At 38.9% G+C, this 57,671-nt stretch carries 52 protein-coding genes (1 of these 52 running past the window's edge); 29 read left to right on the top strand and 23 right to left on the bottom strand.

Features of this window, described 5'->3' with window-relative positions:
* Both F565_RS0120105 and F565_RS0120100 read left to right on the top strand, forming a co-directional pair.
* Positions 1 to 357: the final stretch of a head GIN domain-containing protein gene (locus F565_RS0120105; RefSeq protein ID WP_020215051.1), read on the top strand. Its footprint begins 375 nt before the window's first position; only the last 357 of its 732 coding nucleotides appear in the window; its start codon lies beyond the left edge, outside the window; its stop codon occupies positions 355 to 357.
* Positions 358 to 521: 164 nt separating this feature from the next.
* Entirely contained in the window at positions 522 to 1,358 is an 837-nt protein-coding gene (locus F565_RS0120100; protein ID WP_020215050.1) for a GIN domain-containing protein, read from the top strand.
* A gap of 94 nt (positions 1,359 to 1,452) precedes the next feature.
* Here F565_RS0120100 and F565_RS22560 read toward each other — a convergent pair whose 3' ends face one another.
* A complete protein-coding gene (locus F565_RS22560) occupies positions 1,453 to 2,262 on the bottom strand; it encodes a class I SAM-dependent methyltransferase (RefSeq protein ID WP_020215049.1) in 810 nt (269 codons plus the stop codon).
* A gap of 550 nt (positions 2,263 to 2,812) precedes the next feature.
* Positions 2,813 to 3,244, bottom strand: coding sequence for a hypothetical protein (locus F565_RS0120090; protein WP_020215048.1), 432 nt, complete (start codon positions 3,242 to 3,244; stop codon positions 2,813 to 2,815).
* 182 nt (positions 3,245 to 3,426) lie between these two features.
* On the opposite strand from F565_RS0120090, the gene F565_RS22095 reads away from it, so the two are divergent.
* Complete coding sequence (locus F565_RS22095) at positions 3,427 to 6,531, top strand: T9SS type A sorting domain-containing protein (RefSeq protein ID WP_020215047.1); 3,105 nt, start codon at positions 3,427 to 3,429, stop codon at positions 6,529 to 6,531.
* A 312-nt stretch (positions 6,532 to 6,843) separates the two neighbouring features.
* On the opposite strand, the gene F565_RS0120080 is transcribed toward F565_RS22095, so the two are convergent.
* Together F565_RS0120080 and F565_RS22090 are read right to left on the bottom strand one after the other, a co-directional pair.
* Positions 6,844 to 7,581: a YqjF family protein gene (locus F565_RS0120080; RefSeq protein ID WP_020215046.1), complete on the bottom strand. Its 738-nt coding sequence runs from the start codon at positions 7,579 to 7,581 to the stop codon at positions 6,844 to 6,846.
* A gap of 101 nt (positions 7,582 to 7,682) precedes the next feature.
* Complete coding sequence (locus F565_RS22090; protein ID WP_020215045.1) at positions 7,683 to 8,918, bottom strand: T9SS type A sorting domain-containing protein; 1,236 nt, start codon at positions 8,916 to 8,918, stop codon at positions 7,683 to 7,685.
* A gap of 229 nt (positions 8,919 to 9,147) precedes the next feature.
* Here F565_RS22090 and F565_RS23345 point away from each other — a divergent pair, with 229 nt between their 5' ends.
* Positions 9,148 to 9,273: a hypothetical protein gene (locus tag F565_RS23345; protein ID WP_020215044.1), complete on the top strand. Its 126-nt coding sequence runs from the start codon at positions 9,148 to 9,150 to the stop codon at positions 9,271 to 9,273.
* Between the two features lie 6 nt (positions 9,274 to 9,279).
* On the opposite strand, the gene F565_RS0120065 is transcribed toward F565_RS23345, so the two are convergent.
* The 3 genes from F565_RS0120065 to F565_RS0120055 form a co-directional block, all read right to left on the bottom strand.
* Positions 9,280 to 9,777: a hypothetical protein gene (locus F565_RS0120065; protein WP_020215043.1), complete on the bottom strand. Its 498-nt coding sequence runs from the start codon at positions 9,775 to 9,777 to the stop codon at positions 9,280 to 9,282.
* A gap of 157 nt (positions 9,778 to 9,934) precedes the next feature.
* The gene (gene mnmE, locus F565_RS0120060) at positions 9,935 to 11,323 is read right to left on the bottom strand and encodes a tRNA uridine-5-carboxymethylaminomethyl(34) synthesis GTPase MnmE (RefSeq protein ID WP_020215042.1); all 1,389 of its coding nucleotides are present in this window, start codon (positions 11,321 to 11,323) and stop codon (positions 9,935 to 9,937) included.
* A 48-nt stretch (positions 11,324 to 11,371) separates the two neighbouring features.
* Positions 11,372 to 12,241 carry an AraC family transcriptional regulator gene (locus F565_RS0120055; RefSeq protein WP_020215041.1) on the bottom strand — a complete coding sequence of 290 codons (870 nt, stop codon included), beginning with the start codon at positions 12,239 to 12,241 and terminating at the stop codon, positions 11,372 to 11,374.
* A 167-nt stretch (positions 12,242 to 12,408) separates the two neighbouring features.
* Here F565_RS0120055 and fucP point away from each other — a divergent pair, with 167 nt between their 5' ends.
* The 7 genes from fucP (at position 12,409) to F565_RS0120020 (ending at position 19,107) form a co-directional block, all read left to right on the top strand.
* Entirely contained in the window at positions 12,409 to 13,719 is a 1,311-nt protein-coding gene (gene fucP, locus F565_RS0120050; RefSeq protein ID WP_020215040.1) for an L-fucose:H+ symporter permease, read from the top strand.
* A 15-nt stretch (positions 13,720 to 13,734) separates the two neighbouring features.
* A complete protein-coding gene (locus tag F565_RS0120045) occupies positions 13,735 to 15,375 on the top strand; it encodes a UxaA family hydrolase (RefSeq protein WP_020215039.1) in 1,641 nt (546 codons plus the stop codon).
* Between the two features lie 94 nt (positions 15,376 to 15,469).
* Positions 15,470 to 16,234 carry an SDR family NAD(P)-dependent oxidoreductase gene (locus tag F565_RS0120040; RefSeq protein ID WP_020215038.1) on the top strand — a complete coding sequence of 255 codons (765 nt, stop codon included), beginning with the start codon at positions 15,470 to 15,472 and terminating at the stop codon, positions 16,232 to 16,234.
* Between the two features lie 15 nt (positions 16,235 to 16,249).
* Positions 16,250 to 17,104, top strand: coding sequence for a fumarylacetoacetate hydrolase family protein (locus F565_RS0120035; protein ID WP_020215037.1), 855 nt, complete (start codon positions 16,250 to 16,252; stop codon positions 17,102 to 17,104).
* Positions 17,105 to 17,106: 2 nt separating this feature from the next.
* Positions 17,107 to 17,436, top strand: a complete 330-nt coding sequence (locus F565_RS0120030; RefSeq protein ID WP_020215036.1) for an L-rhamnose mutarotase — start codon at positions 17,107 to 17,109, stop codon at positions 17,434 to 17,436.
* A gap of 10 nt (positions 17,437 to 17,446) precedes the next feature.
* The gene (locus F565_RS0120025) at positions 17,447 to 18,271 is read left to right on the top strand and encodes an amidohydrolase family protein (protein WP_020215035.1); all 825 of its coding nucleotides are present in this window, start codon (positions 17,447 to 17,449) and stop codon (positions 18,269 to 18,271) included.
* 56 nt (positions 18,272 to 18,327) lie between these two features.
* Positions 18,328 to 19,107, top strand: a complete 780-nt coding sequence (locus tag F565_RS0120020; protein WP_020215034.1) for an L-fucose dehydrogenase — start codon at positions 18,328 to 18,330, stop codon at positions 19,105 to 19,107.
* A 70-nt stretch (positions 19,108 to 19,177) separates the two neighbouring features.
* Here F565_RS0120020 and F565_RS0120015 read toward each other — a convergent pair whose 3' ends face one another.
* A complete protein-coding gene (locus F565_RS0120015) occupies positions 19,178 to 20,035 on the bottom strand; it encodes a DUF2911 domain-containing protein (protein ID WP_026300201.1) in 858 nt (285 codons plus the stop codon).
* 138 nt (positions 20,036 to 20,173) lie between these two features.
* Here F565_RS0120015 and F565_RS0120010 point away from each other — a divergent pair, with 138 nt between their 5' ends.
* Both F565_RS0120010 and F565_RS0120005 read left to right on the top strand, forming a co-directional pair.
* A complete protein-coding gene (locus tag F565_RS0120010) occupies positions 20,174 to 20,647 on the top strand; it encodes an SRPBCC family protein (protein WP_020215032.1) in 474 nt (157 codons plus the stop codon).
* On the top strand, positions 20,644 to 21,927 hold the full coding sequence (locus tag F565_RS0120005) for a cryptochrome/photolyase family protein (protein WP_020215031.1): 1,284 nt from the start codon (positions 20,644 to 20,646) through the stop codon (positions 21,925 to 21,927). The genes F565_RS0120010 and F565_RS0120005 overlap by 4 nt, the downstream gene beginning before the upstream one ends.
* Before the next feature lie 61 nt (positions 21,928 to 21,988).
* Here F565_RS0120005 and F565_RS0120000 read toward each other — a convergent pair whose 3' ends face one another.
* The 3 genes from F565_RS0120000 to F565_RS0119990 form a co-directional block, all read right to left on the bottom strand.
* Positions 21,989 to 22,645 (bottom strand): HAD family hydrolase, encoded by a 657-nt coding sequence (locus F565_RS0120000; protein ID WP_020215030.1) that lies wholly within the window; start codon positions 22,643 to 22,645, stop codon positions 21,989 to 21,991.
* Positions 22,646 to 22,690: 45 nt separating this feature from the next.
* A complete protein-coding gene (locus F565_RS0119995; RefSeq protein WP_026300200.1) occupies positions 22,691 to 23,347 on the bottom strand; it encodes an HAD family hydrolase in 657 nt (218 codons plus the stop codon).
* A gap of 67 nt (positions 23,348 to 23,414) precedes the next feature.
* On the bottom strand, positions 23,415 to 24,071 hold the full coding sequence (locus tag F565_RS0119990) for an HAD family hydrolase (protein ID WP_020215028.1): 657 nt from the start codon (positions 24,069 to 24,071) through the stop codon (positions 23,415 to 23,417).
* A gap of 174 nt (positions 24,072 to 24,245) precedes the next feature.
* Between F565_RS0119990 and F565_RS0119985 the strand changes: the two genes are divergently transcribed.
* The 4 genes from F565_RS0119985 to F565_RS0119970 all read left to right on the top strand — a co-directional run bounded on the left by F565_RS0119985 (position 24,246) and on the right by F565_RS0119970 (position 26,990).
* Positions 24,246 to 24,788 carry an RNA polymerase sigma factor gene (locus tag F565_RS0119985; protein ID WP_020215027.1) on the top strand — a complete coding sequence of 181 codons (543 nt, stop codon included), beginning with the start codon at positions 24,246 to 24,248 and terminating at the stop codon, positions 24,786 to 24,788.
* A 30-nt stretch (positions 24,789 to 24,818) separates the two neighbouring features.
* The gene (locus F565_RS0119980) at positions 24,819 to 25,220 is read left to right on the top strand and encodes a hypothetical protein (protein WP_020215026.1); all 402 of its coding nucleotides are present in this window, start codon (positions 24,819 to 24,821) and stop codon (positions 25,218 to 25,220) included.
* Positions 25,221 to 25,224: 4 nt separating this feature from the next.
* Positions 25,225 to 25,674 (top strand): hypothetical protein, encoded by a 450-nt coding sequence (locus F565_RS0119975; protein ID WP_020215025.1) that lies wholly within the window; start codon positions 25,225 to 25,227, stop codon positions 25,672 to 25,674.
* Between the two features lie 131 nt (positions 25,675 to 25,805).
* Complete coding sequence (locus F565_RS0119970; RefSeq protein ID WP_020215024.1) at positions 25,806 to 26,990, top strand: DUF763 domain-containing protein; 1,185 nt, start codon at positions 25,806 to 25,808, stop codon at positions 26,988 to 26,990.
* Between the two features lie 164 nt (positions 26,991 to 27,154).
* Here the strand turns inward: F565_RS0119970 and F565_RS0119965 are convergent, their stop codons facing one another.
* Both F565_RS0119965 and aroC read right to left on the bottom strand, forming a co-directional pair.
* On the bottom strand, positions 27,155 to 28,420 hold the full coding sequence (locus F565_RS0119965; protein WP_020215023.1) for a T9SS type A sorting domain-containing protein: 1,266 nt from the start codon (positions 28,418 to 28,420) through the stop codon (positions 27,155 to 27,157).
* Between the two features lie 150 nt (positions 28,421 to 28,570).
* Positions 28,571 to 29,623, bottom strand: coding sequence for a chorismate synthase (aroC, locus tag F565_RS0119960; protein ID WP_020215022.1), 1,053 nt, complete (start codon positions 29,621 to 29,623; stop codon positions 28,571 to 28,573).
* Between the two features lie 160 nt (positions 29,624 to 29,783).
* Between aroC and F565_RS0119955 the strand changes: the two genes are divergently transcribed.
* The 3 genes from F565_RS0119955 (at position 29,784) to F565_RS0119945 (ending at position 32,054) form a co-directional block, all read left to right on the top strand.
* The gene (locus F565_RS0119955; RefSeq protein WP_020215021.1) at positions 29,784 to 30,620 is read left to right on the top strand and encodes a UDP-2,3-diacylglucosamine diphosphatase; all 837 of its coding nucleotides are present in this window, start codon (positions 29,784 to 29,786) and stop codon (positions 30,618 to 30,620) included.
* A gap of 44 nt (positions 30,621 to 30,664) precedes the next feature.
* Complete coding sequence (locus tag F565_RS0119950) at positions 30,665 to 31,450, top strand: hypothetical protein (protein WP_020215020.1); 786 nt, start codon at positions 30,665 to 30,667, stop codon at positions 31,448 to 31,450.
* Between the two features lie 103 nt (positions 31,451 to 31,553).
* Entirely contained in the window at positions 31,554 to 32,054 is a 501-nt protein-coding gene (locus F565_RS0119945; protein ID WP_020215019.1) for a hypothetical protein, read from the top strand.
* 239 nt (positions 32,055 to 32,293) lie between these two features.
* Here the strand turns inward: F565_RS0119945 and menD are convergent, their stop codons facing one another.
* The 6 genes from menD to F565_RS0119915 form a co-directional block, all read right to left on the bottom strand.
* On the bottom strand, positions 32,294 to 33,952 hold the full coding sequence (gene menD, locus F565_RS0119940; protein WP_020215018.1) for a 2-succinyl-5-enolpyruvyl-6-hydroxy-3-cyclohexene-1-carboxylic-acid synthase: 1,659 nt from the start codon (positions 33,950 to 33,952) through the stop codon (positions 32,294 to 32,296).
* Between the two features lie 354 nt (positions 33,953 to 34,306).
* Positions 34,307 to 35,155 carry an alpha/beta fold hydrolase gene (locus F565_RS0119935; protein WP_020215017.1) on the bottom strand — a complete coding sequence of 283 codons (849 nt, stop codon included), beginning with the start codon at positions 35,153 to 35,155 and terminating at the stop codon, positions 34,307 to 34,309.
* 139 nt (positions 35,156 to 35,294) lie between these two features.
* On the bottom strand, positions 35,295 to 37,067 hold the full coding sequence (locus F565_RS0119930; RefSeq protein WP_020215016.1) for a MutS-related protein: 1,773 nt from the start codon (positions 37,065 to 37,067) through the stop codon (positions 35,295 to 35,297).
* A 62-nt stretch (positions 37,068 to 37,129) separates the two neighbouring features.
* Positions 37,130 to 37,966: a universal stress protein gene (locus F565_RS0119925; RefSeq protein ID WP_020215015.1), complete on the bottom strand. Its 837-nt coding sequence runs from the start codon at positions 37,964 to 37,966 to the stop codon at positions 37,130 to 37,132.
* Between the two features lie 133 nt (positions 37,967 to 38,099).
* Positions 38,100 to 39,752 carry a glycoside hydrolase family 43 protein gene (locus F565_RS0119920; protein ID WP_020215014.1) on the bottom strand — a complete coding sequence of 551 codons (1,653 nt, stop codon included), beginning with the start codon at positions 39,750 to 39,752 and terminating at the stop codon, positions 38,100 to 38,102.
* A gap of 17 nt (positions 39,753 to 39,769) precedes the next feature.
* Positions 39,770 to 41,326 carry a hypothetical protein gene (locus F565_RS0119915; RefSeq protein ID WP_020215013.1) on the bottom strand — a complete coding sequence of 519 codons (1,557 nt, stop codon included), beginning with the start codon at positions 41,324 to 41,326 and terminating at the stop codon, positions 39,770 to 39,772.
* 306 nt (positions 41,327 to 41,632) lie between these two features.
* Here F565_RS0119915 and F565_RS22085 point away from each other — a divergent pair, with 306 nt between their 5' ends.
* From F565_RS22085 to F565_RS0119890, 5 genes are read left to right on the top strand one after another with little or no spacing between them, the layout of a single operon-like run.
* Positions 41,633 to 42,799: a 2-isopropylmalate synthase gene (locus tag F565_RS22085; RefSeq protein ID WP_020215012.1), complete on the top strand. Its 1,167-nt coding sequence runs from the start codon at positions 41,633 to 41,635 to the stop codon at positions 42,797 to 42,799.
* A 4-nt stretch (positions 42,800 to 42,803) separates the two neighbouring features.
* Positions 42,804 to 44,186 carry a 3-isopropylmalate dehydratase large subunit gene (gene leuC, locus F565_RS0119905; protein WP_020215011.1) on the top strand — a complete coding sequence of 461 codons (1,383 nt, stop codon included), beginning with the start codon at positions 42,804 to 42,806 and terminating at the stop codon, positions 44,184 to 44,186.
* The gene (gene leuD / locus F565_RS0119900; protein ID WP_020215010.1) at positions 44,187 to 44,768 is read left to right on the top strand and encodes a 3-isopropylmalate dehydratase small subunit; all 582 of its coding nucleotides are present in this window, start codon (positions 44,187 to 44,189) and stop codon (positions 44,766 to 44,768) included.
* Between the two features lie 2 nt (positions 44,769 to 44,770).
* Complete coding sequence (gene leuB / locus F565_RS0119895; protein ID WP_020215009.1) at positions 44,771 to 45,883, top strand: 3-isopropylmalate dehydrogenase; 1,113 nt, start codon at positions 44,771 to 44,773, stop codon at positions 45,881 to 45,883.
* Positions 45,884 to 46,774, top strand: a complete 891-nt coding sequence (locus F565_RS0119890) for a branched-chain amino acid transaminase (RefSeq protein ID WP_020215008.1) — start codon at positions 45,884 to 45,886, stop codon at positions 46,772 to 46,774.
* A 79-nt stretch (positions 46,775 to 46,853) separates the two neighbouring features.
* On the opposite strand, the gene F565_RS22080 is transcribed toward F565_RS0119890, so the two are convergent.
* The 3 genes from F565_RS22080 to F565_RS0119875 form a co-directional block, all read right to left on the bottom strand.
* Complete coding sequence (locus F565_RS22080) at positions 46,854 to 47,780, bottom strand: glycoside hydrolase family 43 protein (protein ID WP_020215007.1); 927 nt, start codon at positions 47,778 to 47,780, stop codon at positions 46,854 to 46,856.
* Positions 47,781 to 48,147: 367 nt separating this feature from the next.
* Positions 48,148 to 48,972: an OmpA family protein gene (locus F565_RS22555; protein ID WP_081621372.1), complete on the bottom strand. Its 825-nt coding sequence runs from the start codon at positions 48,970 to 48,972 to the stop codon at positions 48,148 to 48,150.
* 269 nt (positions 48,973 to 49,241) lie between these two features.
* Entirely contained in the window at positions 49,242 to 51,431 is a 2,190-nt protein-coding gene (locus F565_RS0119875; RefSeq protein ID WP_020215005.1) for a glutamine synthetase III family protein, read from the bottom strand.
* Between the two features lie 350 nt (positions 51,432 to 51,781).
* Between F565_RS0119875 and F565_RS0119870 the strand changes: the two genes are divergently transcribed.
* From F565_RS0119870 to F565_RS22550, 4 genes are all read left to right on the top strand, one after another.
* Positions 51,782 to 52,045, top strand: coding sequence for a hypothetical protein (locus tag F565_RS0119870; RefSeq protein ID WP_020215004.1), 264 nt, complete (start codon positions 51,782 to 51,784; stop codon positions 52,043 to 52,045).
* 121 nt (positions 52,046 to 52,166) lie between these two features.
* A complete protein-coding gene (locus F565_RS0119865; protein ID WP_020215003.1) occupies positions 52,167 to 54,539 on the top strand; it encodes a glycosyltransferase in 2,373 nt (790 codons plus the stop codon).
* A gap of 148 nt (positions 54,540 to 54,687) precedes the next feature.
* Positions 54,688 to 55,047, top strand: coding sequence for a BlaI/MecI/CopY family transcriptional regulator (locus F565_RS0119860; RefSeq protein ID WP_020215002.1), 360 nt, complete (start codon positions 54,688 to 54,690; stop codon positions 55,045 to 55,047).
* Between the two features lies 1 nt (position 55,048).
* Positions 55,049 to 57,304 (top strand): M56 family metallopeptidase, encoded by a 2,256-nt coding sequence (locus tag F565_RS22550; RefSeq protein WP_020215001.1) that lies wholly within the window; start codon positions 55,049 to 55,051, stop codon positions 57,302 to 57,304.
* A gap of 173 nt (positions 57,305 to 57,477) precedes the next feature.
* Here F565_RS22550 and F565_RS22065 read toward each other — a convergent pair.
* Positions 57,478 to 57,671: transposase (locus F565_RS22065; protein WP_020211123.1), on the bottom strand; the 194-nt coding region annotated here is incomplete at its 5' end.

Genomic DNA, 57,671 nt, shown 5'->3' with positions numbered 1-57,671 from the left:
AGTAAGACTGTTATTAAAGGTGATGATATTGATTTTTCTGCAAATAGTGGTGCAAGTGTGGAAGTTGGGGTTGATGCTAAAACTGTAAATTGTGAAGCCAGCAGCAACGGGACTTTAAAAGTGAGTGGACGTACCACTGACCTGAATACCATATCGAGCAGCGGGGCATCTGTTAATGCTGCAGGACTTACAGCAGAAGATGCAAAATCTGAAGCATCAAGCGGTGGCAGTGCAACCGTAAATGTTACGGGCAAGCTTGATGCAGAGGCATCGAGTGGGGGCAGCATTTCTTACAGCAACACTCCAAAAACTATAAAATCTAACGCTACATCGGGCGGTAGTGTAAGCAAGCAATAATAGTAAACTATAGACAGATGCCCGCCTTTGTGCGGGCATTTTTTGTTTTTATATAAAACCAGATTACTTCAACTGAAAAGCTAAACAGAGCTACTGTATATAATAAAATAGCTTACCAATCGTTTTTTAATATATTTGCCTAACCAATATTTGCTTTGCTCACAATGAAAAATTTTAGTATACTGCTGTTTGCACTATTAATAACTACGGTTGCTTTTGCCCAAAAAAAAGAAAAAATTAAAGGCTCTAAAAATGTTACCGTAGCCCAAAAAGAACTTGAACCTTTTGAATCACTTGAAATTGAAGATAACATAGAGCTCTACCTTGTAAAGGGCACTACACAAAGCCTGGAAATAGAAGCCGACGATAACCTGCACGAAATAATTAAAAGTGATGTAAATGGTACAGCCTTAAGAATATATACCAGCAAAGATGTAAGCAGCTCTAAAAAGTTAACAGTCCGCCTAACCTATACCGGCAGCCTGAAAACTATTACAGCTAAGAACGAAGTGCAGTTATATGCCATTAATGAGCTTGAACTGGATACTGTGAGTGTAAAAAACTTTGACTCTTCTAAATCGTTCCTTAATGTAAAATCGGCTAAGTTTAGTTTAGCCATGAATGATAAGACCAAGGCTGAAATAAACGTAAAATCGGGTGCAACAACAATAGAACTTAGCAAGAATGCTAATCTTAAGGCACTTATAGCAAGCCCGGAAGTAAAAATAGATATGTACCAAAAAACGATTGCCATAGTAGAAGGCGATGCCGTTGCTGCAGCTATACGTGTAGATAATAACGCAGAGTTTACAGGCAAAAAATTTACCGTTAAAAACCTTGACCTTACCGCCGAAAGCTATACTAAATGCGCTGTTTTGGCAACTGAAACCCTTTCATTGTCAGCATCAGGAAAAACCGAAGTAAGCTTGTACGGATCCCCAACAAGTTTTTCAGTAAAAAAGTTTAGTAATAGCGCCGTAATTTTCAAGAAAGAAGATTAAAAAATTTTAGCCTACCTTAAAGTAAAATACAATTACCTAACTGCATATCATATTTTAAGTATCTTAAGAATGTGCCTGCATATATAATAAAAGGTTATTTAACTGCTTCAAACTTCCATGCGCTAAGCCAGGTTTTTAAAGGATGGTTCCCCATTTTGCTTGTAAATTCTTTTTGTAATGTTTGAATAATCGCGGGTAACAAATGCGGAATCTTTTCTTCAATAATATTCAAAGTAGGTAATCCTGTTATAAATCCGCGGGCTGCATCTTCTGCACTATCTATAGTACCTGGCAACGTTACTATTTTTGCAGTGCTGTGTTTAAATCCGGATTTTTCGAGTAGTTGCAATACAGCCTTTTCATCATCCATACAAAAAGGTCCCTCTTTAAAAATAGTTACAGGCTCTTTACCAAAAAAAGAGTTAACTACCAGATTAGTGAGCAAAAACGGTTTATTATTAACAATACTTGCCCAGGTATTAAAAATGAGCCTACCTCCTTTTTTAAGCACGCGGTACATTTCGGTAAAAGCCGTTTTCTTATCGGGAGCAAACATTACGCCGAACTGGCATACTATAAGGTCAAAAGATTCGTCGTGATATTTAAGGTCAAGCATATCTGCTGTATCCCAGGTTATAATATTATAAGGTACTTTTTGTTTTGCAACGGCAATCATACCCGGATTGAGGTCGGTTGCGGTCAAACTGGTGCCAACTGGCAGTATTTTGAGCAATTGCCTGGTAACACGGCCTGTACCGCAGGCAATTTCCAACACGTTTTGCTGTTTATTGCTTTCAATATTTTCTACAAGGTTAATGGCAAAAGGTTCAAATATAAAGGGTCCTAACAGGTCATCATAATTTTGTGCTACAGAACCATCAAAAACTATTTGTGCATTTTTCATAATCAAGATCAATGTAGGTGATAATTAAATTACAAAAAGTCGGTTATTTAAACACAACTTACATACATATAAAAGTAGAACTTACTTTTACCTTTACGGGCTAAATAAAATTATATCGAATAGCTCATATAAATGATTTAAGCCTTTTTTTTAATTAGTTGCACAATGGTCTTTTACCCTATCTTTCATGTGTGTCATTGCTCATTAGCACCGTTATACGCTTAGAAAGTTAAAATCAGTACAATATTAAAGTAATGTGAAGATAAGTTTCTTTATACCTTTTTTTATTTAACTTGTACTGTATTATGCTATAAAGATGGCATTTAAATAAATTGTATACCTCATGCCTCTCGTAACGAAGATGACGGGTGTCAGTCGGTTGAGGAGGCTGTAAGGGGCTGTGTACTTTCCACCCGTTCGTGCACAACTATAACTAACGTCGGCGCAATATTGCGGAAACCGATCAGCAACACAACCGCCGGTGGGCATGAGGTAAATTTATTTTATAACTTAAATTACGGTTTCGAAACAAACGTAATATTTACAGAAGTTAAAACTTCCAGTCAAATTCGTCTTTGTTATTAATGGTGGCACCAAGCTCTACACGAATAACCTCTCCAAACTCTACACGAAAAATAATCCAGTTTGCTTCGTTAAAAAGATTATCTTCAGAATCATAAGTTTCCCTTTCAAAACCCGAAACGCCTTTTTCTTCAAGCGTCTTTTTAAGGCTTTCCCAATTTTGACCTAATACTTTTAAAGAGAATAATTCTAAATCAGGGTGGGCTGCAATAAGGTATCCCAGTTTAAAATCTTCATCGGCATAAAAAGTAAGCCTTATCTTCTCATTATTGTAAAGGTAAATGGTATTGTTATCGTCGTCCTTAAACTGGCGTGATGGTTCGCCATAAACGGCCTTTACATCTTTCTCTTTCATGCCAAATACCAGTTGGCCTATCCCCTTTTTTAAATTTATTTTCATAAACAATATATAAACTTTTGTTAAGGCAAAGGTACATTATTTTAACGCAATCGCAGTGGCAGTAAGGCATAAAGACTATATTAAAATCAAGATTAGATATTCTAATGTTCACATTGTGAAACCCTTAACAACATTCCCTCGTAGCTTTATTGTAGAATTAACAACTAATTATTTTAAGTATTATGAAAAAAACAATTACTTTTTTAAAGGGTGTTGTAGTTTTTTGCTCTCTGCTTGGGTTAAGTGCCAATGCTCAGACAATTACTGTAACCAACACTAACGACAGCGGTGCAGGGTCTTTCAGGCAGGCGGTCATTGATTCTGAAGCAGGCGGAACAATTATTTTCAACCCTTCTACTAATGGTAATGCCATTACGGTAGCTTCGTCAATAACTATTGATAAAAGCCTTACAATTACAGGTAATGGAATTGCAGCCACCACCTTTGATGGTGATGAAACTTACCGCATTTTTACAATTACCAATGCTACAAACGTATCTATAAGCGACATATCCTTTACTGATGGTTATGCAGCCGATAATGGCGGTGCAATATCTGCCACAGGCAGTGGAGTGGTTATTACTAATGCCGCTTTTACCGGCAATGAAGCTAACGGAGCAACAGCCGGCCAGGGTGGCGGCGCTATTTATACTACAGGGACACTAAGTGTAACAGGAACTGCCTTTACAGATAATGAAGCTACAGGCACAGCCGGCAGTGGCGGTGCTATACTTATAGGTACCGGCGGCAACTTTACCGTAAACACAAGTACGTTTACCGGCAATACCTCTAATAGGGCCGGTGGTGCTATAGAGGGCAACTCTGGTGCAGATACTGCCATTACGGTAAACACTGTTACGTTTACAAATAACACTACAAATACCAGCCCGGGTAATGGTGGTGCGATACACATAACAGGCGCAGGTAATACCACCATTACAGGGTCTGAATTTACAGGCAATACAGCAGGTGCCGAAGGTGGTGCTCTTTGGAACGGAAGCGGCACAATGTCGATATCTTCTACAGATATTACTAACAACACTGCAGCAGGTGCCGGAGCCGACCAGGGTGGTGGCGGTATTTATAACCTTAGCGGTATTATTAATGTAAATGCCGATACTGTAATTACACAAAACGATGCTACCGGAGCAGCAGGCAGCGGCGGTGGTATACTTAACGACGTGGGCGGAAGGTTATTTGTTACCGGTGCTACAATATCTGCTAATACGTCTAACCGTGCCGGTGGTGGTATAGAAGATGTATCTGGTGCTAACGGGTCTGTTACGATATCAAATACAACTTTAGATAATAATATTACAAACACTTCTCCGGGTAATGGCGGCGGGTTACACGTTACAGGTGCCGGTACGGTATCTATAACCAATGGTACTGTGAGTGGCAACCAGGCCGGTGCCGAAGGTGGCGGACTGTGGAACGGTAGCGGTACTATGACCATTTTGGGTACCGTAATAAACAACAATACTGCAAGCGGTGCCGAAGCTACCAATGGTGGCGGTGGTATTTACAACCTTAGCGGTACTGTAAATGTAAATACAGGTACAGAAATTACAAACAATACCGCCAATGGTGCTTCAGGCAGCGGTGGGGGTATACTTAATGACGTGGGCGGAACGCTTACAATTAACAATGCCACTATAACTGGCAATACATCTAACCGCGCCGGTGGTGGTATAGAAGATAATTCGGGTGCTGTAGGATCGGTTACTCTTACAAGTGTAACACTTAATGACAATACTACAAATAATGCTCCGGGTAATGGTGGCGGACTTCATGTAACCGGCGCAGGCACTGTAACCATAACCGGCGGTACTGTAAACGGTAATGAGGCAGGAGCCGAAGGCGGTGGCTTATGGAACGGAACAGGTACGATGAGCATAGATGGTACTGTGATAAATGGCAATACTGCCGGTGGTAATGATGCTACAAATGGTGGTGGCGGTATTTATAACCTTAATGCCGGTACTGTAACTATTATAAATGCAACCATAAGCAACAACGTAGCCGATGGTACTGCCGGAAGCGGTGGCGGTATACTTAACGACGTGGGCTCTCAGTTAACTATAACTGACACTGAAATTAGTGGCAACACAGCAGTACGTGCCGGTGGCGGTATAGAAGATAACTCCGGTACGAGCACTATTGTACTTAACAATGTAGACCTTACAGGTAATAGCGTGAGCGGCCCTCCGGGTAACGGTGGCGGACTTCATATTACTGGTGGTGGTAGTGCAACCATTAACGGCGGAACCGTAACCGGTAACACAGCTGTACAGGGTGGTGGTTTATGGAATGCTACAGGTACACTTACCGTAAATGGTGTTACCGTTAGCGGAAATTTTGCTACAGGCGCAGCTACTACAGATGGTGGTGCAGGGATATATAACAATGGCGGTACACTTGCCGTGAATAACTCTACCATATCTGCTAACAGTGCTACAGGCTTGTTTGGCAGGGGTGGCGGTATTCATGTAAACGGTGGTACAGCAACACTTTTACTTTCTACCATAAGCGGTAATAGTTCTGTAACTAACGGTGGCGGTATTTATAATAATGGTACGCTTACTGTTAATGCTAATACTATTACCCTTAACAATGCTATTATAAGTGGTGGTGGTATTTATAATAATACAGACAATGGTGCAAGCCTTAAAAACACCATCGTAGCAGGAAATACTGCTGTACTTTCTGGCCGCGACGTGTTTAGCGATACAGGAAGCATTACATCAAATGGTTTTAATCTTATAGGAGTTAGTGGTGATGATTTTACATCTGTTGAGAGTGATATTACAGGTACGGTTTTAAACCCTGTAAACGCAGGCCTGTTGCCATTAGCAGATAACGGTGGCGATACGTTTACACATGCCCTTACATGCCCTAATGCTGCTGCCGATATGGGGAGCAATGACGATACTTTTGCCGACCAAAATGGTATGGCAGTATTTAACGGCAGGCGCGATATTGGTGCTTATGAAGCACAGGAAGAATGTGATGTTACGGGTGTTGACGACTTTAATATAGCTGTAAAAAGCAGGCTGTTCCCTAACCCATCGGTTAACGGACTGGTAACTATTCAACTTGCAGAAAACCATAATGCAATTGCTAACGTATATATATATGAAGTTGCAACAGGAAAACTGGTGCAGACTTTAAAAACCAATGGTACGAGTACACAAATTAGTGTAGATAATCTTGCCAGAGGTACTTATGCGGTTAGGATTACATCTGACAGAGCATCTGAAACGCATAAGCTTATTGTAGGTTTGTAAGTGCTAAAAATTACTATATGGAGAGGTTGTCCCGCTTTGGGGCAGCCTCTTCTTTTTTAAAATATAATGGCACGCGGATGATGCTGATTTTTTAATATACTATCAGTCCAATGTATTTAGGGGTGTCACGCAAAGGCGCTAAGACGCAAAGCAGCGAACTTATACACCTGGTTTACCCCGGCGACTGTTAAGATACTAATTAATGCCACATACTTTGCGGCTCCGCACCTTTGCGTGATAAAATTTTTGAACTATTAAATTGTGACATTTGGGATAATACCGAATTTATCAAAATTGCATCATAGTGACAGTTTATTTCTTAATGCTGATTTTACCACCCTGCCTGACTACTATTTCTGACCCTTCGGCAAGATAAACAGATACCGGCTTCTCATCCTGAAGAAATGCAAAATCAGCACCGTATACCTTTTTAAAGTCAACATTTACATCATAGCTTATTACAGGATATATTTGCCAGCGCGGGTGTGCCACCTCATATTCTGATGTTACGGTATCAGATATTTTGGTATAACCCCAAAAGTGTTCGGTAATAAATTCTTCCTCACTATCCGGCATAATATCTACCGGAGTTTTGTTCGCTACGGCAGTAATAGTATTCCATTCCCCTTTTTTCCAGCCATATTGTACGGTAAGCGTATCACTTTCCTCTTTCCAGCTATGTGTAGTTTTTAAGGTTTCATAATTTTCATTATAGAGTAAATTAGCAACCAGTGTTAAGGCGGGCCGCGGAACAATTTCTTTAATAAACACCACTCCCCTTTTATAGCCTTCGGTAGCTTTATGCTTTACATAAAACCTAAGGTTAATCTCTTCAAAATTTATATGGAAAGGTATCTTTAGCCGCAGCATTTTAGTATCTACAAACATAAACCCTATTAGGCTTACATAGCAGGTTCCCTGCCATATATCAAGCTCTGTGTTAAAGGGTATGTACGGTTTTAAAATTTCAGGATCTATAGCATAGTTTATTATAACGAGCTTACGCCACTGGGCATCGAGAAAAGTGCGTTTTACAGGAAGGGTATTCATATTGAATTTTTAGACTATTAGATATTAGATTTATTGATAATTAGATTATTAGACATTGAAAACAGTCTGATTCTGAAGTACCAAAAAATTTAAGAAGCAACTTATTTTTTTATCAGCTTATAACCATCCGTTTCAAAGCCACTTATCACAACTGTATAAATGCCGGGTGTTAATGCCGAAATATCGAGGGTATTTGTAACATTTAATAAAACGCCTCCCTGAACGAGCCTTCCCGTCATATCTATAATAGTGTACTGTTTGCCTACAATTGTTTGCGGACATTGTATAGTTAACGTACTAAAAGCAGGGTTAGGGAAAATAATTATTCCGGCTTCTTTAAGCGTGGTCCCGGTTAGTCCGGCTACATTTTGCAAGTATGCTCCAAGATAATCGCCCAAGTTAATGGCATGTAATTTTTGAGGCGTGTTTACCACAAACTGCTGAAAATGCTCATTAGAAAGATAATAATCTACCCCATTATTTGTAGCTATGCCCTCAATTTGATGGAAACCTAAAGACAGGCTGAGCTTGCGCTTATTACCACTAAAAAAGTTGTTACCTGTAAAATCATATAGGAGATATATAAAAGGCTGCAAAGTTGCACTGTAGCCACACAGGGCTACCAACTTTTTATCCTGCATATACGTAGCACCGGTTATAAGTCCGCCTACGTTATACGTTTCATGAAGCTGTGCTACATAAGTCCCCGGTGTTTTTGGCAGGCTGTATACGCTGGTTTTGTGACTCACCCATTGTTTTGTAAACAGGTAAATGCTATCTGTACCCACTATAATGGCTTCACAGTCAAAATCGGTACGGTTGTTAGCTGTTGTGGTAAAATCAGTCTGGTTAGAGTATGTAAAGTTGATAGAATTCACATTAGGATTACCTCCTAAAAGACCAGCTTTGTCTACACGCAATATTCTGAGGTTACTGCGGTTACCGCTTAAATTGTTGCCTGTTTCAGCAATATACAAATAGTTAGCATCCTGGTCTATATCTTCCCAATCCTGGTTTGATGTTCCTGTTACAGCGAGGGTATTTTCTAAAGCTCCAGTAAGTGAGTTTATGGAATAAAGGTTAGTGTCGGTATTATCGTTATGGGTATACAATGAAGCATCCCAAAGCAAAAGGCCGGAAGTTTCATTTATAGCATTTGGCAAAACAACGGTAGATACAGGCGAAACAGAGGCGGAAGTATATGTACAGCTGCCATCATTAACGGTAGCATTGGGATTAAAATTTCGGGAAAGCGGATCTGTACAACCGGATACCTGAGCATTTGCCTGATAACAAATAAAAATAAATAATGTAAAAAGTATAGTTTTGGCTTTCATGGCATTACATTTTGTTATCTTAAAGTTATGCGATAAAGTACAGGAAAGCCCATGAATTAGCATAAGTTTTACACAATAAAGTATCCGAAAGATATACAATTATCCTGAAAACAGTGCGTAACTAAAGCATTTTAGTTAATACATTCTAAAAAACCTTTAGCAAAAGTTAAATGATTTAGAGATTTGTTGTAATGGCCGTAATTTTATTTAAAACCTAAAAACAAACACCATGAACAAGATAATCAGGGCACTTATTGCAGGATGGGGCGCTAAAAAACTCGGCGGAGGGTGCGTAGGCACCATTGTAGTATTTGTAATTATTTATTACCTGTTAGGCTACTGCGACAGGATGTAAAATATATTAATTAGTTGCAGCGAATATTTGCATGGTTTGTATAGCATTGTATTGATATAGCGATAATGCTATTATTAATTGTTCTATACGGCTGCTGCCAAAGTTATCGTTGCAGCTAATGGTATAGCCCGGCATAACTTTATTCCAGCTAAAATCGGGCGTTATACTAAGCATTTCCTGCCCTTTATAATTAGTAAGACTGTAGCCACTTACAAAGTAACCTTTAGCCTTTAATTCGTAAAAATGCTCTTTATCATTAGGCTTTATCATGGCTATGCCACCATCCCACTGCGCTTTAAGCAGAAATACCACCTCATCTTCATGCTTAACTTCGTGCAATGTACCCCAAAACCCTTTGCGTGTTATTGTATAATTGTCTTCGCCAATAGTTATTTCGATATTAGCCGAATACCAATGCTTATAGTTTAGTGTACCTATAACATTATCATCACTGATTATACTAAAGCTCTTGCTATTGTCTGTAAGTACTTTTATTTGAGACATGATTTCTAAATATTATCTTATCAAAGATAGTAATTTTTAAAACAGCGATGCTTTTATTAACAATAAACACGATATATAAACCACTTTACAAAATTTCACTTTGTCTATGATTCTCCCTTTGTATTTTGTATATTTAGTATATTGAATTTTTGCGCTCTTACTTTCCGATACAGAAATTAGCAAATATATTACCCAACAATTCATCGTTTGTAACCTGGCCTGTAATTTCACCAAAATAATATAATGCCTGGCGGATATCTATGGCCATAAGATCGGCAGAGATGCTACTTTGTAAACCGTACTGTACTTTTTGTATTTCTTCTAAAGCCTTTAGTAGCGAATCGTAATGGCGGGTATTGGTAACAATAGTTTCATTATTACGCAATGCCCCTGTATTTACAAACGATAATAATTTATCTTTAAGTTCCTCTACCCCAATGTTTTCTTTTGCCGAAACAAGCAGCAATTCAGGAATTTGCTGTAACGCATATGCCTTTTCACTTTCAGTAAGTTTATCTGCTTTGTTACCAATTATTACTAATGGCTTAAGCGGAAACTGGTTCTTAATTTTCTCTATTTCTGTTTTAAGTCCGGCACCGTGAGTAGTAAAGAGTGAAGCATCAAAAAGGTAAGTAACCACCTGTGCCTGCTCCATTTTTTCAAAGGTTTTTTTTATTCCAAGGCTCTCAACTACGTCTTCGGTTTCACGAATACCGGCAGTGTCAATAAACCTGAACCCAATACCGCTTATAACCAGTTCATCTTCTATAGTATCCCGGGTGGTACCGGCTATGTCGCTTACAATGGCACGTTCTTCATTAAGCAATGCATTAAGCAATGTAGACTTGCCTACATTGGGCTCTCCTACAATAGCGACCGGGATACCGTTTTTTATAACATTACCCACAGCAAAAGAATCTATAAGGCGTTTTAGTACAAAACTTATCCGGTTTAGCAGTTCATGAAACTGTGTACGGTCGGCAAATTCAACATCCTCCTCAGCAAAGTCAAGCTCAAGTTCTATGAGTGATGCAAAGTTAAGCAGCTCTTCACGCAGCCTGGCAATTTCGTTGCTAAAGCCGCCACGCATTTGCTGCATCGCTATTTGGTGCGAAGCTTCGTTATCACTGGCAACAAGGTCGGCTACGGCTTCTGCCTGGCTAAGGTCGAGCTTTCCATTTAAAAAGGCACGCAGGGTAAACTCTCCGGCATTTGCCATACGGCAGCCTTTGCGCAATAGTAACTGTATGATTTGCTGCTGTATGTAGGTAGATCCGTGGCAGGAAATCTCAACAGTATTTTCGCCGGTGTAAGAATTTGGGCCTTTAAATATAGAAAGTAAAACCTGGTCGTATATTTTATTATCATCCTCTATATGGCCAAGGTGCAGGGTATGCGTTTTTTGGTGCGTAATATCTTTACCGGATACTGATGTAAAAACACCACCAGCAATAGTAATTGCATTGCTACCAGAAATTCGCAATACAGCTATTGCCCCTGCGCCGGATGGCGTTGCCAATGCCACTATGGTATCTTGTGAAATCATTATAAATTATTTTTGCAAAGATACTGTTTGTTTTTAGGTTTAAGTGGTTTAGGCAGGCTCAAAAGACTTTTGATATTGTAAAGGTGTTTTTCCTGTAATATCTTTAAAGCATTTATGAAAACTGGCAAAATTATAAAAGCCGCATTCATAGCATATCTCTTTTACACTCATCTTTTTCTCAATCAAAAGGCGGCAGGCATGCCCTACCCTTATCTCGTTAGTAAAAAGCGAATAGGTTTTACCGGTACGCGATTTAAAAAATTTACAAAAAGAGTTTCGGCTTATTTTAGCAATACCGGCAATCTCGGCCAGCTCTATCTTTTTCCTGTAATTAAGAATAGTATAATTATATATAGACTGTATCCTGTCACGCTCTGTCTCCTGAAAATCCGGCTGAAAACCTAAAGATACTAAGTAATTAACCTCTTTACACTTACTAATTTGCAGCAGGGCCTCCATAAGGTTTATTATCTTGCGGGCCCCATTAGCTTCTACTGTGTCTATAATAAGCTGTGCCACAACAACTGCCGTACTGCCCGTTACCCGTATCCCCAGCCTGCTTTGGTCTATAATGCGGTTAAGATCCTGATTTTCTGGCAGGTTTAAAAAAGAGTTTCCCCAAAAATCTTTGGCAAAATGAACCACATAAACATCTGCTGATCGAGATGTGCACTCACTAAAATAATGTTCATCAAATTGCCAAAAATGTGGCAGGTTACTGCCCACAAGCACTACGTCGCCATCATTAAACTGGCTAATACTGTCTCCTACAAACTGAGTACCGCTACCATTTTTAATATAAATAAGCTCAAGTTCATCATGATAGTGCCAGCGATTGTTAACATTAGGCGCCATATCGTGCCTGGCACTAAATGACTGCGCAAGTCCTGAAGCAATAGTTAAACGTTGAGGTTTCATAATTTATAATAATTAGCTATTTGTGCTTAAAGGTAAATAATTAAGTAAATATCATACAATATAGCTTACTATTTAGACAATGGAGTATAATTTTTAAATTAATAATTAGTCTTACTTTGTAAATACACTTAAGTAACTATAACCATTTCGTAAAATACAAACTATTAATGAGCCACGCTCCGGAAACCGAATACCCGACCAAAGTTAAAGGCAGCAGAAAAAGTAATCTTTTTCCTTTAGTCCTTGTAACAAGCCTTTTCTTTTTTTGGGGATTTATACACAACCTCGACCCTATATTAATTCCGCATCTTAAAAAGTCGTTCAGGCTAACAGATCTTGAAACGGCATTTGTAGATTTTTCGATATTTATAGCCTATTTTGTCATGGCGTTGCCAGCCGGATATTTTATGCGAAAATATGGTTACAAAAGCGGTATTATATTGGGCCTTTGCCTGTTTGCAACCGGCTCATTATTATTTCTTCCTGCTGCAGATACACGACAGTATATATTCTTTTTAGGTGCTCTCTTTATCATAGCATGCGGGCTTACCTTTCTGGAAACCGCTGCAAATCCTTATATTACCATACTTGGCAACCCAAAAACTGCTATCCAGCGTTTAAATTTTTCGCAATCATTTAATGGCCTGGCAGCATTTTTGGCACCGGTTATTGGAGGAACATTTATACTATCAGGAACAAATTATACAGATGCCCAGCTGGCTGCCATGTTACCATTAGATAAAGAAACCTACCTGCTAACAGAAGCCAGTAGCGTAAAAGGGCCTTACCTTACACTTGGTATACTTATAATTATTATTGCCATACTCTTTATATTTACTAAACTGCCGGATATTAAAGAAAATAATACCGAAGCAGACGGTAGCAATATTTGGCATGCCCTGCGCCACAGGCATTTATCGTGGGCCATTATTGCACAGTTTTTTTATATAGGTGCACAGGTATGCGTACTTAGTTTTTTTATCCGTTTTACAACCACATCGGCAGGTATTAGCGAGCAGCAGGCAAGTTGGTATGCTGGCGGTGCAGGATTAGCTTTTATGATTGGGCGCTTTGCGGGTACGTTTATAATGCAATATGTAACACCAAATAAATTACTTATGCTTTACGCCCTTATCAGCATGATATTAACAATCGTAGCCATTTTTGCTACAGGCATGTTAACGGTATATGCTTTAATTGGTATAGCGTTTTTTATGTCGATAATGTTTCCTACTATATTTTCTATGGGTATAGCGGGTTTAGGTAAAGATACCAAACTGGGCTCTTCGCTTATTGTTATGTCTATTGTAGGCGGTGCATTGCTGCCATTGGGCTTAGGCTATATATCAGACCTTACCAATAATATCCAGTACGGTTATATAGTGCCAATGATCTGCTTTGCTGTGGTGTTTTTCTTTGGTTGGAAAAAATGGAAACCTGTGGTGACCGAACCCGAAATTCCTCTTCAAATACAATAAAATTATTCCCCCATAATGAATCATTTAGTCTTAAAAATTAATAAAGCCGATAACGTGCTTGTGGCACTGCAGGATCTATCTCAAGGTACAACAGTGGTGCATGAAGGCTTAAGCTATACAACTACAGAGCCTGTACCTGCCAAACATAAACTGTTTATGCAGGACATGAAAACCGGCGACGAAGTGCTAATGTATGGCGTGCTTGTGGGCAAAGTGCAGCATAACGTTAAACAGGGCGAACGCATGAGTGTAAAAAACACCAAACATGCCGCAGAGCCCTTTGCCTACCGCGATTTTAATTACACTTGGGAAACACCAGATGTAACTGCATTTATAAACCGTACATTTAATGGTTATCATCGCAAAAATGGCGAGGTAGGTACTGCTAATTACTGGCTCTTTATACCAACCGTTTTTTGTGAAAACCGTAACCTGAGTATTATTAAAGAATCGTTATACAGCGAACTTGGCTATGCTGTAGATGATAAATACAAATCGTATACACACAAACTGGTTCAGGCTTTTGAGAATGGCCAGGATGTAACCAACATATCTTTTGAGCCCGATACCTCACCTAAAACTAATCGCGTATTTAAGAATATAGACGGTATTAAATTTCTTAACCACAATGGCGGTTGTGGTGGCACCAGGCAGGATAGCGATACGTTAAGTAAACTTTTAGTTGCGTATGCAGATCATCCTAACGTAGCGGGTATAACGGTATTAAGTTTGGGTTGCCAACATTTGCAATTGTCAGATTTTAACCGGGACCTTGCAGAGCGTAATCCTGATTTTGATAAGCCTGTGTTTGTTTTCGAGCAGCAAAAAGCACAAAGTGAAGAGCAACTTATACAACAAGCCATTCAGGAAACCTTTGTCGGATTAATTGAGGCTAACAAACAGGAACGCAGGCCGGCACCACTATCAAAATTAAATGTTGGGGTAAAATGTGGTGGCAGCGATGGTTTTAGTGGTATATCAGCAAATCCGGCTGTAGGCCATTGCGCTGATTTACTTGTAGGGCTTGGTGCCAAAGTACTTTTAGCCGAGTTTCCTGAATTGTGTGGTGTAGAACAGGAAATGATAGACAGGTCTGTTAATAAACCTGTTGCCGAAAAATTTATAAAGCTCATGACAGAATATGATGAGCTTGCACATAAAGTAGGTTCCGGTTTTTACATGAACCCGTCTCCGGGAAATATAAAAGACGGTTTAATTACAGATGCCATTAAGTCGGCAGGGGCGGCGCGTAAAGCAGGCTCCTCCCCTGTTGTAGATGTGCTCGATTATACAGAGCCTGCCACTAAGCCGGGGCTTAGCCTTGTTTGCACTCCCGGAAATGATGTAGAAGCTACTACAGGCCAGGCAGCATCGGGCGCTACTCTAATTTTGTTTACAACAGGCTTGGGTACGCCAACAGGTAATCCTGTGTGCCCTACCATAAAAGTGGCAACAAACTCGTTACTGGCAAACCGAATGAGCGATATTATAGACATTGATACCGGCCCTGTAATAAGCGGCGTAAAAACCATAACACAAATGGGTGAAGATATACTGGAGTACTGCATTAAAGTAGCCAGCGGCGATGAGATACCTAAAGCTGTCCAGCTAAACCAGGACGATTTTATTCCGTGGAAACGCGGGGTGAGCTTGTAAAAGATTTTAGATTTAAGAATGTATATTTAAGATTTGGCTTCACTCTTAAGAAATAGATTATTAGAGCGTTACCTCCAACTATAAACAAATAAATATGTTTTCATTACAAAATAAAAAAGCAATAGTTACTGGTGCCGGTAGCGGCATAGGAAAAGCCATAGCGGTGCTGCTTGCTAAACAGGGTGCCGAAGTTCATGTTTTAGAGATTAGCGAAGAACATGCTGCAGGAACATTGAAAGAGATTGCCCAAAATAATTATACTGCTTTTGCACATGTATGCGATGTATCTAATCAACAAGCTGTTATAGATACTTTTAATAAAATAGGGTTCATAAATATACTTGTTAATAATGCCGGGATTGCCCATATTGGCAAAGCCGACACCACTCCCGAAGATGACTTTGACAGGGTTATGCGTGTTAATGTAAAAGGCGTGTATAATTGCCTCTACGCTGCCATACCACAATTGCGGGCTGCCGGTGGCGGGGTTATTATTAATATGGCATCTATAGCGGCATTAGTGGGTATTCCGGACAGGTTTGCATACAGCACGGCAAAAGGGGCAGTAAAAGCCATGACAATGAGTGTGGCAAAAGACTATATTAGCGAAAATATCCGCTGTAACTCCATATCGCCGGCGAGGGTACATACACCTTTTGTAGATGGCTTTTTACAAAAGACGTATCCTGACAGGATTGATGAAATGTTTGAGAAGCTTAGCAAAACACAGCCCATTGGCCGTATGGCCGAACCTGAAGAAGTTGCAGGCCTTGCGTTATATCTTTGTAGTGATGAAGCCGCTTTTATAACAGGTGTAGACTACCCTATAGATGGCGGATTTACAACCCTTAATAATTAAAATATATATCAGGATATGAAATTAATACGATTTGGCGCCGAAGGGCAGGAAAAACCGGGTGTTATTATAAATGATAAATGGTATGATGTATCGCATTTAGTTACCGATTATAACGAAGCATTTTTTGCAGGCAATGCCATTAATGAATTACAAACAGCTATAGAAAAAGGCGGCCTCACGGAGGTTGACCAAAACATACGTTTAGGTGCAGCTTTAGCCAGGCCAAGCAAGCTGATATGCGTAGGGCTTAATTATAAGGACCACGCCCACGAAACCGGAGCTGCAATACCGGCAGAGCCTATTTTATTTTTTAAAGCAACATCGGCTATCGTGGGTCCTAATGATGATCTTATAATCCCCAAAAACAGTAAAAAAACCGACTGGGAAGTAGAACTTGCATTTGTAATTGGTAAAAAGGCAAGTTATGTATCTGAAGAAGAAGCCTTAAGCCACATTGCCGGATATATTTTGCATAACGATTACAGCGAACGTGAGTTTCAGTTAGAGCGCAACGGGCAGTGGGTAAAAGGTAAGAGCTGCGATACTTTTGCTCCGCTTGGGCCATTTATTGCCACACCCGACGAAATTGAAGATGTGCACAACTTAAAACTCTGGTTAACTGTCAATGGTAAAAAAGTACAGGATGGCAGCACAGCAAACCTTATTTTTAATATTCCATTTTTAGTAAGTTACATTAGCCAGTTCATGACACTGCTTCCCGGAGATGTTATTACAACAGGTACACCTGCAGGTGTGGGGCTTGGCATGAAACCGGAACCATGGTATTTAAAAGAAGGCGATGTTATAGAGCTGGGCATAGACGGTTTAGGAGTGAGCAAACAACATGTTAAGGCATATCAAAAAGTATAACTATGAAACGGTATTGCCTGGCGTTAGACCTTGTTGACGATAGTAAGCTTATTGCTGAATACGAAGCCTTTCACAAAAAAATATGGCCTGAAATACAGTCAGGCATAAAAGATTGCGGTATAGAAGCTATGGAAATTTACCGTACCGGTAACCGTCTTTTTATGATAATGGAGGTAAATGATACATTTAGTTTTGAAGCTAAAGGAAAAGCCGACGCCTCGAACCCTAAAGTGCAGGAATGGGAAACGCTGATGTGGAACTACCAACAGGCACTCCCCCACGCCAGCCCAGGAGAGAAATGGCTGTTGATGGATAAAATATTCGAACTGTAAACAAAAGCGTATGATTATAGATTCGCATGTACATTTCTGGAATTTCGATCCTTTAAGGGATACCTGGATAACAGAAGATATGAAGGTTATCAGTAGGGATTTTTTGCCTGGTGATGTAGAACCTATATTTAAAGAAAATGCAGTTTCAGGATGTATCGCAGTGCAGGCCGACCAAAGTGCCTCAGAAACACAGTTCCTTTTAAAATTGGCAGGACAAAACCCTTTTATAAAAGGTGTTGTGGGCTGGATAGATCTCAAAAATTTACATATTGAAGATGAGCTTATAAACTATTCAGCGTATAAAAAGCTAAAAGGATTCAGGCATATAAGCGAAGGCGAAGGCACCGGCTTTTTAGTGCAGGAAGATATAATAAATGGGCTAAAAGCACTGCAAAAATATAACTATACATACGATATTCTTATTAAGCAACATCAGCTGAAAGAGGCAATTACCTTAACAGAAACTTTGCCCGAGATGACTTTTATTTTAGACCATTGTGCAAAGCCTGACCTAAAACAGGATGATTGTACTTCATGGAAAAGTCATATTAAAATTATTAGCCAAAACCCTAATGTGTATTGTAAACTATCCGGATTACTAACGCAATGCGACTGGAACAACTGGAACGAAAAAGAAATTTTTAACTGCCTCGATGTAGTTTTCGAAAACTTTGGTAGCAGCCGTATTTTGTTCGGGAGCGACTGGCCGGTTATGTTGTTAGCAGGCAATTATAGCCAGTGGTTAGATTTGATTAAAAAATATACGAACCAATTTACACAGATAGATAAGGAGAATATCTTCTGTAAAAATGCTGAACATTTTTATAAATTATAGTTTAAAATAATATTTAATTACTGATATTTAGCACTATAAAAACATCAACTTAAAGTATGAATTTACATTTAAACAATAAAGTTATAGTAATAAGCGGTGGTGCAAAAGGCATTGGCGCAGCTATTGCAAAATCTGTTGCGGCAGAAGGTGCCCTGCCGGTAATTATTGGGCGTGATGAAAACGACAATAAAAAATTAGTGGCTGAGATTGAGCAGCTGGGCTACGCAGCGGGCTATGTTACTGCGGAATTGTCTCACCCTAAAAACTGTAAAATAGCCATAGACAACATAATTTCCAACTATAAAACTATTGATGGCCTTGTAAATAATGCCGGAGCAAATGACGGTGTGGGACTTGAAAATGGCAACTATGAGGGTTTTATAGCTTCGCTCCATAAAAATGTAGTGCATTACTATTTACTGGCACAGTATGCTCTGCCGGCTTTAAAAAACAGTAAAGGCAGTATTGTAAACATAGGCAGCAAAACAGCCGAAACCGGCCAGGGAGGAACCTCCGGCTATGCGGCGGCAAATGGTGCGCGCAATGCTTTAACCCGCGAATGGGCTGTAGAGCTCCTGCCCTATAGTATTCGTGTAAACGCTGTTATTGTGGCCGAGGCATGGACGCCCTTATACAAAACCTGGATAAACACATTTGATAATGCCGAAGAAAAACTTAAAAGCATTACCGATAAAATCCCGTTTGAAAAACGCATGACTAAAGTTGAAGAAATAGCCGATATGGTGGCGTTTCTGCTGTCGGGCAGATCTGCCCATACTACAGGACAATTAATTCACGTAGATGGTGGCTATGTACATTTAGACCGTGCGTTATAATTAACTAATAAGAATATAATTGCAAAAAGCTGCCCTTGTGAGGCAGCTTTTGTACTTAAAAAGGCTAAGATTATTTCTTACCCCATTCGTTTATAGAGTCTTTGTTCATTTTAATGTAATCAGCATTTTTAGCTTTTTCAGCACCTTGTAACGACAGTTTAGCCGTTTCTATAGCACCTTTTTTGTCACCCAGTTTAGCCTGTATAAGCGATTTTTGCCTAAGCATATAAAAAGGGGTTTCTTCGCCTTTAGGCGTTTTATCAATACCGGCATTAATCCATGTAAGGGCTTTATTCATATCAGCATTACTCTGGTAAAAATATTGTGCCGCAGCAAAATAAGCACCTTGTGTAGGGCCAGACATAGCCTCGTCTATACTCTTAAGTGCAGTAGCTTTAGTAGGAACCTCAATTTTTAGGGCAACCATGGTTTTTTCCCAGGCAATTTCAAGAAAACCATAATCGTTTTCAAGAGCGTTAAGGCCTATTGTAAGTGTTTCTACATTACGGTTAAGAAATTCAGGCTTAACAGGAACCCTTACTGCTTCTTTTTTCTCATCCCATTTTTCCGGTAGTCCCCAGTTGTTGGTATCTGTATAAAAAATAACATCCCAGGTATCTGCCTTTGGTTGTGTGTATAAAGCATAAGAACCTGCAGAAAGTGATTTCCCGCCTATAAGTACATCATCGCTAAAGGTAACGATGGTGTTTGCATTTGCACCCGTTCTCCATAATCTGCCAAAAGGAACCAACTCGCCGTAAACCGACCTGCCTCTTGCACTTGGCCTTGAGTAATCTATTTTAACAGTTGTTAAACCCACAGTTTGCTCTATAACAGCCTTCGGACTTGCCTGTGGTGTTTGTATTTGTGCCGTTGCGCTAAGCATAAAGGCCATTACAATAACGGCGGTGGCGAATATTTTTTTCATTACTCTTTGTGTTTTAATGTTTGCAACTGCGAAATTAATAATTAAACCTGTTACGCCTGTTAAAAAAAACCGAAATTCGTTAATCATCTTTTCAAAGTATGGGTTTGGTTTAGTAACTTCACACCTCTTTTTCTTACAATGATATATACAGTACATAAATTCCAGAAACTACCCATATCCCTGCAACAGGCGTGGGATTTTATGGGCGACCCTAAAAACCTCTCAGTAATAACACCACCCTCAATGGGGTTTAATACCCTGAGTGGCGATGACCGCAAAATGTTTGCAGGCCAGGTTATTATTTACACCATAACGCCGCTGTTAGGCATAAAATTACAATGGGTTACAGAAATTACCCATGTAGTTGACAAACAGTTTTTTGTAGACGAACAGCGTTTTGGCCCGTATGCCTTTTGGCACCATAAACATTTTTTAAAAGAAATTCCCGGTGGTGTAGAGATGGAAGATATTGTACATTATAAAGTACCTATGGGCATTTTAGGCCGCCTGGTGCACCCGTTTTTAGTTAAGCAAAAGCTTGATGAGATCTTTGCTTACCGCCAAAAGAAACTGATAGAACTATTTGGCGAATTTAAAGCAATGCCTGTATGATAGTATTCTGGTTTAGGCGCGACTTAAGGATTGATGATAACACCGGGCTGCATGCCGCCATTGCAACAGGAGAGCAAGTACTGCCCATTTTTATTTTTGATAAAAATATACTGGACGAATTGCCAAAGGATGACCACCGCGTTACATTCATAGTGCAGTTACTTGAAAATATAAATACCGAATTTAAAAAGCATAACCGGTCATTAGCAGTATTTAATGATACGCCCGAAAATGTATTTAAAAAATTAACTGCTGAACACCAAATTACTGCTGTTTATACCAACCATGATTATGAGCCTTATGCGCGCACAAGAGATAAAGCAATAGGTGAATTTCTATCTGCTAAAAATATAGAATTTAAAACATTTAAAGATCAGGTTATTTTTGAAAAGGACGAAGTAATAAAAGGTGATGGTACACCTTATGTAGTGTATACACCTTACAGTAAACGCTGGAAAGAATTGCTTAAAAATGACAACCTTACGCAGCATAGTACTGTTATAAAAGCAGAAGATATAGCCACCCACTCCTATCGTTTTTTAGGATTAAAAGATATTGGATTTACCGAATCTGACATCAAGCCGGCATCTTATGATGTATCTACAGGATTAATAGATAACTATGAGGATACACGAAATTTTCCTGCTATAGATGGCACTTCGCACCTTAGCCCTTACCTTAGGTTTGGTGCTGTGAGTATTCGCCAACTCGTAAAAAAAGGTCTGGACAGTAGTAACGGAGTATTTTTAAACGAGCTTATATGGCGCGAATTTTTTATGCAAATATTATGGCATTATCCACAAACGGTTACTAAAGCCTTCCGTCCTAAATACGACAATATAAAATGGCGGTATAATGACGATGATTTTAAAGCCTGGTGCGAGGGCAAGACCGGCTTCCCGATGGTAGATGCCGGTATGCGCGAACTTAATGCAACAGGCACCATGCACAACCGTGTGCGTATGGTAACTGCAAGTTTTTTATGTAAGCACTTGTTATTAGACTGGCGTAAGGGCGAAGCTTATTTTGCTGAGAAGCTATTTGATTATGAGCAATCCAGCAACATAGGCAACTGGCAGTGGGCCGCAGGCAGCGGTGTAGATGCTGCTCCTTACTTCAGGGTATTTAACCCAACAGAACAGGTTAAAAAATTTGATAAGGATTTAAAGTACATAAAAAAATGGGTGCCGGAATTTGAAGACCTTAACTATAAACCTATTGTAGACCATAAAGAGGCCCGCGAAAGGGCGCTGAAGGTTTATAAAGAGGGACTTGTTTAGTTTAGTCGCGGTCGAAGTGAACAATTCCATAAGGGTTGTGGACTGATAATAAAGCTGTAAGCTAAATTAAATCATTAAATTTATTAAAACTAAGTTCCTTAAAATCGGTAATTACCTTATCTGCACCGGTAGTGTCCTGCGGCAAGCCGTGTCCACTTACATAGCCTATACAGTAAACTCCGGCCGCTTTCGCGGCCTTTATGCCGTTAGCACTGTCTTCTATAATAACACATTCGCTTTTATTAAATCCTGATTTTGCAACAGCTTCAAGAAATATGGCAGGGTGCGGTTTAGAGAATTCAAAATCATCGCCGCTTATCACTTCATCAAAATAAGGATACAGATCAAACCGGCTAAATACCTTATCTATCTTACGCTTAGTGGCCGATGATGCCAGTATGAGCTTCATGCCATTTTTATGTAAATCGATAATAAGGTCCTTTACCCCAGCCATCAGTTCGAGATCGTCGGCCTTATCAAAAACCTCGTAGTAGTATTTGTATTTTTCGTCAAGAAGTTCTTCGCGGGTATGCTCAAGATTATACAAATCCTTAATTCGTTGCATATTATTTTTGTCAGAACTCCCAATAAATGTGGCGTATATATCATCGGGCACTACAATGTTCAAAGATTTAAACAACTCACCATTAGCTTGATAGCCTATAGGTTCGGTATTTACCACTACCCCATCCATATCAAAAATTACACATTTTATCATAATATCTTTTTTATAGCTGGCAGACGTTGCAATGCAACGCCTCTACTATTTTATATCGCTGATCCTTTCAAAGCTTAATTGCTTAAAATCGGTAATCACTTCATTAGCTAACGATGTGTCCTGTAGCGAATCTTCCTCGCTTTTATAGCCTATACAATAAACTCCGGCAGCGGTAGCCGCCTTTATACCATTAGTACTGTCTTCAATCACAATACACTCATCGGCAGTAAAGCCCGATTTTTCTACAGCTTCCATAAAAATAGCCGGATGCGGTTTAGAGAATTCAAAATCCTGACCGCTAATAATATGGCTAAAATAAGGGTATAAACCAAAACGTGTGAACACGCGTTCTATCTTAATTTTAGATGATGACGACGCTAAAAGCAGGATCATGCCATTAGTATGTAAATCTACAATAAGATCATTAACACCGGGCATAAGCTCCAGGTTAGGGTCGTTATCAAACTCATCGCAGTAATAATTAAGGCACTGTTCTAAAAGGACTTCCTTATCGGTTTCCACACCATATCTGTCAACAATTTTCTGGATAATATTCTTGTCAGAATTCCCTATAAAAGTAGAATACACATCATCGGTAACATTAATACCTAACGAATCATAAAATTTTTTATTGGCAATATGGCTTAGCGGCTCGGTATTTACTACTACACCATCCATATCAAATATTACTGCTTTCTTCAATTTCTTTTATTTAAAGTTTAATGTTCTTTTGTTTAAAGTTGCTGAAAACTATTACTGCAACTGTAAACTATATCAGCCCCCTGACAATATCTGCATTCAGTTCATTAAAATGGTTGATGGTCATATCGGCTATAGAAATTTCCTGCAATACAGAATTTTCGCTTTTATAACCCACACAAAATATACCGGCAGCTTTAGCGGCCTTAATACCGTTCGTACTGTCTTCTATAACAATACATTCGTTAACCGGAGAGCCTGATAATTCGGCAGCCCTTAAAAAAATAGCCGGGTGAGGCTTAGACTGCGGAAATTCTTCACCACTTACAATATGGGTGAAATATTCGTGCAACTTGAAACGGTTAAAAATCCTTTGTATCGTTACATGCGATGCCGATGATGCCAACACCAATTGCAGGCCATTTTCATAGAGGTTTACAATAAGGTTCCTTACACCGGGAAGTAATTCAAGGTCGGCCTTTTCATCAAAGGCATTATTAAAAATTTCACGTTTAGAAGCAATTAGCAAGTCTACTTCATGAGAGAGGTTAAATTCCTTTACAATTGCCTGATACGTATTTTTAGTAGAAAAACCGGTAAAGGTACCGTACATTTCATCGGTTACTTCTATGCCAAGTTCTTTAAAATGTTTGTGGTAGGAGTAATAGTGTACGGGTTCTGTATCTACAATAACGCCGTCCATATCAAATATAACTGTGTTGACCATAATTTTGATTAAAAGTCAAAAATACAATATCCTGTAAGAAGTAAAAAGTAATACTTGGTAAACTTTGCGTTAAATACCCCCGCAGATACTACGAAAACGCTATAACTTTATTAATACATACAATGCTATTAAACCTTTTGTACTAACTTTAGTCTAAATAATAAATGGTTCACTTTGCAGGACGAAAAAGCATTTATAGCACAGTTACTAAACCCTAAAACGCAGGATACTGCCTTTAGGCAGCTTGTGGCACAATACAGCAGGCCGCTGTACAGCCATATTCGTACCATTGTGCTGGATCATGATGATACTGATGATGTTTTGCAAAATACTTTTATAAAAGTATTCAGGAACCTGGCCGGGTTTAAAGGCGAGAGCAAGCTATTTTCCTGGATATACCGCATAGCCACTAATGAGGCACTTACGTTTATTAGCCTTAAAGCCCGTAAGAACTATATAAGTAACGAGGAAGTTAACGAGAGGGCTCTTAACAGCCTGCCTGCCGATGATTATTTTGAAGGTGACGCATTGCAATTAAAATTACAGCAGGCTGTAGCATCGCTGCCGCAAAAACAGCAGCTTGTTTTTAAAATGAAATATTTTGAGGATTTAAAGTATGAAGATATATCTGAAATATTGGGCACATCTGTAGGGGCGCTAAAAGCCTCATACCACCATGCCGTAAAAAAAATAGAAGATTATATTAACAACCATTAAACCTTTTACAATTAATAAAGTCTTAATGCCATGAATGATTTTAAGTTAAACGAGGGACAAAAAATAACGCCGGGCTTTACCACCCCCGATGATTATTTTGAAAACTTTACCAACAGGCTTATGCAGCAATTGCCTAAGCACGAGGCTAAGGTGGTGCCATTGTATAAACGCAAGCCTGTATGGTTCTCTGCTGCTGCAGGGTTTATTATTATGATTACCCTGGGCGTATTTTACACCACCACCAGTGCGGTTTCGCAGCCAGATGATGCTGCCATAGAAAATTACCTTGTATACCAGGCAAATGTAAACTCGTACGACCTGATGCAAAACCTTGACCAGCAAGATATTGATGAGCTTGAAGAAAGCATTGTAATTAATGATGATGCAATTAAGGACTACCTTACTAATGAAGATGTATATTTAAACGAATAACACTATGAAAATAAAATTGATATTACCCTTGTTATTGCTCTTTACTTTAACCGGTTTCAGCCAGACCCACGAAGAAAAAAGAGAACAGATAAAAGCCCTTAAAATATCTTACATAACAACCGAGCTAAATTTAACTACTGCCGAATCGGAAAAATTCTGGCCGGTGTATAATGCTTATGAAGAAAAGGTATACGAAATAAGGCATGATAAGTTAAGGCCACTTTTTAAACAGCTTAAAGATGGCGCACTTGATAAAATGAGTGAGAAAGAGGCCCGCATTTACCTTGATAAATTTCAGGCAGCAGATGAAGAGCAGTTTAACCTGCGCAAAAAAATGGTTAGCGATTTAAGGCCTGTTATAGGATCTGTAAAACTTATTAAACTTAAAAAAGTAGAAGACGATTTTAACAAAAAACTACTGGAGAAATATAAAGATAAGGATAAAAAAGATTAAATGTGAGGAAGCAGCAATGCTTCCTTTTTTTATACATAAATGCAGAAGCTCAAATAACTTTGCTCATTTGTTGATCTGCTACTTTGCTATTGCTTTGCAACTCTCAAAATTAAACTAACTATCTTTACAGCATGAAACGATCCGGGTCTGCTGATTTACCGCTTCATAGTGGCCATGTGCCACCCTGGCTATACGAAAGAATGGCTAAATTAGGGCTTGCGATTGTCGAGACCATTGCCATGGAATTTTCTACAGCTGCGGTAATCAGTAAATTAGCAAATCCATTCTGGTTTCAGAGTTTTGGAGCGGTAATGGGTATGGACTGGCATTCATCCGGCATTACAACATCTGTGCTTGGGTCTCTTAAGCAGGCTGTAAACCCTCATGCCAAAGAACTGGGCATCTATATTTGCGGTGGTAAAGGTAAAAACTCTATGAAAACGCCCGATGAGCTTGTAACAGTAGGAAACCGTACAGGGCTTAACGGTTTAGAGCTTGCCGGGCTAAGTAAACTTACTGCTAAGGTAGATAATACTGCTATACAGGATGGTTTTCAGCTTTACCAACACAATTTTATAGTAAATACCTGGGGCGACTGGTGCGTTATACAACAGGGTATGAACAATGCTACGGGTATGGCACGCCGTTATCATTGGCACAGCGAAAACCTACAGTCATTTATCAATGAGCCGCATACTTTTATTTGTGGGGAAAACCAAGGCAAGATATTAAACCTTACCGCAGGAGATGCGGCAGAAACAAGAGAAAAATCGTTGCTTATTTTAAATGAACATCCGGAAAGGATGCTTAAAGAAATTAACCACCTTGTAATGCCAAACCATCATGATGTAAGGATGAAGGATGTAAATATGAAACGCCTTGGCGCAATGCTATGGCTTGCGCACGAAAATAAACCCGAAGATTTTGAAGAATTATTAATGCTTAAAGGCATGGGACCAAGAATGGTACAGTCTTTAGCATTGGTAAGCGAAGTTATATATGGCACCCCTACACGCTTTGATGACCCTGCCCGCTTCTCGTTTGCCCATGGCGGCAAAGACGGACATCCATTTCCTGTACCTATAGATGTTTTTGACGAAACTATAAAAACATTACAAACAGCTATACAAAGGGCGAAGATTGGCAACAGCGATAAACTTCAGTCAATACAAAAATTATCAGAGCTATCGCGGCAGGCAGAAAGTAACTTTACACCAAATACAAATTTTAATGCACTGATACAAAAAGAGCGCGATGAATCGTATAAGTACGGTGGCCGTACTATTTTTGGCAATGCAAAACCACCTGAACTTTAGTATTTCACTTTAATTATTGAAAAGAGCCTTGTAGTGACTTTTGTTTGAAGTGAAAAGGCCATATTGTAACCAATTGAAAAAAGTCAGGATGAGTTCAATATATAAATACAAAAAGGGCTGCCTGATTAGAGCAGCCCTTTTAGGTATGGTGTATAAACTATTAATTAGTTTTTCACGATTTTTTTAACTGTAGTACCTTTATCAGAAGATATAGACATCATGTAAACACCAGATGCAAGATCTGAAACATTTACCTGAGCTTCAGCTACACCGTCAAATTTAGCAGTTTTAACTACACGACCGTTAAGGTCAGCAAAGTTAACACCATTTACAAGTGCATTGTTAGCATTAACGTTAACAACATTTGATGTTGGGTTAGGGAATACTGCAAAGTTAGAAATTGTTTGAGATCCTGTTCCAAGTAAACCATCAAGAGTTACGTTAAATACTAATAAAAGACCACTACCAGCTTCAGATGTAGAGCGTAATCCAAAATAGTACTCACCATCATCTTCCGGCGTAAACGCATAACTGCCAGTAGATGCTTCTCCTAATAGATCTGATCCGTCTCCACCTTGTGTAATACCTGTTTCTTCACCAATAAGAGCAACTGGATTAAAACCATCAGCATCAAGAGTTAATACATAAACTTCATAGCTCTCATTAGCTGGAAATGGTACAGGAGGGGTTGTATTACTTTGTAAATCAGCAGCATTGTAAACTACATTTAAAGTATATTCTGTACCTGCAGTAAGGCCTACACCTCCAGATATAAGAAAATCATCATTAGCATCAGCTTCAGGAGAATAAATTCCTACAACTTTATCTACAGCAGCATCTTCACCACCTAAATCAAATGTATCTAAATAAGACCATCCGTTCTCATCGCCATTAATGTCAATTCTTGACCAGCAGAAATAATAGCTTGCACTGTTAGTCCAGTCTTCGTTAAGTGCAGTTGTAGTACAACCTGGCTCAAGGAAAGATACTTCAAAATCGAAACCAGCATCATCCCATTGATTATCAAATACGATGTAGTAAGTGTCACCAGCAAGAACAGGGAATTGGAAATCAGTTAAGCCGTTATAATCATCATCGCTAACGTAATAAACATCGTCAGCAGCATTCCAGCACTGTAAAGCACCACATTCTCCAGAATAAATAGCTACCCTTGTATCGCCACCTTCGTTTGCAGGTAAATTTGTATTAACCCTGTAAGCTCCATTTGCAGATGCAGTAACAGCAAACCACACAGCATTATCTGCCGCTGCTGTCCAACATCCAGTTTCAGGATACTCACCTGCTATTTCAGTAACAGTATAACTTCCACCGGCAGCCTCAATTGATGTTGCAGTATCACAGCTGTCCTGTGCATTTGCAGTAATAAACGAGCCTAACAACATGCCCGCTAAAAGTAATCGTTTTTTCATGATAATAGTTTTTAATTTTTCCAAAAATAGGAAAAAATACATTTGTTACAATTTATTTATAGTAAATTTAAGAAGAAAAAATATAAAATATTAATCAGATTTATTTAAATAATTGATTTTTAGGGTTTTTAAACTGACAATAATAGCAACTTATTTAGCTAAAAGATAATAATCTGTTAATACAAGTGCCGCCATAGCCTCTACAATAGGCACTGCACGGGGCACTACACAAGGGTCGTGCCTGCCCCTGCCCTGCATTTCTACCTCATTACCATTACTATCTATAGTAGTTTGCGTTTGCATTATTGTTGCAACAGGCTTAAAGGCTACCCTAAAATAAATATCCATACCATTGCTTATGCCTCCCTGAATGCCCCCCGAAAGATTACTTTTGGTAGTACCGTCTGTATTAAAAAGGTCGTTATGTTCACTCCCTTTCATTTTTGCGCCACAAAAACCACTGCCATATTCAAATCCTTTTACGGCATTAATAGACAGCATAGCCTTGCCCAGCTCTGCATGCAGCTTGTCAAACACTGGTTCGCCAAGGCCCACGGGCACATTTTGTATTACACAGGTTACAGTACCGCCCACGGTATCGCCTTCTTTCCTTATTTGTTTAATGTAATCTTCCATACGCGCGGCAGTAGCAGCGTCCGGGCAACGAACGGCGTTACTCTCTATAAGCGAAAAATCAAGTGCCTGGTAAGGTTTATCTATAAATATATCCCCTACAGATGATGTAAATGCATTTATGGTAATGTTAGGTATAACCTGTTTTGCAATGGCCCCACCTACTACACGGCTTATGGTTTCGCGGGCAGAACTCCTGCCACCACCTCTGTAATCGCGCGTACCATACTTTTTATCATACGTATAATCAGCGTGAGACGGACGGTACACATCTTTAATATGAGAGTAATCGTCAGATTTTTGGTTTGTATTAGGCACAATAAAACCTATAGGCGCACCTGTAGTTTTCCCTTCAAATATACCCGACAAAAACTGTACTTCATCCGGTTCTTTTCTTTGCGTTACAATAGCACTTTGCCCCGGCCTGCGCCTGTTAAGCTCATTTTGTATAGCATTAAAGTTAAGTTCTATTCCCGGAGGGCAGCCATCTATAACACCGCCAATTGCCGGCCCATGAGACTCTCCAAAGGTGCTTAGCCTGAATAGTTGCCCAAAAATATTTCCTGCCATTATTATTGTGTTTTAAACAAATATACTCGCTTCTGCCCTATTAATAAAATAAAAGTAGCTTTAGGATATCTTAATATACCTACTATTCTAAATTACAGTATAATAACCTTAACTTAAAAACAAAATAACAGCCATAGTTGTACTTTGCAAGAAACATATCATGAAAAAAAGAAATGTTGACCTTGTAGTAATTTCAGATGTTCACCTGGGCACTTATGGCTGCCACGCTAAAGAATTACTTAACTACCTTTCTTCCATTAAGCCAAAAACTCTTATTCTTAATGGTGATATTATAGATATATGGCAGTTTAGAAAGTCATATTTCCCTAAATCGCACCTTAAAATTGTAAAAAAAATACTGGATTTTGCAGCACGCGGCACCAAAGTGTATTACATTACCGGCAACCACGACGAAATGCTGCGCAAGTTTAGCGAAACCACTATGGGCAATTTTTGTATAGATGACAAAGTGGTATTAGATCTTGATGGTAAAAAAGCATGGTTTTTTCACGGTGATGTTTTTGACAGCTCTGTACAACATGCAAAATGGATTGCCAAGCTGGGAGGTATAGGTTATGACTACCTTATATTAATGAACAGGTTTATAAACTTCCTGCTTGCAAAGATGGGTAAAGAACCTTACTCACTTTCTAAAAAAATTAAGTCGGGTGTAAAAAAAGCCGTAAAATTTATTTCGGATTTTGAAACCACCGCCGCAGACCTTGCTATAGAGAACAACTACGATTATGTAATTTGCGGGCATATACATGAGCCAAACATGGTGCGCAAACAAAACAAACGAGGAAGCGTTATGTATTTAAATTCGGGAGACTGGATAGAAAACCTCACAGCTCTTGAATATCATAAAAAGAAATGGAAGCTGTACCAGTACACTAAAGAAGAAAAAGTTGTTGAAGAAGAAATACAGGAAGCCGAAGTTAAATTAGGCGTGCATCTTGTTGCAACAATGCTTTTTAATAATAAAGTTGCACTTTAAGTTAAAATCTTGGCTATATTAGCGCAAACTTAATATAGCCATCTATGAAAAAAATTGTTTACGTATTTTTTGCCGCAGCATTGTTTGCTGTTTCCTGCTCGAGCAACGACGATACTACTGCCACACCCCCTGCTACAGGAGATACCAGTTATTTGCCCCTTGCAACCGGCAAATTTTGGATTTATGAAATAACAGGATCTGCAGAAAGCGGTAGCGACTCTCTATATGTAGCAAACGACACTGTGATAGGCGCTAATACTTATAAAAAGTTTAAAACTAAAGATACCCCTTTTGGTTTTTACAGCAGTGCCCTTAGCAATAATGGCGTTAAAAAAGATGGCGATAAAATAGTTGTTACAGGCAGCACAACCTTAAGCATATCTGAAGCAGTGCCTTTTACAATAGGAGTATCAGACCTTGTTATATTTAAAGAAAGTGCAACAAACGATGAAGTACTAAGCAATGTTACAGGATCTGTAACACAAAATTATAATGGTTTTCCAGTAATTGTAAATTATACCTTAACCACAACTTCAAAACAGGATGTTGCAAGCCTTGTGGTAAACAATCAAACCTACACAAATTTAAAAACGGTCGAAACTACAATATATGTAGCACTATCTACAACATTAAGTGGTGTTACTTTTCCGGTTGTTGCCAATCAGAAAATAGTTACCTCATTACAATACTATGCACAAAATACAGGGGTTGTAAAAACAGTAACCGATTTTCAATACCAGGTTCCGCAGGAAATTGCGACACAGTTTGGCATTCCGGCATCATCCCAACAGCACCAGGAAGAACTGTTACTTAGGCATAACCTTGAGTAGCTGATTTAACATAATGATAACTGTTAAAACTTTAACATACATATATTCCTACAAAATTTAGCATGTTATTTTTGTTTCAGATTAAACAACTAAAACAATCATTATGAAAAAACTACTTTTATCTGCCTTCATGCTATTGGGCTTAGCCCTTACTGCACAGGCACAGGACAGGAATGCATTAGGTTTAAGGCTGGGCGATAACGACGGTTTTGGCGGGGAAGTTTCTTACCAAAGGTCATTTTCGGGCAACAACAGGCTGGAGCTTGATTTAGGATGGCGCAACTCTAACAACTACGATGCCGTTAAGCTTGCTGCTCTTTACCAATGGGTATGGAATATAGAAGGTGGTTTTAACTGGTATGCAGGTGTAGGTGGTGGTTTAGGTACCTGGAGTACCGATTATAACGGACCAGGCCCTCGCCCGGATCGTTTTGATGATAGTGGTACATTTATATTTGCGGCAGGAGACCTTGGTATAGAATATAATTTTGATATCCCGTTACAACTATCTCTTGACTTTAGGCCGGAACTTTATTTTAATGATGACTACAGAGGTGATAACTTTGGCCCGGACATCGCTTTAGGTATCCGTTACAAATTTTAAATAGATATTATTCCTTAAAAATTAGTTTATTGACTATTTAGCACGGTACAACTCTGTATAACACAACATTATTGTAATTTTTAATAGTGTGCGTACTTTAATACAGACTATCCCTACTAAAAGTATAATATATCAGCCATTCCCTTTAAGGAATGGCTGATTTTTTTTGAACGATGCTGTTACGAAAGAATAGGAAATAAGGTAAGTGAGTATTTTAAAATGCGTGTATAGAAACAATCCTATGTAAGCTCTTTAAAGTACTGCAGCAATACTCTATCGTTTTCTAACATAGGTGTAAAAATTTCCAGCAATTTGGGGCCTTCTGTTTTTTCAAAAAATGCAGCAATTTCCTTTTTAAGTTCGCTTTCATTATGAGCGGTTTGGTACACAAAACCATACATTTTAGCAATATGCTCTGCTGTAAGATTATGTGCTGTTTCAAAATAAGTATTAAACACAGGGGTTTCGGCATGGCCCGGCAATATCCTGAAAATTCCGCCACCACCATTGTTTATTACTATTATTTTAAAATCTTTAGGTATGTAGTTATTCCATAACGCATTGCTGTCATATAAAAAACTTACATCGCCGGTAATAACTACTGTTTCTTTATTGCTGCCTACTGCCGCGCCTGCCGCTGTAGATGTAATACCATCTATACCACTGGTGCCACGGTTACAAAAAACATCTATACCCGGTTTAATATCAAACAACTGCGCATACCGTATAGCCGAGCTGTTACCTATTTGTAACTGCGAATTTTTTGGCAGGGCCGGTAATATAATTTCAAAAGCTTTAAAATCTGTAAAAGGTATTTTAGCTAAATATTCATTGTGTTTTACCCTCCTGAAAGCATTTAGTTTTAACGCCATTGCCCGGTAGCCACTATCTGTAAGTTCAGTTTTGGCTAAAAAACCGGCAAGAAACGTATTTGGGTCTTCTTTAAAATGCTGTGTTAATACCCCAAAAGTATTATAAGCACGAAGGGTATCTATATGCCAATGCTCCTGCGGCTGGTATTTTCTTAAAAACGCCTTAACTCTTTTAGATACTACCATACCACCAAATGTAATCAGGATTTCAGGCCTGTAAGCCTCAAAATCTTCAGCAGTAAATGGTGTTATTATTGTATCTATACTATTAAGAAATGCAGGGTGGTGTAAATTAGACGTAGTCTCTGTCATTACCACTACAGATGGGTCGTTAGCGAGGTTTTCTATAACAGCATTATCTAATGCATCAGGACTATTTACCCCTACAAGTACTAATTTCTTTTTAGCAGTATTCCATTTTTTTACATAAGGGGTTATATCACCATTAAAAGTAACAGGATTCATAGTGGTATAATGTACCTGAACATTTACTGTAGGCTCTGTAACGGTTTCATACAGCGGTTCTTCAAATGGTGCGTTTATATGTGTTGGCCCTTTTTGAAAACGCGCTACAGCAATGGCTTCATTAATTAACGCGTCATTTTGTTCAGATGCTTCTTCATGCAAATTAGCACTGTACAAAATATGATTTGCATATACATTTTCCTGGCGTATTGTTTGCCCGTCGCCAATATCTATTTTATCATGCGGCCTGTCTGCAGATATTACAATTAGCGGTATCTGGCTGTAAAAAGCCTCGGCTACAGCAGGATAATAATTTAATAATGCCGAACCTGATGTACACACTAAAGCCACCGGAGTTTGTAATTGCTGAGCCAGTCCCAGTGCAAAAAATGCCGCGCAACGCTCATCGGCAATACTATAACAAGTAAAATCAGGGTTATTGGCAAAGCCTATAGTAAGTGGCGCATTACGCGATCCAGGAGATATAACTATATGATTTATAAGCTTGCAGTGGCATATTTCTATGATACTTTGTGCTAAAGGTATTTTAGGGTAGATCATTTATTTTTATGTGAAATTACAGGCTCTGTATTGTTTAAACCTGCCACTACAAATTTACCATTACCATAAGGAAATGCATAATAAAAAATGTAAAATTTTAATCCGCAGTTAGCATATCAAAAAAGAGGTAACAACTTTTGCCCTTAAAAATATGGTTTTGAGCCAATCGTTAAAAATGCCATTTAATAACGACCAGAAATTGGTATGTAAACTCACTTAAAAGTATTGTTTCTAAAATTTTAAATCATGCAACCGCACCATGCCCAAATTAATTTAATTAACGATACTGTTAAAAAAATGAAAGCCGCAACTGTACTACACAGTCACGGCTTTCTTCCTTCAAACCCCACATTTTTATCTGTTAATAAAATTGATCATCTCATCGTTAAAGCGATGCCTGTGGGTGTAAAACAATCCGTGAGGCGCATCGTCATATACAATATATTCGGCATGGGGAACACGCTTAATGGTTTCTTCAGCAGATGCATCAATAGGCACTGTTTGGTCTTCCTTTCCATGCAATACTAATAGCGGAATTTTAATAGTATCAAGATCTGCCCTAAAATCAGTGGCAGACCATGCCTGCATAGCTTTAATAGTACTATAGCCTGCCGAGTTTAATGTACGCATAAGATTGTGTTGTAAAAATTCTTCACTTACCGGATGGCTAAACAGGTTTACACCATAAAAAGTTTTAGCAAATGATGCAAGAAATTTAGGCCTGTCTTCTTCAAGCTGTTGCTTTATTTCGTCAAACATTTGTTGCGGCAGCCCCGTGGGGTTGTCGTCTGTTTTTAGTAAATATGGTGTTACAGCGCTTATAAGTGCAGCTTTGGTAACTCTGCCATCTGTATTATATTTGGCAAGGTAACGTGCAACTTCGCCCCCACCCATAGAAAAGCCTGCAAGGGTTACATTAGTTAAGTTAAGGTGTTCCAGTATAAGCTTAAGATCCTGAGCAAAGGTATCATAGTCGTACCCTTCCCATGGGCGGGACGATTTACCAAACCCCCGGCGGTCATAAGTAATTACACGTATATTATGTTTAGGTAATTCGTTTACCTGGTATTCCCACATTTCATGGTTAAGTGGCCAGCCGTGTATAAATACTACCGGCCTGCCCCTGCCTATATCCTGGTAAAACAATTTTACTTCTTCTGAACTTCCTGATAAACTAACAGAGTTTGTTGTGATAAATGGCATACTATTATTTTTAAATATTTATAACTTAAAGTTAGGAACATCAAAAAACAGGTCAAATACTATTAGCAAATAATTAGCTATTGTTAAGGGTAGAACAAATTTAATATGGGGTATATTTCAATAAGGCTATATAAATAATTTATACTACCCCCATTTTTTCCATAATAAATGTTGCACTCTTATTTTTACATATCCCGTCGCGCAGGCAGTAATCAAAATAAAGCTCATTATCTACAATCTGCACTTCGAAACAACGGTTAATTAAATTTTCAGGATATTCATCGGCGGTATTGCAAACCTCAATATCATGTGTAGCAATGGCACCTATGGCGTTAAGCCCCATCATACGTTTTACAACTTTAATGGTTCCTGTACGTTTATCGTCAGAGTTTGTGCCACGCAAAATTTCATCAAGCAATACAAAAGCTTTTTCTCCCTGTAGTGCATCCATTATCTGGCGAAGGCGTTTTATCTCGGCAAAAAAGTAAGATTCTGAATCTGACAGCGAATCAGATAATCGCATTGATACCAATACCGGCAACGGATGTACCATAGCCTGGGTAGCACAAACAGGCGCGCCCGCACCTGCCAGCACCATATTAATGCCCAGGCTACGCAAAAAAGTACTTTTACCCGACATATTAGACCCTGTAAGTATTGTGAAAGCAGGATTAAATGTAATATCGTTGCCCACTCTCGTACCCTTTTTTATAAGTGGATGGCCAAGGTCTTTAAAAATTATGTGAGAGTCTGAATTTAGCTGTGGAAAAGTAAAATCGGGATTGTTATAATACAGGTTGGCAAAACTACCCATAGCTTCCGCCTCTGCAATAGCTTCAAGCCAAAGGATAACATTGTTAGCATGGTTTTTCTTCCAGCTCACTAATGATTTTAGCGTATGAAAATGAAACAACGAAACACTATTAAGGATGGCTGCGCCAAAAACATTATTTACAATATCCATACGGGAAAACAAAAGTGCAAGTTTTTTTATATGTATACTTGCTTTTTCTCCACTACCCGTAAGCGTTTTTTGAAGGTTTTTTAATTTTTCGCTTGTAAATAGCTCATTCTCCAATTGCTCAATAATAAGGGCATAACGATGTATTGTTTCGTGTATCTCTGTAGTATGTTCTATCTCGTTTTTTATAATTTTTATATAGCCCAGTATAAAAATAAAATTAAAACCTATAAGATATTCTGCTACGGTGGCAAAGATGCCATTGCCTGTACATAAATAACCAATTACGGCGGCAAGCAGGGCTAAAGGTGATATAACAGCAAGAATACCTGCCACCGGCGATAAACTTACCGGGTTATGTTTAAGCCATTCCTGAAGCTTATAATATGCATCGGCGCTATCTTTATTGCTTTTACCTAATGCCATAACTTCCTGCCTCCACTCCGGTTTTGCAGCAAGTTCTTTTACCGCTGCCTGGTTTAATAAAATTTCGGGTTGCGGCAGTACATTAAGTAATAGTTCGGCCAGTTTATTAGCCCCTTTAAAAGTTTCGGTACGGTTAAGGTTATGGAACAGGGATCGCTGCCCAAAGACATCCAGGTCATGAGAATAAGCATGGTTATGGTCGGCAAAATGCGTACCATCTGCAAAGGGTATGCCGTGGCCTGTAAGGTAAGTTATCTCCTGTTCATTAACAGCCACAAGTGCTGCAGCCCTCTCCTTTTTTTTAGATACTGCAGTATGCAGCCTCATTAAACCCGAAAAGGCAAGAGCACATAACGCCATTGCAATTACAAATTTTACAGGGTTGGCACTTTGCACGCTGTAGTACCCTAAAATTAAAAATGCAATAGCTATTATAAATCTTATAAGACTTATGGTATTATATTGTTTGGTATGATGTGCGAGTTCTTTTAAAAATTGTTCCCTTCGGGTGGTATAAAATTCCATAGATATGTACTAAGCCGCAAATATAGAAAATAAAAAATCCTGCCGGCGGGCAGGATATATATTTAGCTTTCATGAAACACCAGCAATGGCACATTGCTATGGTATGCCAGTTTTTTTGTAAGGCTCCTGTGAAACAGGCTTTCGAAGAAACCACGTTTATGGGTTCGCATAACAAGAAGGTCTACTTTTTGGTTTTCTATAAAATCAAGTATCGTTTGTTCTATATGGTCTCCGGCAATATTAAAAAAATCTATATTTTCATCGCGGTAGTATATCTTCCACTCGTTTATTCTCTCTTCAATATCTTCGGGGTCGTCGTCATTTTTAATATAAAGGCATTGCACCCTTGCACCAAATTTACTTGCAATATCTAAAGCGCTGCGCAGGGCGTCATTGTCTTTATCCTGGTATTGTGTTGTAAATGCAATACTTTTTATAGATTTATAATCAGCTTCAGCAGGAATGGCTAAAACCGGCACCTTGGAATTTGATATTACCGATCCTGTTTTAGAGCCCAAAAACGTTTCTTTAAGGCCTGTGGCACCGCGGGTGCCCATAACTATCATATCTATAACTTCATCTTCGCAAACCTTATTAATGTTATATATAAGGTCGCCATACTGAAGTATATTACGCAGTTTTACGTGCCCTAAGTTATTTTCTTCAGCAATTTTATGAAGCCCCGGCAATTCGTCCCTGAAGCTTTCAAACTGGTTCATTTCTACAATATCAAAAATTTCCATTGTAGAGTCCGGTAAAGATGGGGTTTCTACTATAGGCAGGTCATATACATGCAATACAATAAGTTCTGCGTCAAAAGAATCGGCAAACTTAAGGGCATATACAAAGGCCTTATGGGCAGCCTCAGAAAAATCTGTTGTAAAAAGTATTTGTTTCATAATATCTGTTAGTATTGTTGAGTTAAAGATAACAAAAACCAACGATGTTTTCTTACTTTTTATGCAATGGTTAACACAAATTTGTTGCAAGAGATCATTATAAATTTAATGTGCAACCTACCCTTCTGTAATATTATTTTGCAGTTATTCTAAACCAGTCAAAATCAGCGTAACCTCCCCTGCTAACTTCCTGTGTGCTTACGCTAAACAGCCCCACTTTTGCTCCTATCCATTTTCCGGGCCTTGCCTGAAAGACCTTACCTGCATTTATAAAGCTTTTACCATTTTGGCTATAGCTAAACTGGCACAATCCGTTAGGCTCATTTACTTTTACTTTTAGGTAAACTTCGTTACTGCTTAGTTTGGTTTCAAACAAAATATTTTCGGCAGTACCTTTGTCTGCATTTTGAACACCCTTAAGCTGTAAATAATAACCATCGGGCTTATTAGTAATTACTAAGCATTGGTAATCAAGACCCATAACCAGCAACCCTGCCGATTTTCCTTCTTTAGCATCTTCGGGAGTTAACTTTACTTTTGTTGATGCTGTAAAGTTTGGCGCAGGAAATTTTTGCAGTAGTAAGTTAGGTACATCCCAAAGATTTTTTGCCCCTTCAGGTATTTTTATAGCAAAAAGCCGCAAATAATTTGTGCCTTTAATTTTTGACGACCACACCAAATTAGAGTTGGCACTCCATTGCCATTGCAGGCCTAAACTATCGGCATCAAATTCATCTGTTTCATAAGGTGTCGTTATGCTGCTTTTCTTTGCTATAGTTGGTTTTTTATGTGTCGAAACCGGTTCGCCAATACCATTTTTATCATAATCGACCCCAATTACCGGCCAGTCTTTTTCCCATTTCATGGGCTGCAAATGTATAACACGGCCATAAGCATCCAGATCCTGAAAATGATAAAACCACGATTCCCCTCCCGGAGTATCTACCCATGCTCCCTGATGTGGACCATTAATTTTTGTCGAACCCTGCTCTAACACAATCTTCTCTTCATAAGGGCCGTAGATATTTTTAGACCGCAGTATTAATTGCCACCCTGTAGCCACACCACCTGCGGGGGCAAATATGTAGTAATAGCCATTACGTTTGTACATCTTAGGCCCTTCTACAGTTGGGTGTTTATCATGCCCGTCAAACACATGTACGCCTTTATCTAACACTTTTGTGCCTTCGGGGTTCATCTTGTTTATGGTAAGCAGGCTCTTTACCCCTGCCCGGCTTCCTGCCCAGCCATGCACCAAGTAAGCGTTACCGTTATCATCCCACAACGGGCAGGAATCTATGAGCCCTTTACCTTCCATAACCAGCACAGGCCGCTCCCATTTACCACGCGGGTCTTTAGTTTTCACCATAAAGATCCCAAAATCAGGGTCGCCCCAATATATGTAAAATTCGCCTTTGTGATAACGAATAGCCGGAGCCCACACGCCGTTACCCCTTTGCGGAATGTTGTAATGCTCTAATGGCAGAACATCTGTAATGGCATAATTAACTAACTGCCAGTTTATCATATCTATAGAGTGTAAAATGGGCAGCCCCGGAGTTTCGTTAAAACTGGATGCCACCATATAAAAATCATCACCTACACGAATAACATCAGGATCTGAGTAATCAGCATACAAAATGGGGTTTTTGTAGGTACCATCGTTTTGGTCAGCCACCCAAACCTGAGAAACATAAGGCTTAACCTCTTGTGAAAACAAACTATTTGATATAATAAGGCTTAAGCCAGTGACAATAAAAACAGTAAGTGTATTTTTAATTTTCATAGTAGTTTACTCGCTGGTTAATGGCTTTTAATTTTGTTCACTTTTCTCGCAATAACATCGGCAATAGGCTCATCATTAATATGCCCTTCCAGCCAGGAAAGAAGGTCAAGGTACAGGAACGCCCTGCGCTCAAAAGGATGGTTTTCATACGGTTTAAGCACAGCGTGAAATTTCCTGAACTCATTTTTAATCTCTAAAGGAGATATTTGAGAAAGGCTGCCTAAAAACTGCATTAATGCTTTTTGCACTTCATGCAGGTGGTTCATCTTACTTAAAAATATGCGTGTAGATTTTATAAGTGCCTCAAGCCTGTAATCCTGCCCAGCCTCATAATGTGCCGCGAGGTTTAATATCATGGTAAAGCACACCAGGTCTTCGCGCAATTGTGTCGTTTTATTATCTATGATCTTTTTAAGGAAGTAAATACACTTATCATATTTTCTATTACCAAAATACAGGCACGCCATTTTGTAGTACAGTATCATGATGTGGTGCTCATCTACCTTATCCCTGTAGCGATCTATCTTTTTATTAATGGTATCCAACAGCTCCTCGCCACCGGTATATTCGGCTCTCATAAACCTTAAATTCAGCTTATTAGAATATACATACAGGAAAGAAAGTACTAAAATATTATCATCTTCGGGTATATCCGTATTGGAAAGTATCGTTTCAAAATTATCCAAGGCTGCCTCAAATTGCTTTATACGGTTTAAATAAAACAACGACTCTAAAACATAGTGGTTGCCTTTTATATAAAACACCGGATGCACGGCAATTAAATGTGGGGTTTTATCGAACAACGCTACCCATTTAGTGGCATATTTATAGCACGACACAAAGTCCTGAATAATAAAACTGTACCATACATACGCCTGGTAATACCATAACTTTTCCCTAAAGCCCAGGCGCTTTTCATCATACTCCGGCAGGTGCGCAAAAAAATGGTCGCTCACTTCTTTCTTCTCATCTGGCGTACGTACATACCCATTCTTTAAAAAGATATTATATAAATACAGCGTAAGGTTAGATAACTGACTTGCAATACCATTAAGATGTGTTAGTTCATTAGTTTGTTCAATAAGCAAATCGGCCCTGTTAGCACGGCTACGGGTAATGTATTGCGACTCAATTATCTTTTCTAAATCCAGAATTTCGTAACCTATATTCTTTTCTTCATACAACAAAGCAAGCGTTTTTGTTTTATCAAGTAGTTTAAGGCTTTGCTGGTATAGCCCTTTCCTGTATAATATCATGGCAAAATCAAGCTGCTCACGTATTTGTAACGGCACACTGCGCACAGCGGGATTTAAACGTAAACTCGTTAATATCTGGTTATACAAATGCGATTTAATGTTAGACAACTGCTGCTTAGATATATCTGTACCCTTAAGTATAGCGGCTTCATCATATTTATTTTGTGTGCAGAGTATTTTAAAAAGGCTGATAAATTTACTTTCGCTGTTCATGGCCACCCTCCCGGCATAGAGTGAAAACTGCCGCTTTTCAGACGCTGTAAGCGACTTTACAAGTGAAAATAAATTATCGGTCAATTCGTTGTTATTCTTAATCATTGTGGTGTTTCTATCTGCATAGATACAATGATAGCATCTATATTACACCCGAAATTTAAGCGTTTTTTTTGCTACAACCATCCGGTTGTATCTAATAATTTTAGCAAAATCGTTAGCCAATTAGCTTGTGCGGTATTAATTATCAGTCTATTATCTGCATCAAGCGTCGTAAAAAAAAACACATAATAAACTAAATTACAGACACATAACAAACAATTATGCGCGCCTACCATCGTAAATTGTGTGCTTTTACAAAACCTGTCACACATTAATAACAATAAATTAGCTACAAAGAAATACATTACGATGGAACACGTAGAAATTTTTGATACAACCCTTAGAGATGGCGAGCAGGTTCCTGGCTGTAAACTAAATACAGGCCAGAAGCTGCGTATTGCTGCCCAGCTGGATGAGCTTGGCGTAGATGTTATAGAAGCCGGGTTTCCTGTTTCGAGCCCGGGCGATTTCCAGTCGGTTACAGAGATTGCCAAGCTGGTAAAAAATGCTACCGTATGCGGCCTCACAAGGGCTGTAGAAAAAGATATTGATGTTGCTGCCGAAGCACTTAAATATGCCAAAAGGCCAAGGATACACACAGGTATTGGCACATCAGAATCGCATATAAAATATAAATTTAACACCACACCCGATAAGATTTTAGAACGCGCTTATGAAGCTGTGGCATACGCCAAAACGTTTGTTGAGGATGTAGAATTTTATGCCGAAGATGCCGGTCGTACCGATAACGAATTTTTGGCAAAAGTATGTGCCGTTGCCATAAAAGCAGGTGCTACCGTGCTTAATATTCCTGACACAACCGGCTATTGCCTGCCCGACGAATACGGTGCGAAAATAAAATACCTAATGGAAAATGTACCGGGAATACACACGGTGCGCCTTTCCTGCCATTGCCATAACGATCTTGGGCTTGCCACTGCCAATGCTATTGCAGGAGTTATAAATGGTGCGCGCCAGATAGAATGTACCGTAAACGGTATTGGCGAACGTGCCGGCAACACCTCTTTAGAAGAAGTTGTCATGATATTGCGCCAGCACCCTAAGCTTAACCTGGCTACCAATATAGATTCTAAACGATTGCTGGGCATTAGTAAAATGGTTGCTGAAGAAATGGGAATGATGGTACAAGCTAATAAGGCCATTGTGGGTGAAAACGCTTTTGCGCACAGTTCAGGAATCCATCAGGACGGGATGATAAAGAACCGCGAGACTTACGAAATTATTAACCCTAAAGATGTGGGCGTTAACGAGTCTTCTATAGTGCTCACGGCACGTAGTGGCAGATCGGCGCTGGCATACAGAGCTAAAAATATAGGTTACGATTTTACCAAATTAGATTTAGATATCGTATATTCAGAATTCGTGAATTTTGCCGATACCTGCAAGATCGTTACCGATAACGACATTCATTATATAGTGGAGATGTCTAAAAACAAGTTTCAATTAAGTTTATAATACAATGAAAAAAACGCTGTTTGATAAAGTTTGGGATGCCCACGTGGTAGAGTCTGTTACTAACGGGCCCGATATTTTATACATAGATAAGCACCTTATACACGAGGTTACAAGCCCACAGGCATTTAACGAGCTGGAGCAACGCCATATTCCGGTATTTCGCCCAAATAAAATTATTGCCACTGCCGATCATAATACGCCTACCATAAACCAGCATTTGCCTATAAAAGACGACATGTCGAGAAAGCAAATTGAAGAATTAACCCTAAACTGCGAAAAAAACAATATAGAATTTTATGGCCTGGGCCACCCATATAATGGCATTGTACACGTTATAGCACCAGAGCTTGGCATTACCCAGCCTGGCATGACCATTGTGTGTGGCGATAGCCACACCTCTACCCACGGGGCATTTGGTACTATTGCTTTTGGCATTGGCACCAGCCAGGTAGCGCAGGTATTTGCAAGCCAGTGCCTTTTACTGCAGAAGCCTTTAAAAATGCGTATTAATGTAAACGGTAAACTTAAAAAGGGCGTATTGCCTAAAGATGTTATCCTTTACATTATAAGTAAATTAGGTACAAACTCCGGTACAGGGTATTTTTGCGAATATGCAGGTAATGTGTTCAGGGAAATGTCTATGGAAGGCCGCATGACGGTGTGTAATATGAGTATAGAAATGGGAGCCCGTGGCGGACTGATAGCGCCGGATGAAACTACGTTTGAATATGTAGCAGGTCGCGAATTTGCCCCTAAAGGCAAAGAATTGGAAGCTAAAATTACTTACTGGAAAACCCTTACTACCGATGATGGTGCTGAATTTGACAAAGAATATAATATTGATGCCGAAGAGATTGCCCCAATGATAACCTACGGAACTAATCCGGGAATGGGAATTAAGATAGGTGATACAATCCCTACCCTTGTAGAAACGAGTACAGATAAAGCTCTCGCATATATGGGGTTTGATTATGGGCAGTCGTTACTGGGCACCCGTATAAACTATATCTTTATAGGCAGTTGTACTAACTCCCGCATTGAAGATTTCAGGACGGTTGCCGATTATATTAACGGCAAAAAGAAAGCTGATAATGTTACGGCATTAATCGTTCCGGGGTCGCAACAGGTGGCGAGCGAAATGAAAGCCGAAGGATTGTACAAAATTTTTGAAGACGCTGGTTTCCAGGTGCGGCAACCGGGATGTTCTGCCTGTTTAGCCATGAACGATGATAAGATCCCCGCCGAAGAATATTGTGTTTCTACAAGCAACCGAAATTTTGAAGGCCGCCAGGGACCGGGTGCGCGAACCATACTGGCAAGCCCGCTTACCGCTGCTGCCATTGCCATTGAAGGAAAAATTATAGACTTTACTAAAAACCTGAATTAGATGCAAAAGTTTACAACACTTACCGATGTGGCCATGACGCTTGATATTGAGAACGTGGATACCGACCAGATAATTCCGGCGCGATTTTTAAAATCCACCGATAAAGATGGTTTTGGAGCTAATTTGTTCAGGGACTGGCGTTATACAAAGGACAACGAACTTAACCCAGATTTTAGCCTTAACATGCAATCGCAAAGGGGAGCTGTTTTAATTACAGGCAATAACTTTGGGTGTGGCTCCAGCCGGGAGCATGCAGCGTGGGCGCTTTCAGGCTTTGGGTTTAAGGTTATTGTGTCGAGCTATTTTGCCGATATTTTTAAAGAGAACTGCCTTACTAACGGGCTGTTACCATTACAGGTTAGTCCGCAATTTTTAAAGGTATTATTTGATTTTCTTAAAACAAATCCATTAGAACCAATTGCCATAAACCTTGAAGAACAAAGCATTACCTGCGCCGGCAATACAGAGCATTTTGATATTAATCCCTACAAAAAGCTCTGCCTCATTAACGGTTATGATGATATCGATTTTTTACTGAGCAGGCTTGAAGCAATTACACAATTTGAAGAAAAATATAGTTAGTTATGGTTTTAAATATAGCAGTTTTAGCAGGAGATGGCATAGGCCCTGAAGTTACTAACGAAGCCGTAAAAGTATTAAAAGCCGTTGCATCGCGCTTTGGCCATGATTTTACCTTTACCCCTGCACTTCTTGGTGCATGCGCCATAGATAAGTATAACGAGGCCCTGCCGCAGGAGACCCTCGAAATTTGCCGGGAAGCCGATGCTGTTTTGCTTGGTGCTGTGGGTCACCCTAAATATGACAATAACCCCGATGCGCCTATCCGTCCGGAACAGGGACTGCTCTCTATTCGTAAGGCGTTACAACTGTTTGCAAATATAAGGCCTATAACTATTTACGATAAATTAATACCACAATCACCGCTTAAAGCTGATAGGATTGCTGGTGTGGATATTGCCATTTACCGTGAACTTACAGGCGGTATTTACTTTGGCGAAAAGTATTTAAGCGACGATAAAACCGTAGCCACAGATGTATGCTCGTATTCTGTAAAAGAAATTGAGCAAATAACCCACATGGCTTTTAAAGCAGCGCAAAACAGGCGCAAAAAAGTAACACTGGTAGATAAGGCAAACGTACTTGAAACGTCGCGCTTATGGCGCAGGGTGGTTTCTCAAATCGCTGCCGAATATCCTGATGTGACGTTAGACTTTTTATTTGTAGACAACGCTGCAATGCAGCTAATATTAAACCCGAAACAGTTTGATGTAATGCTTACAGAAAATATGTTTGGCGATATACTATCAGATGAAGCAAGCGTTATTGGCGGAAGCATTGGGCTGGCAGCATCTGCATCTGTGGGAGATAAATACAGCCTTTTTGAGCCTATACACGGCTCCTATCCTGCCGCAACGGGTAAAGGAATCGCTAATCCTGTGGCATCGATACTTTCTGCAGCTTTGCTCTTAGAGCATTTTGATTTGTATGAGGAAGCCGATACGATTAAAAATGCGGTTGCTGTAAGCATCGACCTGAATTATTGTACCCCGGATATTTTTGCCGACAGCACCTACTCTACCGATGATGTGGGCGATTTTATAGAAAGTATGGTATTGGGCAATGAAATTTTTAATAACCATGCCAATGTGAGTATTGGTAAATCGACCATTATCTAAATGTATTATAATGAGAACACCATAGTTTTCCTTAACGGAGAATGGATACCTGCAGCACAGGCAACAGCAAGCCTTTATAACCAAACCATGCACTACGGTAATGGTATTTTTGAAGGCATAAGGGCTTATGACACCCCAACAGGCGTAAAGATATTTAAGGCAAAAGAGCATTTTGAGCGCATGCTTAAGTCGGCCGCGACGATGCATATAAAAACAGATTATACCGTAGAAGAACTTACAAAGCTAAGCTATGAATTGCTTGAAAAGAACGGAATAACCAATGCATACATCAGGCCATTGTTTTACCTTGACCCTAATATGTCTTTAGTGCCTGTAGATAAAACCAACTTGTTTTTATGTGCCTGGGAATGGGGCAAATATTTGGGCGATAAACTACTGCGCATTAAAACATCGCCTTACCAGAGGCCAAACCCTAAGTCGTGCCATGTAGAGGCCAAGACTGTGGGGCATTACATTAATTCTATTCTTGCCACTACAGAGGCTAAACAAAATGGTTTTGACGAAGCTTTAATGCTTGATGCCGCAGGTTACGTGGCCGAAGGGCCGGGTGCAAATTTCTTTTACGAGAAAGACTGCTGCCTTTACACCTGCCCATTAGGTAATATATTGCCGGGAATTACCCGCAATACTATTTTAGACCTTGCCAAAGAGAACCATATTCCGGTTGAAGTAAAGCTGTTTACAATAGACGAGGTTAAAACCGCCGACAGCGCATTTTTTACTGGGACTGCTGCCGAGATTGCCGGCATTGGCTCATTAGATGATTATACTTTCCCGATGGACTGGAATGAAAGCCTTGGCAAAAAGCTTTCTATATTATATCAGCATGAAGTACATGCTACACAAAATGAACTGAAACCCATATCTTAAATAAATTCTTAGTTATATAATACTAAAAAGCTCTCACTGTCTGGTGAGAGCTTTTTTGTATAGGTAATTCTGTAAATAATTAATGTAACCACATTATTTCGGCATTAGGTTTTACAGCTAATGTTTCTCCCTGCAAAGTTATAGGCAAGATAGCCGTTTTACGCGGATCTACCTGTATATTAGAAAAGTGGGTATGAAAAACGTAATACATATCTCCGCCATCACCATAAAAAATATCTCCGTGCCCTGTGCCCGGATAATTTAGTAATTGTTTAGATATAAAGGGGCTGTTGTTGTCCTTACTCCACGGTCCAAAAGGGCTTGACGATGTAGCATAGCCTACAGCATAATCCTGATTCCTGAAATCGTTAGCCGAATATACAAGGTAATACAGGCTGCCATTTTTAAAAACAGTAGGGCCTTCGGTTACTGTCCACGGCACGTTTTGGGTATTTTCCCAGGGCTTGGTGGCATGTACACATTCGGTAAGGGTTTCTGGCTTTATAGCACTCAGGTCATCTTCCATCTCTGCAACAAAGATCCTGTTGCCTTCGTTAAGCCTTACGTGATAGAGATAAATCTTCCCTCCATCAAAAAACACAAACGGGTCTATTTGTTTACCGTTAAACGGAATAGAATTTCCTGCATTAGTAAATGGCCCAAGCGGGCTGTTGCTTACCGCAATCGCTATTTGTTCATTAGCAGTATATGCCATGTAAAACTTGCCATTGTGTTCAAAAATTTGTGGTGCCCAAAAACCTGTATCGCCATAGCCATCTCCTTTTTTAAAGGCAAAACCATCATGCGCACCGGCAGGTCCTTCCCAGTTTTCAAGATCGGCAGATGTATACACTAAAAAACCTTCTCCCTGAATATTAGGATTGTTTTTTGTTCCATAAAGATAATACATGCCGTTATGCTTAAAAATAGTCGGATCGGCAAGCATAGGGTTTAAGCGTACCTCAATAGGTGCCGTGCTTTTACTATCGTCAGATCCGCACATCATAAATAACGGACATATTAAAAGATATAAAGCCAGTTTAATTAATAATTTCATCAGGTTAATTTATGCAGTTAGTGGTTAAATGAGTACGAACAGGATTAAACTATTTCGTTTTCGCAAAGTAGGTTCATTTAGTTCAAAGACTGTTCGCTTATCCATTTCATTGTTTACCCATTTCGTGTCAATATTTAAAAAGGGGTAACTTTATATCTGCATTTAAATCAAAATGTCGAAAAATGAGACATTATAAACATCATGATAAAATATTTTGCTCCTGAAATCATGCCTCAATTAGTGCAAATACAAGCGATTTGTTGTTTAAGGTAAGATTTCAGATTTGATACCGTAGCGTATGCACAGACAAAGAATGCTATCTTTCTATAATTTCTATTTCTACCCTGCGGTTGGCTTCACGTTGTTCTTCATTTTTTTCAGGTATGGCAAATATGGGCCTACTACCGCCAAAGCCTTTGTAGCTAAGCCGCTTTTTATTAATACCATGATCTTTAAGGTATCTATAAATAGTTTTAGCGCGATCACCGGCTAAATCAGTATCATCAAGTGGAGAACAGCATTTATGACCCTGAATTTCTATTTTTAGCTTTACATTATCCTGCAATGTGGCCACCAGTTCGTTTAACGTATGTCTTGATTTAGGAAGCAAAATCTCAGTATCGTTGTAAAAATATATATTTTGAAGTACAATCTTATCCCCTTTTTGGGCCGAATCCATAATTTGTGTAAGCGTAGGTGTAACAATTTCTGGTTTTACAGGTATGGGTAAAGTTTCAGGTTTGGGTTCTTCTTCAGCTAAGGGCAAAGGCTTCGGTTTTGTAAACTCTATTACCACCCGGCGGTTTTTATTTAATTCGGCAAACGCTGTGCTTTCACCAAATCCTTTTAAATCGGTATCAGGAGTAACCATATTTTTGTTTTTAAGCTCACTATATACCCATGCTGCCCTGCGCGCAGATAGTTTTATATTATATGCGGCATTGCCTACGCTATCGGTATAACCATATACGCTTGTAACCTGTGCCGCATTGTTATTAGTAATCCACGCCGATAGATTTTTGTTCGATGTATCTTCGGCATCATCAATATTAAAGTCAAAATAAACGGTAAATTCTTCCTGCCCGTGGGCAACCCCAATGGCCATGATGCATAATAAAAGTGACAGTATAAACTGTTTCATTTGCTGTAAGGTTTTTATGATAACGGTATAGGTATGTATTTATTTTAAGAAAGAACTCATCTTGGCTTTTTTCAATTGGCTGCAAAATAATCTTTTCGCTTCAAATTTTACCTGTTTTATTATTCCGTAGCGCTGCTATGCAATGCAAAAAAGCCAAAATTTGAAACAAAAATCTCTATTTTTCGCTTCAATCAAAAAAGTCAAGACGAGTTCAAATAAAAAAACCTGCCACTTTCGCAGCAGGTTTAGTATATAACCTATTATAATAACTATCGTGTAAACAATAACTCCCTGTATTTTGTAAGTGGCCAGGCCTCATCATCTACAATAAGTTCCAGCTTGTCGCAATGCCTTCTTATTACATCAAAGTAAGGTTTTACAGTATCGCAATACGCATGTGCAAGCTCTTCGGCAGTAGTTAAAGCGTTAGCTGTTTTACGAGCCTCGGTCATTTGCTCTACCTGGGTGTTTATACCGGCAATATGCCCTGATATCTCCCTGATAATATTTATTTGCTCTTTACCTATAGATGTGTACTCATCGCCAAAAATTTCTTTTAAGCCGGTTACATTCTCTATAAGTATATTTTGGTAACGTATAGCAGTAGGTATAACGTGGTTACGGGCAATATCGCCTAATACACGTCCTTCTATCTGTATTTTTTTAGCATACTCTTCAAGCTCAATCTCATAACGCGCTTCAGCCTCAGTATGATTCATTACACCAAGCTCCTGAAACAGGGCAAGTGATTTTTCTGAAATTTTAGCTTTAAGTGCGCCCGGTGTAGTTTTGTGGTTGCTAAGTCCGCGTTTTGCAGCTTCTTCAGCCCATGCTTCACTATAACCATCACCTTCAAAAAGGATAGCTTTAGTTTCTTTAATATACTCTCTAAGTACATTAAAAATAGCATCGTCCTTTTTCATTTCTTTACCATCTATAAGCGCATCAACTTCTTTTTTAAAGTCTCTTAGCTGCTTAGCCATGATTGAGTTTACAATAGTCATTGCGTTAGCACAGTTAGCACTTGACCCAACTGCCCTAAACTCGAATTTATTACCTGTAAAGGCAAATGGCGATGTCCTGTTCCTGTCGGTATTATCAAGTAATACATCCGGAATTTTACCTACTACGTTAAGTTTAAGGTCGGTTTTTTCCTCAGGAGAAAGCTTACCTGTAGAAACGCCTTCAAGTTCGGCAAGAACTTTAGTTAATTGCTCTCCAATAAAAACAGATATAATTGCAGGTGGCGCCTCATTAGCTCCAAGCCTGTGATCGTTTGATGCTGTTGCGATAGAAGCCCTCATTAGCTCCTCGTTAGTATAAACAGCTTTAATAGTGTTTATAAAGAACGTAAGAAACTGAAGGTTGCTCATTGGTGTTTTACCTGGACCTAACAGGTTAACACCTGTATCTGTAGCCATACTCCAGTTATTGTGCTTACCACTACCGTTTACACCTGCAAAAGGTTTTTCGTGCAGTAATACTTTAAAGTAGTGGCGCTCGCCCACCTTTTGCATAACATCCATTAATAGAGAGTTATGGTCTACTGCAAGGTTAGCCTCTTCAAATATTGGAGCAAGCTCAAACTGGTTAGGGGCAACCTCGTTATGGCGGGTTTTAACCGGTATACCTAAAAGCATACACTCGTTTTCAAGGTCCCTCATATAGTTAAGCGCCCTTGTAGGGATAGAACCAAAATAATGGTCGTCTAACTGTTGTCCTTTAGCAGACGAATGCCCAAGAAGAGTACGGCCTGTTAAGGTAATATCCGGCCTTGAGTTTGCAAGGGCAGAATCTACAAGGAAATATTCCTGCTCCCAGCCAAGGGTTGCAGTTACTTTTTTTACATTTTTATCAAAGTAGTTACATACTGCTACAGCAGCCTCGTCTACCGCGGTAAGTGCTCTAAGTAAAGGTGTTTTATAATCTAATGCCTCACCTGTATAAGATATAAATACTGTAGGAATACATAACGTAGTACCAAAAATAAATGCCGGCGATGTAGGATCCCATGCTGTGTAGCCACGAGCCTCAAATGTATTACGTATACCACCGTTAGGGAAACTTGATGCATCCGGCTCCTGCTGTACAAGTTGGCTGCCGCCAAATTTTTCCACAGGGTCTGTACCATCAAATGATGTTTCAAAAAAAGCATCATGCTTTTCTGCAGTAGTACCAGTCAATGGCTGAAACCAGTGCGTATAATGAGTTACACCTTTGCTTAGTGACCACTCTTTCATACCCATTGCTATATAATCGGCAAGTTTGCGGTCTATTTTAGTTCCATGCTGCACTGCGCTTTGCACCGCCTTATAGGCTTCTGGTGTTAAGAATTGGCGCATTGCCTTATCATTGAACACATTACTACCAAAAATAATTGATTTTTTGTCTAGTTCTTGTACTTTAACCGGCTTTCTACCTGCGGTTTCTTTTAAGGCCTGAAAACGAAATGTTGACATGAAACTTTAATTTTTATTGTTAATGATAAACTAAAACTTGTGCAAATGTACAAAAAAATGTTCCTAAATATTATTACCCCTGCTTAATTGGGGGTTAAATTTTATTTTATTTATCAAAATAGCAATTCAACCCAGTAAAATTAAGGCATTGTAAATATATGGTTAAAAGTATCGTACCTTTACTAACAGGATTACATTTTTTTCAATAAAATTCCTACATTGGTTAATAAAAATCTAAAATTCCTAACGCTTAGTTAATTGAGTTAAATATTTATTAACCAAATAACCAACAAGATAGGAATTGTGTAATTTGGCTAAAGATTTAAATACTAACCTAAACGCCAATTATCATGAGCAACAAAAAATTAATTTTAAGCATTGCAGCGGGAGCGGCAGTACTTGCAGGAGCAGCAGTAATAGTTGCACGTAAAAGATCTCAAAATAAATATAGAGCTAATGTAGAAGAAGCTAAAGAGAACTTTAAAAGTAAACTAAGCCAACTGCAGCGTAAAGCAAAAAAAGAATACCAAAATAGTGTTTCTGAAACTGAAAGTGCTGTAAACAGCGCTAAAGAAAGAGCCGCAGAATGGGTAAACAAAGCTTCAAGAGCTTAATTAGCCAACAACACACATTATAGATTACAGCCGGTTATAATTTTTATAGCCGGTTTTTTAGGACCAAAACACAAATACCCATATACAATATAATTACTTAACTACTAAACGTTTGCCCACCATGAAAGCCAGAAAAAATGCCGGAAAAAAATTTTTACCTTACACCTCACTTATAGAGCAATTAGCCACTCAGAATATTACAAATACACTTGATGTATTACCCGAAATATTAGTTATTACTACTTTTCCTCCAAGGCAGTGCGGTATTGCTACCTACTCCCAGGATCTTATAAAAGCACTTAACGATCATTATGTTGACTCGTTCTCTATAAAAATATGTGCCATAGAAAACAAAAATGAGCAACATACTTATACAGATGCTGATGTAAAATACGTGCTTAACACATCGGAACCAGACTCTTATACTGAACTGGCAAAAGCAATAAATGAAGATGCTAATTTAAAGATTGTTTTAATTCAGCATGAGTTTGGTTTGGTACACGAAACTGTAGCGCATTTTAACTCGTTTGTAGATGCTGTACAAAAACCTTTATCGGTAGTTTTCCATACTATACTTCCTAATCCTAATGAAGAGTTTAAGGCTAACGTGCAGCACATTCTTAACAGGGTAGACTCTCTTATTGTTATGACAAATAACGCTGCCGATATACTGGTACGCGACTATATAGTAGACCGCGAAAAAATTGCGGTTATAGCACACGGTACCCACCTTGTATCTCACGGTCACGGGTCGGCGCTTAAAGAAAAATACGGCTTTGCAGGCCGCAGGATACTTTCTACCTTTGGACTTCTAAGCTCGGGTAAAAGTATAGAGACTACGCTTGACGCATTACCGCAGGTGGTAGCACAAAACCCGGATGTTTTATTCCTTATAATAGGTAAAACCCACCCTACTGTAGCTTTACAGGAAGGTGAAGTGTACCGCGAAAGCCTTGAAAGAAAAATTAAAGAGCTTAACATAGAAAATAATGTTCAATTTATTAATAAATATGTAGCTCTTGATGAACTGTTAGAGTATTTACAGCTTACAGATATCTACGTTTTCTCAAGCAAAGACCCTAATCAGGCAGTAAGCGGAACCTTCTCTTATGCTCTTAGCTGTGGCTGCCCCATAGTATCTACCCCTATTCCTCACGCTAAAGAGGTTTTGGCAGGCGATACCGGTATTACTTTCGACTTTGGTAACTCGCAACAACTTGCAGATGCTGTGAACAAACTTTTTGCAGATCCTGCACTTATGGAAAAAATGATCCTTAACGGATTACACAAAATTGTACACACTGCATGGGAAAATTCTGCAGTAAGCCATGCCAAGCTATTACAAAAAACAGCCGGCCCGGGCGCAATAAAACTGCAGTACCGCAACCCAAAAATTAACCTGGACCATATGAAAAATATGACCACTGATTTTGGGTTTGTACAATTCTCTAAACTTAACGTGCCCGATCTTGGATCTGGATATACTATAGATGATAATGCAAGGGCTATGATAGCATTATCGCAACACTATAAAAAATACAGGGAACGCGATGTACTTAAATACATAAAGGTATACCTCGATTTTATTGGCTTTTGCCAGCAGCCAGACGGCAGGTTTCTTAATTATGTAGATGTAAATAAAAACTTTACAACCCAGAACGATAATGAAAATCTTGAAGACAGTTCTGGCCGCGCCATGTGGGCTTTAGGCTACGTAGTGTCGTTAACAGGAATATTACCTGCTGAGTTTACAGATAAAGCCGAAGCAATTTTCCAGAAATCGCTCTCCCTTACTAAAAACATTTACTCTACAAGGGCAATGGCATTTATAATAAAAGGATTGTATTACTATAACCGCAGGGTTAAAGATGCAGATACAATGATCTATATTAAAATGTTTGCCGACAGGCTTGTAAATATGTACCGCCACGAAGCAGATGCGGAATGGAGATGGTTTGAAGGTTACCTTACTTATGCAAACAGCGTATTGCCCGAAGCTTTATTACTTTGCTACACTATAACAGGCAATGAGGTTTATAAAGACATTGCTAAAGAGTCGTTTGATTTCCTGTTAGAGAACACCTTTGATGATAATTCAATTCAGATTATATCTAACCAAAGTTGGTTAGTAAAAGGAGGCAAAAGAGCACAATATGGCGAGCAGCCTATAGATGTAGCTTATACAATATTGGCATTACGCAAATTCCACGATATATTTAAGGAGGAAGAATACCTTAATAAAATGGAAATGGCCTTTAACTGGTTCCTTGGCAATAACCACCTGCAACATGTTATTTATAACCCATGCACCGGGGGAAGCTTTGACGGTCTTGAGCAATACAGCGTTAACCTTAACCAGGGAGCCGAAAGTACTGCGAGTTACCTAATGGCAAGGCTTACCATTGCTAAATACTTTGGCAACCCTGATACTGTTTACTTTAGGAAAAGAATTAAGGCTGCAAAAATTGAAGCTTTAAAAACCTTAAACATATAAGCAACTAATAATAAAACAATTATAACCCCGCAACAGCGGGGTTTTCTATTTACAAGCCACATGAAACGTACTTTTTAGTTGATTAACTATAAAAATAGTTTGTAAACTAAAAAAATAGTTTATCTTTGATATAACCAAAAACACTACAATGCAAAAATTGACTAATAAAGAAGAAGAGATCATGCACATATTATGGAAACTGGAAAAAGCTTTTGTAAAAGATGTGCTTGCGCAAGTTCAGGATGATAAGCCCCATTACAATACTTTATCTACCATAATTCGCAATCTTGAAGAAAAAGGATATGTAAGCCATACAGCCTTTGGCAATACCCACCAATATTTTCCGGTGGTAACTAAAGAAGAATACCGCAAAGGTTTTATGAGCAATGCTATAGAGAGTTATTTTAATAATTCTTATAAAAGTATGATTTCCTTTTTTGCTAAAGAAGAAAAAATTAGTGCCGATGAGCTTCGTGAAATATTAGATATGATAGAAAAAAACAAATAATATGGAAACATTTATTATCTACCTTATTAAGGCATCGGGCCTGACAGTGCTATTTTTCCTGGCTTATACTGTTTTGCTAAAAAAAGAAACATTTTTTACCCCTAACCGAATGTTTCTTCTTGCAGGCCTCTTTACTTCTGCCCTGCTGCCATTAATGGTTTATACTAAAGTTATCTGGGTAACGCCTCAACCGGCACTGCAAATGGCAGTACAACAAATAGATATTGATAGCTTAATGGCTAATGTGCCCTCTGTAGCCACACCCCGGCCTTTTACCATAAACTGGTTTTATGTGGCCGGTATAGCATACGTCGCCGGCTTCCTGCTTTTTGCCATTCACTTTTTAATAGATCTTTATAAAGTAAAAAAAATGCTTCGCGGAAAAAAGGTTTTACAGCAGGAAAACTTTAAATACATAGATTCTGAGGCTATAAAATCGCCGTTTTCATTTTTTAAATACATAGTGTACAATTCTGCAAGCCTGCAGCCGCAGGAACTGAATAATATTATTGCCCATGAAAAAGTACACAGTAGCCAAAACCATTCTCTCGATGTACTTTTAAGCCAGCTGTTTTGTATTGTTTTCTGGTTCAATCCTTTTGCATGGCTGTATAAAAAAGCTATATCCCAAAACCTGGAGTTCATTGCCGACTCGGTAGCCGCTAAACAAGTAATCGATGTTAAAGCCTACCAAATTACTTTATTAAAAATAACGGTACAACAAGAGCGTCTTGCAATCACTAATCATTTTTATCAATCATTAATAAAAAAACGAATCGTTATGTTAAACAAACAACAATCTAAAAAGCGCAATTTTTATAAATATGCCCTTATAGTGCCGGCATTAGTTGCATTTGTACTTTTATATCAGGTAGAAATACTGGCACGGGAAAAGCAGCAGGCAGAAAAGAAAACCACATCTTCGGTAAAAAGTTTTAGTGAGCTTAGGGTAATAATGGACGTAACCAGTACTGCAACGGACAAAGAGCTAAAGGACGATGTTGCAATTTTTAAACAGGAGTTTGATGCAGATGTTACTTTTACAAATATAAAACGCAATACCAAAGGCGAAATTACAGCCATAAAGGTTATAGTTAAGGACAAGGATAACCAGGTTTCCTATCCCGTCCATGAGGTTTCAAATTCAGGACAAAGCCCTATATCATCATTTACAGTAGATATAAGTAAAGATGACAAGACCGGCAAAAATATTATAAACTTTGGCCAGCCTAAAACAAAACTTATAAAAATTAGTATTCCCGGTAATTTGAAGGATACCATTGTATATGGTAAAGATGCCACTACTCAAATAATAAGCAACAGTAATCATAAAAATATTGTTCATGACCCCGAAGAGCAAGCAAACTACCTTTATATTATAGATGGTGTTCCGAGAGAATCTGATGGCAAACCATTAAGCGATATCGACCCAAATACTATTGACAAAATTGAAGTTATTAAAAACCAGGCCAATAATGTGAAATTATATGGCGAAAGGGCTAAAAATGGTGTAATACTCATTACAACAAAGAAAAATACTAACAATAGTACTTTTAAAAAACCCGAAGGTACAATACCCGACAAATGGTTTCAATCAGCACCCGACCCTTTGGATATGAACATATCTGACAAGGTAAACAGATCAAATTCCGGCCCTTTCAGGGAAGTAACTACTTATGTTTATACTGAATCTGCAAATTATAAACCTAATAGCGACGAGGATAACCTTAAAAATATTTTAGAAAGTGACAAGATAGATTATAAAAAGGCTTACATACGTATTAACGGCAAAGACGCAACTGCAGCAGAACTGGAAAGATTAAAGCCTAAAAAAATTGAGACGACTGTAATTATTCCCGGTAACGTACAGGTAATAAGTAAGTATGGTGAAAAAGCTGCCAACGGCGTTATTATCGTGGAATTGAAAGGCTTTAAATCTGAAATATATGCTGATACAAAAAATGATTCAGCCCCGGATGCCGAACAGGCTAACATAGGGTATATTATAGATAAAAATAATGATAAAAAAGCTATTGAATTTTACATAAAAGAGCTTAAAAAAAGAGGTTTGAAAATAACCGTCAAAACTTTAGAACGAAATGAGAAGGGATTGATTACATCAATTGAAATTGAGTTAGTTGATAAAAAAACCGGCAAAATACAACTGGCCAGCTACACAAATAAGAACAGTGGCATACCAGATGTATATGTAGGATTTAAAGGTGGCGCACCTGCACTCTACAGTATGGGCAAGTAACCTTAATGTCTTTAAAAACTACCGTAACAGGTGGGGTATGGCCGGAAGAAGTTCCATCTATTTTTTTAAACGCAAAGAAGCCGTCTCAATATTCAATTGAGGCGGTTTTTTCATTTTTAGCATTATTATATTAGGCTATTATATTTTTCAGGTCAGGATATTTTTCAAGTGGCTTACGCCGCTATTTTCTTTCTCAGATTGTGTGCTAAGGCCATTAATCCGAACTCTAATTCTACTTTTTCAAGTCCTTTTAAAGTAAACCTCTTAAAATTGTTATTGTGTTTGAGATGTGCGAACACAGGTTCTACATCGGCAGAGCGCTGTTTTCTTTTTTGTAACCCTTTTTCGCTTAAAAGCAGTTCCCTCG

This window comes from Flavobacterium rivuli WB 3.3-2 = DSM 21788, from assembly GCF_000378485.1.
Classification (GTDB): domain Bacteria; phylum Bacteroidota; class Bacteroidia; order Flavobacteriales; family Flavobacteriaceae; genus Flavobacterium; species Flavobacterium rivuli.
This window is presented reverse-complemented; position numbering and strand designations above follow the sequence as displayed.

Excerpts from the sequence above, each read along its gene's own strand:
- aroC (WP_020215022.1), bottom strand. The coding sequence starts at position 29,623 with ATGGCAGGAAATATTTTTGGGCAACTATTCAGGCTAAGCACCTTTGGA.
- F565_RS0119980 (WP_020215026.1), top strand. The coding sequence starts at position 24,819 with ATGAATGATTTTAAGTTAAACGAGGGACAAAAAATAACGCCGGGCTTT.
- F565_RS0120030 (WP_020215036.1), top strand. The coding sequence starts at position 17,107 with ATGAAACGGTATTGCCTGGCGTTAGACCTTGTTGACGATAGTAAGCTT.
- F565_RS22080 (WP_020215007.1), bottom strand. The coding sequence starts at position 47,780 with ATGATGTGCGGATCTGACGATAGTAAAAGCACGGCACCTATTGAGGTA.
- F565_RS0119945 (WP_020215019.1), top strand. The coding sequence starts at position 31,554 with ATGAAAAAACTACTTTTATCTGCCTTCATGCTATTGGGCTTAGCCCTT.
- F565_RS22095 (WP_020215047.1), top strand. The coding sequence starts at position 3,427 with ATGAAAAAAACAATTACTTTTTTAAAGGGTGTTGTAGTTTTTTGCTCT.
- F565_RS0119860 (WP_020215002.1), top strand. The coding sequence starts at position 54,688 with ATGCAAAAATTGACTAATAAAGAAGAAGAGATCATGCACATATTATGG.
- F565_RS22085 (WP_020215012.1), top strand. The coding sequence starts at position 41,633 with ATGGAACACGTAGAAATTTTTGATACAACCCTTAGAGATGGCGAGCAG.
- F565_RS0120080 (WP_020215046.1), bottom strand. The coding sequence starts at position 7,581 with ATGAATACCCTTCCTGTAAAACGCACTTTTCTCGATGCCCAGTGGCGT.
- F565_RS23345 (WP_020215044.1), top strand. The coding sequence starts at position 9,148 with ATGAACAAGATAATCAGGGCACTTATTGCAGGATGGGGCGCTAAAAAA.
- F565_RS0119915 (WP_020215013.1), bottom strand. The coding sequence starts at position 41,326 with ATGATTAAGAATAACAACGAATTGACCGATAATTTATTTTCACTTGTA.
- F565_RS0119920 (WP_020215014.1), bottom strand. The coding sequence starts at position 39,752 with ATGAAAATTAAAAATACACTTACTGTTTTTATTGTCACTGGCTTAAGC.
- F565_RS0119865 (WP_020215003.1), top strand. The coding sequence starts at position 52,167 with ATGAAAGCCAGAAAAAATGCCGGAAAAAAATTTTTACCTTACACCTCA.
- F565_RS0120020 (WP_020215034.1), top strand. The coding sequence starts at position 18,328 with ATGAATTTACATTTAAACAATAAAGTTATAGTAATAAGCGGTGGTGCA.
- F565_RS22560 (WP_020215049.1), bottom strand. The coding sequence starts at position 2,262 with ATGAAAAATGCACAAATAGTTTTTGATGGTTCTGTAGCACAAAATTAT.
- F565_RS0120055 (WP_020215041.1), bottom strand. The coding sequence starts at position 12,241 with ATGAAACCTCAACGTTTAACTATTGCTTCAGGACTTGCGCAGTCATTT.
- F565_RS0119970 (WP_020215024.1), top strand. The coding sequence starts at position 25,806 with ATGAAACGATCCGGGTCTGCTGATTTACCGCTTCATAGTGGCCATGTG.
- F565_RS0119890 (WP_020215008.1), top strand. The coding sequence starts at position 45,884 with ATGTATTATAATGAGAACACCATAGTTTTCCTTAACGGAGAATGGATA.
- leuD (WP_020215010.1), top strand. The coding sequence starts at position 44,187 with ATGCAAAAGTTTACAACACTTACCGATGTGGCCATGACGCTTGATATT.
- F565_RS0119990 (WP_020215028.1), bottom strand. The coding sequence starts at position 24,071 with ATGGTCAACACAGTTATATTTGATATGGACGGCGTTATTGTAGATACA.
- leuC (WP_020215011.1), top strand. The coding sequence starts at position 42,804 with ATGAAAAAAACGCTGTTTGATAAAGTTTGGGATGCCCACGTGGTAGAG.
- F565_RS0120065 (WP_020215043.1), bottom strand. The coding sequence starts at position 9,777 with ATGTCTCAAATAAAAGTACTTACAGACAATAGCAAGAGCTTTAGTATA.
- F565_RS22550 (WP_020215001.1), top strand. The coding sequence starts at position 55,049 with ATGGAAACATTTATTATCTACCTTATTAAGGCATCGGGCCTGACAGTG.
- F565_RS22090 (WP_020215045.1), bottom strand. The coding sequence starts at position 8,918 with ATGAAAGCCAAAACTATACTTTTTACATTATTTATTTTTATTTGTTAT.
- F565_RS0120040 (WP_020215038.1), top strand. The coding sequence starts at position 15,470 with ATGTTTTCATTACAAAATAAAAAAGCAATAGTTACTGGTGCCGGTAGC.
- F565_RS0119930 (WP_020215016.1), bottom strand. The coding sequence starts at position 37,067 with ATGGAATTTTATACCACCCGAAGGGAACAATTTTTAAAAGAACTCGCA.
- F565_RS0119975 (WP_020215025.1), top strand. The coding sequence starts at position 25,225 with ATGAAAATAAAATTGATATTACCCTTGTTATTGCTCTTTACTTTAACC.
- F565_RS0119955 (WP_020215021.1), top strand. The coding sequence starts at position 29,784 with ATGAAAAAAAGAAATGTTGACCTTGTAGTAATTTCAGATGTTCACCTG.
- leuB (WP_020215009.1), top strand. The coding sequence starts at position 44,771 with ATGGTTTTAAATATAGCAGTTTTAGCAGGAGATGGCATAGGCCCTGAA.
- F565_RS0120010 (WP_020215032.1), top strand. The coding sequence starts at position 20,174 with ATGATATATACAGTACATAAATTCCAGAAACTACCCATATCCCTGCAA.
- F565_RS0120005 (WP_020215031.1), top strand. The coding sequence starts at position 20,644 with ATGATAGTATTCTGGTTTAGGCGCGACTTAAGGATTGATGATAACACC.
- F565_RS0120000 (WP_020215030.1), bottom strand. The coding sequence starts at position 22,645 with ATGATAAAATGTGTAATTTTTGATATGGATGGGGTAGTGGTAAATACC.
- fucP (WP_020215040.1), top strand. The coding sequence starts at position 12,409 with ATGAGCCACGCTCCGGAAACCGAATACCCGACCAAAGTTAAAGGCAGC.
- F565_RS0120035 (WP_020215037.1), top strand. The coding sequence starts at position 16,250 with ATGAAATTAATACGATTTGGCGCCGAAGGGCAGGAAAAACCGGGTGTT.
- F565_RS0120090 (WP_020215048.1), bottom strand. The coding sequence starts at position 3,244 with ATGAAAATAAATTTAAAAAAGGGGATAGGCCAACTGGTATTTGGCATG.
- F565_RS0119950 (WP_020215020.1), top strand. The coding sequence starts at position 30,665 with ATGAAAAAAATTGTTTACGTATTTTTTGCCGCAGCATTGTTTGCTGTT.
- F565_RS0119965 (WP_020215023.1), bottom strand. The coding sequence starts at position 28,420 with ATGAAAAAACGATTACTTTTAGCGGGCATGTTGTTAGGCTCGTTTATT.
- F565_RS0119925 (WP_020215015.1), bottom strand. The coding sequence starts at position 37,966 with ATGAAACAAATACTTTTTACAACAGATTTTTCTGAGGCTGCCCATAAG.
- F565_RS0119875 (WP_020215005.1), bottom strand. The coding sequence starts at position 51,431 with ATGTCAACATTTCGTTTTCAGGCCTTAAAAGAAACCGCAGGTAGAAAG.
- menD (WP_020215018.1), bottom strand. The coding sequence starts at position 33,952 with ATGATCTACCCTAAAATACCTTTAGCACAAAGTATCATAGAAATATGC.
- F565_RS22555 (WP_081621372.1), bottom strand. The coding sequence starts at position 48,972 with ATGAAACAGTTTATACTGTCACTTTTATTATGCATCATGGCCATTGGG.
- F565_RS0120015 (WP_026300201.1), bottom strand. The coding sequence starts at position 20,035 with ATGAAAAAAATATTCGCCACCGCCGTTATTGTAATGGCCTTTATGCTT.
- F565_RS0119870 (WP_020215004.1), top strand. The coding sequence starts at position 51,782 with ATGAGCAACAAAAAATTAATTTTAAGCATTGCAGCGGGAGCGGCAGTA.
- mnmE (WP_020215042.1), bottom strand. The coding sequence starts at position 11,323 with ATGATTTCACAAGATACCATAGTGGCATTGGCAACGCCATCCGGCGCA.
- F565_RS0120045 (WP_020215039.1), top strand. The coding sequence starts at position 13,735 with ATGAATCATTTAGTCTTAAAAATTAATAAAGCCGATAACGTGCTTGTG.
- F565_RS0120100 (WP_020215050.1), top strand. The coding sequence starts at position 522 with ATGAAAAATTTTAGTATACTGCTGTTTGCACTATTAATAACTACGGTT.
- F565_RS0119935 (WP_020215017.1), bottom strand. The coding sequence starts at position 35,155 with ATGCCATTTATCACAACAAACTCTGTTAGTTTATCAGGAAGTTCAGAA.
- F565_RS0120025 (WP_020215035.1), top strand. The coding sequence starts at position 17,447 with ATGATTATAGATTCGCATGTACATTTCTGGAATTTCGATCCTTTAAGG.